Below are 57,671 nucleotides of genomic sequence, written 5' to 3' on the forward strand. Positions count from 1 at the left end.
TCTGGGCGAAGGCCGGTTGCGCGGGCACGACCACCAGTGGGAGGAGAAGGGCGAGGAGGGAGAGTCGTCTCACGTGGGGGATCCTTCCATTGAATCGTTTCAATACTTGATCCGCGACAGTCCCCCCGACGCGCGGTCGGTTCTCAGGGGCGAGGCGGTCCTGTGGTTCCGCGGACGATCAGCGTGGGCGACACCGACGACGTCACCGATCGGGAGCGTCCCTCGATGCGTTCGACGAGCAGTTGCGCGGCGGTGGCCCCGATCACATGCCCGTCCTGGTCGACACTGGTGAGTGAGATGCGCTTGAGCGAGGCGATGCCGATGTTGTCGTATCCGGCGACGGAGAGGTCCTCCGGCACCGACAGGCCCGCCTCGTCGGCGGCGCGTAACACGCCGAGCGCCGCGATGTCGGCCCCGGCGAAGATCGCGGTGGGCCGGTCGCCGCGCGCGAGTAACTCCCGCGCGCCCTCGAAGCCGCCCTCCTCGGTGAAGGAGGTGGCCAGCACGTCGTCGGCGAGTCCGTGGGCGCGCATCGCCTGGCGGTAGCCCTCGGCGCGCACCGTGTGCGGCAGTCCCTGGGCGTGGGCCCGCTCCAGGTGGGTGATGTGCGCGATCCGGGTGTGCCCGAGCCCGACCAGGTGGTCGACCACGAGCCCCGCCCCCATCACGTCGTCGTTGACGACCGCGTCGTAGGTCGCGGCCCCGCCGTGCCTGCCGACCACGACGACCGGGATGGCCGTCGCGATGGCGGCGAGTTCCGCGTCCGTCATGACCGGTGAGATCAGGATGAGCCCGCCCATACTCCGGTCGATCATGGCGTCGGTCATCCTGGCCTGCGTCTTGGGCTCGATCCCGCCGGGCCCGAGCAGCACCTGGTACTCGGTGTCGCCCAGCCGGCCGGTGACACCCTCGATGATGTCGGGGAAGAACGGGTTACGGGTGTCCGAGAGCATGACGCCGAGGGTGTAGGTGCGTCCACGCAGGGCACGGGCCGCGGCGTGCGGGCGGTAGCCCAGCTCGTCGATGGCCTGTGTCACCTTGCTCTGCATCTCCGCGCTCACGCCGTAGGCCCCGCGTACCACCTTGGACACGGCGGCCGTGGAAACCCCGGCCCGCCTGGCCACGTCGGCGATCGTCACCCGTCGGCTCGTCACGCGTCATCCTTCGCAGAGTTTTCGTAGAACGAACTACACACTTTTCTTGATGACGGAGGCTAGCCCGTCATTGATCCTCAGGTCTACCTCTTGACGGACGATTCTCTCGTGCCCTACCAATGGAGAACGTTCTACACGATACCTCCCAAACGAACAGGAGCACGGGCGTGAACGCACCATCCCGTATGCTCAGCGCGGCGATCGGCGCCGTCCTCGCCCTGTCCCTCTCCGGCTGCGGGTCGTCCGCCCCGGAGGGGACCGGTCAGGTGAAGCTGACCCTCTGGCACAACAGCGCGGACCCGGCGCCCCTGCTGGAGATGTACAAGAAGTTCGAGAAGCAGTCCGGCCACAAGATCGAGCTCGTGTCGATCCCGTCCGACGGCTTCGAGGACACCACCCAGACCAAGTGGGCCACCGGCGAGCGCCCGGACATCCTGGAGTACCACGCGACGGCGAGCGGCCTGCTCGCCCTCAACCCGGCCGAGAACCTGCGCGACCTGACAGGCGAGGAGTACATCGCCAGGTCCGGCGACCTCTACCAGAACGCCGGAGCCGTCAACGGCAAGGTCTACGCCGCCATCACCGGCTTCCCCCAGGTCTTCGGCCTCTACTACAACAAGAAGGTCTTCACCTCGGCCGGGCTGACCCCGCCCACGAACTTCGCCGAACTCTCCGCCGCCTGCCCCAAGCTCAAGGCCGCCGGAGTCACCCCGGTCTTCGAGTCGGGCGGGTCGATCTGGCCGGTGCAGATCCTGCCCATCCTCTACCTGGCCGGCGCCAACCAGTCCAACGCGTACGGCAAGGCCATCTCGGGCCACACCAGCACGCTGGCCGACCCGGGCTCGCCCTTCGTCGCCGGCCTGGCCGCCTACGCCAAGCTGCAGGCCGACGGCTGCTTCAACAAGGACATCGTCACCGCCAAGTTCGAGGACTCCATGAAGGCCCTCGTGACCGGCAAGGCCGCCATGGTCGCCCAGCACTCCGACATGCTCCCGGCCCTCCTCGCGGCCGCGGGCGGCGACCAGAAGACCGTCGACGAGTCCGTCGGCTTCGTCGGCCTGTCGAGCGAGAAGCCGCTCGCGACCTACGCGCCCGGCCCGATTGGCACGTTCTATCTGCCCAAGACCGGCGACGCGGCGCGGGAGAAGGCGTCACTCGACTTCGTGCGCTTCATGACCGGCCCGGCCTACAACGAGTACATCACCGCGTCCAAGACCTTCCCCGTGTTCAAGGACGTGCCCAACCCGCAGGGCGTCTCGTCCGTGCTGCAGGACGTCAAGAAGGCGTACGACACCGGCGCGGTCATCGCCTTCAACTCCGACATCCCCGGCATGGGCGGCCTGGCCCAGCTCATGTCCGAGCTGATCGCCGGGCAGAAGGACCCGCAGAAGGCGGCGACCCAGCTGCAGGGCCAGGTCGAGCAGGCGGCCAAGGCGGCAGGGCTGCCCGGATGGTGATGCGGAACAGGGCGGCCTGGCTGCCGTGGGCACTGCCCGCGATCGTGCTGGTCACGGTCTTCTTCGTCGCCCCGTTCCTGCTCAACGTCCGGTTCGCGTTCTCCTCCTGGACGAGTTTCCGAGCCGAGATCACCTGGAACGGGCTGGAGAACGTCCGCACCCTGATCGAGCAGGACCTGCTGGCCAACGCGGTCACCGTGACCGTGCTGTACGCGATCATGTGCATGGCGATCCAGAACACGGTCAGCCTCTCACTGGCCATGGCCCTCCAGCGGACCAGCGGGATCAACACCGTCTTCCGCTCGGCGTTCTTCCTGCCGACGCTCATCTCGCCGCTGGCCGCCGGATACATCTGGCGCGGACTGCTGGCCCCCGACGGGGCGATCAACTCCTTCCTCGGCATCGAGTGGGCATGGCTGGGTGAACCGTCGACCGCTCTGGTGACGGTCGCGTTCATCGACGCGTGGAAGTGGAGCGGGCTGATCACCCTCGTCTACATCGCGGGCCTCAACTCCATCCCGAAGTCGCTGCTGGAGTCGGCGACCGTCGACGGGGCCGGGCCGTGGACCCGGTTCCGGCGGGTGGTGTTCCCGATGCTCGCCCCGGCGCTGACCTTCAACGTGGCGGTCACGCTGGTGGGCGCGCTCAGCGCCTACGACGTGATCGCCGCCACCACCGGCGGCGGGCCCGGCGACCACACGCGGGCCCTGAACGTGGTGATGCGCCAGCAGTGGGGGCAGGGCTTCTTCGGCTCCGCCAGCGCGCTGGGGTTCACCGTGACACTGCTGGTGATCGCCACCGCCGTGCCCCTCGTGTGGTGGCTGCGGCGTAGGGAGGTGACGGGATGAGGGCGGTCCTCAAGTACACGACACTGACGCTCTTCGCGATCCCGTGGGTGCTCGTACCCGTCTGGCTCGTGGTCGTCAACTCGTTCAAACCCGCGGGCGAGGCCGCGGAACTGGGCCTCGGACTGCCCAGGACGTGGGCGGTCGCCGAGAACTACGGCATCGTGCTCGACCGGGGCGGCTACCTGACGGGGCTGTTCAACAGCCTCAAGGTGACCGTGCCGATCGTGGTGGCCGTGGTACTCCTCGGCGCGGCGGCGGCGTGGGCGTTCGGACGCAGCCGGTCACGGTGGCTGCAGGCGGCCTACTTCGTGATGGGGCTGTCGATCCTGCTGCCGCCGTCGATCATCCCGACCGTCTACCTGCTGCGCGCCCTGTCGCTGGACGGCGGCACGCTCGGCTACGTGCTGACCATGACCGGCTGCCGCCTGGGCGTCGTGATCTTCCTGGCGACCGGGTTCGTCCGGGCGTTCCCCCCCGACCTGGAGCACGCCGCCTCCATCGACGGCGCCTCCCGCCCGCAGGTCTTCTTCCGCATCCTGCTGCCCCTGCTGCGGCCGGTGCTGTTCGTCGGCGGCGTGATCCTGATCATCAACGTCTGGAACGACTTCTTCTTCGCTCTCTTCCTGCTCCAGGGCAGTGCGAACGCCACGCTGCCGCTGAGCCTGTTCCAGTTCGCCTCAGGCACCCTGCAGAGCCTGAACTGGAACCTTGTCTTCGCCCACGTCCTGCTCACCACGCTGCCCCTCGTGGCGGTGTACGTCGCCGCGCAGAAGCGCGTCCTGGCCGGCCTCACGGAAGGTTCCCTGAAGGGATGACCACTCACGACATCGCGCTTGACTGGGTCAGGCGCGAGATCAAGGAGGGGCGGCTGCCCTGTGCGGTGTTCGGCGCCGCCACCTCCGACGGGATCCAGGTGCTGGAGGCCTTCGGCGAGCACGACGGCCGGGCGACCCGGATCGAGGACCACTTCGCGCTGTTCTCGGTGACCAAGCCGCTGACGGGGCTGGTCGCCATGCGTCAGGTCGAACGCGGGCTGCTGTCGCTGCGCCGCCCGCTGCGGGACGCGCTGCCGAACTTCGCGCGGCCCGACGTGACGCTCTGGCACCTGCTCACCCACACCGGCGGCATCGCCGAGCAGACGCTCACGCCCGACGACCTGCTGGAGCACCTCGCCACCGCGCCGTCGCTGTTCGAGGCGGGCACGCTCAGCCACTACTCCAACCTGGCCTTCGCCGGCATCGCGGAGATGGTCCGCGACGTCACCGGACGCGACCTGGCCGACCTGATCGACTCCGATCTGAACACGCTGGTGCCGGGCGGCGGGCGCATCACGTTCGACCCGGCGTGCGACGCGGCCGAGGTCCACGGTGTCGAACTGCTCGGGCCCGGCTTCGACTTCGACAAGTTCGTACGGCTCCGCCACCCGGCGGGGGCGCTGTTCTCCCGCGCCGAGGACCTCCTGGCGCTGGGCGGGGCGCTGCTGCGCGGCGACCGCGGGCTGATCCACCCGACCACCCTGGCCGCCATGACGACCCCGCAGACGACGGGCCTGGTCAAGCTGCAGCCCGACCCGGTCAACGCCGGGCAGGACTGGGGCCTCACCTGGAACCTGCGCCACTCGGCTCCCGGGCTGCTCGAACGGCGGCTGTACGGGCACGGTGGCGCCTCGGGGTGCCAGTGGTGGATGTACCCGGAGCAGGACGCGTGTTTCGTGCTGCTGATCAACGTGCTGGCGCCGCACCTGTCCGGTGTCGACGTCGACGGCCTGCACAACGCCTTCACCACCGGGCTAGATGCATGAACCGGGATTCGGGGGTGCTCGAGGTGCAGGTCTCAGGCGCGCAGACGCCGTTCATCCGTTCGGCCCCGCCCCGTTCACCGGTGGGCCTGACGTGCGGTCTGGCGGATCCGGTCGGCGTGGACGAGCCGTCGCCCCGGCTGTCGTGGAACGCCCGGCTGTCCGGGGAGGCCTCCGTGGTGGTGTCCTCGGACGGGCGCGAGGTGTGGCGGTCGTCCGTACCCGCGGGGTCGCACGACGTGGACGTGCCGGATGGGCCGCTGGAGCCGCTGACGCCGTACACGTGGAGCGTGGAGGGGCACGCGACCGGCGCGTTCACCACGGGCCTGCGGGCGCGCGGCGCGTGGGACGCCCCCTGGCTGGCCGGTGACCCCCAGGCGGCGGTGAGCCTGCGCGGGTCGTTCACCTGGCGTCCCGCTCCCGGGCGCGCCTGGCTGGCCGTCACCGCGCTGGGCGTCTACCGGGCGCTGCTCAACGGGGTACGGCTGAGCGAGGAGGAACTGGCCCCCGGCTGGACCGACTACGCCCACCGGACGCGTTACCGGCTGCTGGAGCTCACTGAGCTGCTCGCGCCCGGCGGGAACGAGCTGGAGCTGTGGCTCGCCCCCGGCTGGTACGCGGGTCACGTCGCCGGCGGAGGCCCGCGCCGCTACGGCGACCGGCCCGCCGCCAGCGCCCAGGTGCTCGTGCGCGACGACGACGGGGTCCGCCGCGTGTTCGCCACCGACGTGGCCTGGACCCGGCGGGATCTCGGCCGCCCACGCGCCGACCTGGTGATGGGCGAGACCGTCCAGGACCCCTCCCGGCAGGCCCCCTCTCAGCAGGCCGCCGAACCCGCGGAGACGACGGCCGTCCCGGAGATCCTGGTCGAGGCCGACCCCGCTCCCCCGGTGCGGGTGATCGGCACGGTGCCCGCCGTCTCCGTGACCGAACCCGCGCCGGGCGTCCAGGTGGCCGACTTCGGGCGCAACGTCGTCGGACGGGTACGGCTGCGCGTCGACGCGCCGGGCCCGGTACGGATCGTGGTGCGGCACGGGGAGGAGCTGACCGCGACCGGGCGGCTCTACACCGACAACCTGCGCACCGCGGACCAGCGTGACGAGTTCGTCCTCGGCCCCGGCTCGCACGTCGTGGAGCCCGCGTTCACCCTGCACGGGTTCCGCTACGCGGAGGTCACCGGCTGGCCGGGCGCGCTGACACCGGACGACCTGGAGGCCGTGCTGCTGTCCTCCGCGCTCGCCGTCACCGGCTCGCTGACCGTGAGCGACCCCGCCGTACGGCAGCTCGTCGCCAACATCGGCGCGTCGGCGGACGGCAACCTGGTGAGCGTGCCGACCGACTGCCCGCAGCGCGACGAGCGGACCGGCTGGACGGCCGACATCTCGGTGTTCGGCTCGACGCTCAGCTTCCTGCGGCACACGCAGGCGTTCCTGTCCGGCTGGGTGACGACGCTGATCGACGGGCAGCGGGCCGACGGCGCGATCCCGCACGTCGCGCCGGTCCTGCCCGAGTACGGATACGACTCCCCCGTGTGGTCCGACGCGCTGGTCGAGGTGCCGTGGCTGCTGTGGCGGCGCTACGGCGACGACCGCACGCTGCGCCGCGCGTACGACCCGATGCGGCGGTGGGTCGACTACTGCCTGGCCCAGGCCGAGGACGGCATCAGGCCGGGCAGGGCCCTGGGCGACTGGCTGGCCCCCGGCACGGTCGAGACGCCCAAGAGCCTCATCTCCACCGCCGCCCTCGCCCGCAGCCTCCGCCTGGTCGCGAACGTGGCCGACGTGCTCGGCGAGCCGCACGCGCCGGAGTACGGCGAGGCGTTCACCCGCGTGTCGGGCGCCTTCCAGCGGGCCTTCCTCAGCGGGCCGAGGCTGCACACCGAGACGCAGACCGGCTACGCCGTCGCCCTCGCCTGGGACCTGGTCCCGCCCGAGGACCGGGCCGCGGCGGCGCAGGCGCTGGCCGACCTGGTCCGCGCCGACGGGCACCGGCTCATGACGGGCTTCGTCGGCACCGCCCTGCTGCTGCCCGTGCTGTCGGAGACCGGCCACCACGACCTGGCGGGCCGGATCTTCAACCAGGAGGGCTACCCGTCCTGGCGTTACCAGCTCCGCGCCGGGGCGACCACCATGTGGGAGCGCTGGGACGCCTGGCACCACCGGCACGGCCTGCAGACCCCGGCCATGAACTCCTTCAACCACTACGCCTACGGCTGCGTGGGCGACTGGCTGTTCCGGCACGTGGCGGGCCTGGGCGACGACCCGCGAGGGACGGGTGGCGGCTTCGGCGAGCTGCTGCTGCGTCCCGGCCCCGTCCCGCTGCTGCGCCAGGCGCACGCCCGCTACGAGAGCGCGTCGGGGACCGTCGAGTCGGGCTGGCGGGCCGGGCCCGACGGGGTCCAGTTCACCTTCTCCGTCCCGGAGGGCGTGTCCGCCCGCGCGGTGCTGCCCGTGCGGGGCGCGTGGGACGGGATGACCGTCAACGGCACCTTCCTCATGGGCCTCAACGAGCAGCTGCCGACCACCAGGCTGGCCGACGGGGGCTGCGCCCTGAACCTGCCGCCGGGCCGCTGGTCGTTCACGGCCCCCGCCGCGGCCACGGCCCACCTCCTCCAGGAGTGGGACGACCTGGCCCGGTGAACCTCCGCGCGGACGTCTCTCCGGTTCACCGGCTGGAGAGACGTCCCCCGGCGGTACGGTTCGGCGCTACCGGGGCGCCGGAACGCGGTCGGCAACCTCGTCCGCGGGCGGGCGCACCGTACCCCCGCCCGCCGCCAGTGCGACGATCGTCTGGCCGGCCGCGGCGACGCACATCACCACGATCGGCACCCGCCACCCGGCGCTCACCGTGTGCAGCAGCCCGAAGACCACCGGCCCCGCCGCGGCCAGCAGGTAACCGATCGACTGCGCCATCGCCGACAACGCCCCCGCCACGTTCGCGTCCTGGGCGCGCAGGCCGATGAAGGCCAGCGCGAGCACGAGGCAGGCTCCGCCGCCCAGCCCGAGGACGACGCTCCACAGCGGCGCCGCTCCCGGCGCCACGAGAAGCCCGAGGTAGCCGAGGAGCATGACCGCCGAGCAGATCGTCGCCGGCACGCGTTGGTCACCCGCCCGGCGCATCACGCCGGGTACCGCCAGGCTGGTCAGCACCGCGACCGCCTGGAACAGGAACAGCAGCCAGCCCGCGGTGGCCGCGCTCATGCCGTTGTCCTGAAGGAACCGGGGCAGCCACGTCACGACGACGTAGAAGCCCAGCGACTGCAGCCCCATGAACGCCGTGACCGCCCACGCCAGCCCGGAGCCCCACGGCAGCCGGTGCCCTCGAACGGCCTGTACGGCGTGCCGTGGAGCCCGCATCTGGGGAAGCCACAGCAGGACGGCCACAAGCGCGAACAGGACCCAGCAGCCCAGCGCGGTGTACCAGCCGCCGGGAGCGACCTCGCTGATCGGCACCGCCACCCCGGACGCGACCGCGGCGACGCCGCCCATCACCGTGGCGTAGGCGCTGGTCAGCATCCCCACCCTGTTCGGGAAGTCGCGCTTGATGAGGCTTGGCAGCAGCACGTTGCCCACGGCGATGCCCGCCCCGATCAGTACGGTTCCCGTGAACAGACCGGCCGCCGCCGGCACCCACCGCAGTGCGATTCCCAGCGTCAGCACCATGAGCGCGGCCCCGAGGAGCCGCTCGGCCCCCCACCGCGCGGCCAGCCGGGGCACCAGCGGGGACAGCGCCGCGAACGTCAGCAACGGCAGTGTGTTCAGCAGGCCCGCCACGGCCGGGACCAACCCCAGATCGGCCTGCACCTGATCCAGCAACGGCCCGACACCGGTCAGACTCGCCCGCAGGTTCGCCGCCACCACGAGCAGCCCCCACACCAGCAACGCCTGACCGGAACGCCGTGTCGACACATTCTCCATGCGCACCACGATCAAGCCACGCGGTGTCCTGGGGCCAGACCGAACCCAGGCTGGCCCCAGGAGGGCCACCCTCCTGACCGCACGACCGGATACCTTTTCCGCGTGGGAACGCCACTGGGGGACTTCATCCGGGCCAGACGCGACGGCATCCAGCCGGAGTCCTGTGGGCTGCCGGACCGCGACCGCCGCCGGTCACCCGGTCTGCGGCGGCAGGACCTCGCCGCGCGGGCCGGTGTCAGCGTCGAGTATCTGACCCGCATCGAGCAGGGGCGCGACCGCAACCCGTCTCCGGCGGTCGTCAACGCCCTCGCCGACGCGCTCCGCCTCAGCCCCTCCGAACGCAACCACCTGCGCTACCTCGCGAAGATCACCGGCGAGGGATGCGCGGTCCACATCCGGCCCGTGCCGCCGTCCCGGCACGTGCGACCGTCCGTCCTGCGGACGCTGAGCCTCCTCGAACCCGGTGTCGCCATCGTGACCAACCGGCTGGGTGACGTCCTCGCCCACACCAGCGGCTACCGATCGATCACCGAAGGAACCGGCCTGCTCGACGCCGCCCGCCCGAACCTCAACCGCTACCTGTTCACCGACCCCCGCGCCCGGACGTTCTTCGTCGACTGGGACGACGTCGCGGACGAGCAGGCCTTCGACCTGTGGCAGGCGCCGTCCCTTGAGAACCTGGAGTGGCTCACCGCCGAGCTCACCCCCGTCGCCGGGCCCGACCTCACCCGCCGCCTGAAGCGTCACGCGGTTCCGCGACGTGGTGTCCTCAGGCTCGACCACCCGGCAGGACCCCGGCTTCACCTGCTTCGTGAGACGTTCGAACTGCCGGCGGAGGCGCAGCAGCTCGTCGTCTTCCTCCCCGCCGACGACCGGACGGCCGAGGCCGTCGACCATCTCCGGCGCCGCTCTCACGGCCGTCTCCGGTCCATCTCCTGATGGGATCTCAGGAGATGCGCAGGTCGGGCTTCGACCGGGGCCGGGCAGGTCTCGATCTCCGGGTCGCGGGGCACGGCCGGGTGGAACAACAGGGGTTGTGGCGTTCCTCCTCCTTCGGAGGACCGGTCACTCTCTGAACTGCTCGGCGTACTCGGCGGAGGGCTCGATCGGTGTGATCACGTCGATCAGCACCCCGTTGGGGTCGGCGACGATGAAGTGCCGCTGTCCGAAGTCCTCGCTGCGCAGCTCCAGTTCGGGTCGCAGGCCGTGCCGTACGACCAGCCGCTCCCACTCCGCGTCGACGTCCTCGACCTCGAAGTTGAGCAGCAGTCCCCGCACCGGCGCCCGGTAGGCCTCGGGCAGCGACGGGTGCCGGTGGTCGAGCAGGGCCAGCTCGTACGGCTGCGCGCCGGGACGCCGCAGGCTCACGTACCAGTCCGCCTCGAAGGTCGGTTCGAAACCGAACAGGTCGACGTAGAAGTCCCGGCTCTCGGCCAGGCGCTCGGTGCAGACGACCGGATAGAAGCTGGTCAGGATCATGACGAACCCCTTTCACATACCGTTGGTATGTGAAAGCTAGTTGGCGTACCATCGGTATGTCAAAAGCGCGAGGAGTGACATGGGCAGAGCCGAGCAACGCGAGCAGACCAGGCGCGCACTGCTGCGGGAGAGCAGACGGCTGTTCGCGGCCGAGGGCTACGGGGCCGTGGGCCTGGCCCAGATCGTCGACGCCGCCGGCGTCACCAAGGGCGCCCTCTACCACCACTTCGACGGCAAGGCGGCGCTGTTCCGCGCCGTCCTCGCCCAGGTGCAGGAGGAGGTCGGCCGGCATGTGGCCGCGACCGCCGACGCCGAGCCGGACCCCTGGGACCGGCTCGTCGCCGGATGCCACGCCTTCCTCACCGCGAGCACCGGCCCGGACGTCCGGCGGATCATGCTGATCGACGGCCCCGCCGTACTCGGCTGGAGGGAGTGGCGCGCCCTCGACGAGGCCGCCTCCGCACGTCATCTCGCCGACGCGCTGTCCCTGCTGATGGAGACCGGTGTCATCCCCGAGCGACCGGTCGCCCCCCTGACCCACCTGCTCTCCGGCGCCATGAACGAGGCCGCCCTGTGGCTCGCCGACTCGGCCGGCCCCGGCGACCTCGCCGAGACCGGAGCCGCCCTCACCCGCATGCTGGAGTCCCTGCGCGCCTGACCGTCATTCGAGGACGACCGTGACCCCGCAGGTCTCAAGGCGCTCCACGACCTCCTCGAAGTAGGAGAGCCGCCCCTCGGGATCGGACACGACCTCCGCCAGCGCCCGGCGGGCGACGTCGGCGTCGTGCCAGATCAGGGTGAAGGGCGCCACCACCCCGAATCCACCGCACAGACAGTCCGAGAAGGCGTCCCATCCCCAGCCGTAGTATCCGCCGGGCCCCAGCAGAGCCTCGCCCATCGCGCAGTGCAGACCGGGCACGTCCGTGACGAACCGGCCGTCGAGATGGTGCACACCGCCCGAGCGATCGGGTCGCCTGGCGCCCATGTCACGGTGGATCGCGAGGTGACTCCACTGGCGCCTGCCCGCCGCGGAGTATGGCGCCCACTGGTTCGGCGTCGCCGGGACACCCCGATACCAGGTATCCCAGATCGGGCGGGCGATCAGCGGGGGGCGGTCGCTCCCGCCGTCGGTGAGGGTGATGTCGATCAGGGTGCCGCCGAGCGCCGACGGGCGCGCTTCATCGATGTCCAGGCCGACGGTGTGCTGTGCCATCACCCTGCCGTCGCGGTCCAGCGCCCACAACCGGGCCCAGTCCCGTTTCCGCTTCCACGGCCTGCGCAGTACGGCGCGCAGCCGTTCGGTGGGCTCGCAGCCGACGAGTTCCAGGGGAATCGTCTCCGGCGCCGCACGCGGGACGAACAGGCCGTCCACCCGGAGGCAATGGCCCACGGGCTCAAGATCCCCGGCGGTCGCGACGGACAGTTCGAACCGCGGCGACGCGGGCAGTCTGCCCATGCTGAACCCGTCCTGCCTGACCCCGGCCCCCACGACGACGTCGACCAGCGCCGGGTCGGCCTGGCAGGGATGGTAGGTGATGACGACGACGTCCACCAGTTCCCACCACCGCGCTCGCGGGTCGTCCTCGATCTCGACGCACAGGTCACCCAGCAGGCTCGTCGCCTCACCGGGCCGGTCGATCGCCGCACGCAGCGGGCCCTCGGGGGCGCATCCGCGCAGCGACAGGACCTCCCTCGGCGGCGGCACCGGGTCCGCGAACAGCCCCTCGACACCCGCGCAACGTCCCCAGAGTTCGGGTTCGCCGTCGTCGTCCTCCTGGACCAGGAGGTACTTCACCGGGAAACCCCGGTCCCATGCCGTGTCGTTCGTCAGGGGAGGTCAGCCTTCCGCGGACCAGGTGCGGGTGTAGGCGTCGATCAGCCACCGGTCGGCGCGGTCCCCGTCGGGGCTCTCGGGCAGCGGCGAGGTGGACAGCAGCTTTTCGAGGCGCGCTTCGAGGTCGGCGGCGATGGTGAGGGTCTCCTCCCTGGTGTACTCACCTTTCCTGATGCCGATGATCAGGGACCGCCACGGCTCGGGCATGGGGAGGGTGATCGTGCCGTTTTCCATGAGTTCGATCCCCTGCGCGCCGAGGCGGACCATGTGCCCCGCGAACTTCGTGTCGTACCCGTGCAGGGCGATCAGCTCGGGCCGGTTGGTGCGTTTCCCGTTGGGGTGCTCCACCATGCGGTCCCGCTGGGACCGGAGATAGCCGAGGAAACGGTGGCCCGCCTGACGGGACAGGATGAAACCTGGCCCCTCTGCGAGAAGGTCCCGGCCGAGGTCGGTGATGGAGACGATCTCGGATTCGGGCACGAAGAGCCCCAGCAGGACCGTGGGGTTGCCGTCCAGGGCCAGCCGCATCCACTTGCGGAGGCCGTAGACGGTCAGATCGAGATCACCGTGGCCGGAGCGGACGCCTTCGGGCTGGGTGCGATAGACGTACTGGTCGAACCTGCGCAGCCCCACAACGTAGGCGGCGGGCTCGATGCAGATGCCCATCTCGTCACGGTCGTCGGTGCCTGCGACGGCCGTCCCGTGCAGCCCGGACCCGACCTGGAAGCGGAAGATCGTGTGCTTGCCTGCGATCTCCCGAAACTCGGGGCCGCCGTGCTTCATCCACCCGACCATCAGTAGTTCCCCTCGGCGACCTGGAGCACGGTCAGGCCCAGCGAGCGCCACATGGCGGTGACGGAGGCTCGGTCGTCGATGACCCCGGCGACGGGACGGTGGGCGAAGTGCCTGGTGTAGATCTCGCGCTTCACGACCGTGTCGGGCCGGTCGTCGCGGTCACCGCGCATCCACACCTCGGTGTCGCCGAGGCTGGTGACGTGGGTGGAGAGCCACATCTCGGTCTGGCGGCGGCACTGCTCCTTGCGTCCCGAGACGAACGCGACGGGGTGTCCGGCGAGGAGAAGGGCCTGGACGACGGCGACGACGGGAGGGTTGGGAGTGTCCTCCCCCACCCGGTGCCAGTCGTACGGGCGCCGGTCTCCGCGCAGAGCGAGAGTGCCGTCGATGTCCACGATCCACACGGGGCTCACCGGTCGTCGCACCTTTCAACCCCAAAGACCGGCATTTCGCTCGCCCTTCTTCTTTTATGGAGAGAACGGGGAAAAAGGGTAACAGCCAGATTGCTATTTTCCCTTCGAGAGCGACACCCCGAGGCTGATGACTCCGGCCAGGAGGGGGAAGACGGCCGTGGCGCCCCAGCGCCACTCCCCCGCCCAGATCCAGGCGAGCAGCATCGCCACCGCCGTGGCGAACAGGGCGAGTGCCAGCCACATGGCGGGGCCGGACGGGGCCACCTCGGCCTGGGTCCTGACGCTCCACTGGCTCGGTGGCAGGCCTGCGTCGCGAAGCGCCTGGACGACGGCGCCGTACTGGTCGTCGGTCACGTCGGTGACCGTGATCCGCAGAGTGGTCACTGCTGTTTCCTCGCTTCCGGTCCGGAGAAGTCCATTTGACCGTCTCCCGGACCGGGACCACCACACGGCGTGCCCGCTCGTTCCGCCCCCGCAGGAAGGCCGCGCACAGGGCCGCCCGCGGGGTGCCGACCGGTTGGGTTCACGGGCGTGGGAAAGGAAGCCGTCCCCGTTCAGGCGAAAGGCGTCCGAGCCTCCATACCGGCGTCAGGCCTGTGGGAGGGATTCCTGGGCGAAGGTGATGACGATGTATCTGCCGTTGGCGTAGCTGGTCACGGGGCGCTGGAGCAGCTCTCCCGCCCTGCGGGCCACCGACTGGAACAGTTCGACCATCTCCGGGGTGTCGGCGGACACCCGGAAACGCCCGTCGGTGGTGAGGTGGTGGACGACGAGGGGGACGAAGCCCGCCTCCGCCCGGACTCTCTCCTCCTGGTCGAGGGGGGTGCGCCGCGTGCTGGGGGGAAGGGTCATCGCTGTGCTCCTCGTGGTCGCCGGCCCTCCAGCATGCCACCGCGCACGACCGGCGCGAGCTCCGCGCCTTGGGACGAGAACCGCGTCCGGCCGGCGGGGGAACCGCGGGCGGCCGGACGCGGGCCGTTACCCCACGAGCTGCCACAGGCCCGGGGTGTTGGGCGGCGCCCAGCTCAGGTTGCACGTGTGGCTCGCCAGGCAGCGGTAGACGTGGCCTTCGTAGTAGTACAGGTCGCCCACGTTGCAGGAACGCCCGACCTGCCAGGCCTGGATCCCCACCGCGTGGTGGGCGACCTCGGCCGTCGCGGGCTGCGCGCCGTACGGGATGGCGCCCAGTGCGGCGGCGGCGAGAAGGGCGGCGATGGCACTGCGCTTCATGGTGCCTCCTTCAGGGGGTTCCTCCCACAGTGTCCGCGATCGGCGGGAACGGATAGCCAACGTTTTTCCATGTCCCGCCGCTATGCCTCCGGCCGGACCGTGTCCCGGGCCGCCCTCCCCGTTCTCCGGGAGGCCCGGTCGTCAGCGCGGTCGTACGGCCTGGAGCGGGCGCAGGGGGGCGCGGGCCTTCAGCAGCATCTCCTCGTACTCGGCGGCCGGGTCCGAGTCCAGCACGACGGCCCCTCCCGCGCCCACGGTGAGGTGGCCGTCGCCGATCACCGCGGTGCGGATCACGATGTTGAGGTCGCTCGCGCCGCTGAGCGCGAAGTAGCCGAGCGCCCCCGAGTAGATCCCCCTCGGGGCGCCTTCGAGCCTGTCGATGATCTCCATGGTCCTGATCTTCGGCGCGCCCGTCATCGAGCCGCCGGGGAAGCAGTGCCGGGTGGCGGTCAGCGCGTCCACGTCCGCGCGCAGCCTGCCCCGTACGGTGGAGACCAGCTGGTGCACGGTCGTGTACGACTCGACCGCCATGAAACTCGGCACCTCGACCGTGCCGACCTCGCAGATCCGCCCCAGGTCGTTGCGGAGCAGGTCCACGATCATCAGGTTCTCCGCACGGGTCTTGGGATCCCCGGCCAGGCCGTCGCGGACGAGACGGTCGAGGACGGGGTCGGGGTTGCGCGGGGCCGTGCCCTTGATCGGTTTCGACTCCACGGTGCGGTCACGGGTGACCCGCAGGAAGCGCTCCGGTGAGGAGCACGCGACCCGGTGCCGGTCCCACCGCAGGAAGGCCGCGTACGGCGCGGCGTTGAGCGTGCGCTGGCGCGTGTAGAAGTCCAGCGGGTCCCCGGTGTACGGCAGCCGCGCCGTGGTGGTCAGGCAGATCTCGTAGCTCTCCCCCGCCCGCAGCAGGCGGTGGCATTCGGCGACGTCGGCCAGGTAGCCGTCGCGGGAGCGGGCCAGCCATGGTTCGACGTCGAACTCCTCCTCCTGGGCGACGGGTTCCCCGGGGGTTCCCCCGGCGGGCAGGTCCGCGGCGACCAGGTCGGCCCAGCGGTCGGCCTCCCGGGCGTCCTCGGGGCCGGGCCCTGCCAGGGCGACCACGTAGGTGCGGCCCATCAGGTGGTCGATCGCGACGAAACGGGTGGCCGAGATCCACACGGCGTCCGGCAGGCCGGAGCGGTGGGCGGCGGCTCCGGCCGACCCGAATGACTCGGTCTTCATCTCGTAGCCCAGGTAGCCGACGTATCCGCCGTCGAGGTCGAAGGGCAGGCCGGCGTCGTCGCCGAGCGCGCGTTCGGCCAGCCGCCTGGCGAGGACGTCGTAGACGGAGCCGGGCAGGGAGGTCGTCGTGCCGTCGGCGGCCGTCGAGGTGACCTTCCCGTCGCCGACCCGGTAGCGCAGTGTCTCGCCGTGACGGCCGCCTCCGTCGCCGACGAAGGAGAACCTGGACAGACCGGGTTCGACCCGGCTGCTGTCGAGCCAGAAGGCCGAGGGGCTCTCGGCGAACCAGCGGCGGAAGGTCCGCTCGGCGTCGGCCTCGAAGGCGGTGGTGCGCACCCTGAGCCGCCATCCACCGCCCGGCCCGCGCTCCACCAGGGGATCACGATCCCGTGGGGGCACGGCCTCAGGCTCGCGCTCCCGTGAGGGTACGGCGCCGTCCCGGGTGAGGGTGATCCGCTCGCGGGCGAGGGCGGCGAAGTTCTCCACCAGGCGGGCGCCGTACCGGGTGCCGATGGACTCGGGGTGGAACTGCACCCCCCACCAGGGGCGCGTACGGTGCCGCAGCGCCATCGTCACCCCGTCCCCGGTCCAGGCGGTCGTGACAAGGTCGGGCGCCCCGCCGGGTTCGACGCACAGCGAGTGGTAGCGCACCGCGGCGAAGTCCTGCGGGATCCCGGCGAACAGGTCCGTCCCCAGATGCCTGACGCGGTCGACGTAGCCGTGACGCGGTTCGGGGGCGGGCACGACCTCGCCACCGGCCAGCCAGCCGAGGGCCTGGTGGCCGAGGCAGACGCCGAGCACGGGCAGCCGGGTCGTGCGCAGCAGGTCGGCGGCCAGTCCGAGATCGCGTGGCTCCTGCGGCCTTCCCGGGCCGGGTGAGACCACGATCGCGTCGTAGTCCGCCTGGTCGGCCTCCCGCAGCGCGGCCGAGTCGTTGCGCGCCACGACCGGCATCCGCCCGTAGACCTGGGCCATGAGCTGCGCCAGATTGAAGGTGTACGAGTCGTAGTTGTCGATGAGCAGCACCCGCACGACGCCTCCAGGGTCAACGGCCTCCCGCCGGGAACGGAACGCCGCCTGGAGCTCGTCGGCCCGTGAGACGATTCGGCGCGGCCGTTTGTCCCTTTCGTCCCCGCACGGCGCCGCCAAGTCTACGGTCACCCCGGAGGTTCCCCCTGACGGCGGTGACCGCGACCGGAGTTAGCCTGAGGGGGTGGACATCGTCACCGGCACCTACCCGCTGGGCCCTGGCAACGGTCCGCTGCTGGTGCGCACGACCCGCACCGGGCTGGGCGCCAAGGCAGGGCACGACCTGACGCTTGAGGCGGCCCGCTGGCACGGCGAGGCGGTCGTGGACGCCGAGGACCCGGCCCGTTCCTCGGTGTCCGTCGAGGTGGACGCGACCTCGTTCCAGGTGCGCGAGGGGATCGGCGGGGTCAGGCCCCTGAGCGACGCCGACCGGCGGGACATCGTGCGCAACATCGGAGAGAAGGTCCTGGGCACGGCCCGGCATCCGGTGATCGCGTTCCGGTCCTCCCTGGTCGCGGGCACCCCGGAGGCGTTCCGCGTCGAGGGCGACCTCACCCTCGCCGGGGCCACCCGGCCCGTCACGATCGACGCCCTGCTGGCGGACGGGCGTGTGCGCGGCTCCGTCACGCTCACGCAGAGCCGGTGGGGCATCAAGCCCTACTCCGCCCTGTTCGGCGCGCTGCGCCTGAGCGACGAGGTCGGCGTCTGGTTCGACCTGGTTCTCGCGCCGGACGTCCCTTCGCGGGACGTCTGACGGATTCGGCCCCTCACAGGGCTCTTGACACCCCGCCCGCTCGCCCCGAACCTCTCACGGGGTGCCTCACACCGCGCCCGTCCAGCTCTTCACCCCGGTGAGCCGCCCCTCTCGCGGGGTATTTGACCCGGCGCGCCATCAAGCTTCCCAGACCGCCAGATAACCCCTGCCCCAGGCGAAAATATGCCGATATATGGTACGCGCTTGCGGCATTCCGTGCACTGCGGAAGGATCACCGGACACGCTCCGCCACCGTCCGTCATCACCCCCCGGGCGGGCGGACGCGCCCGCACATTGACAGATGACGCCACAGGAGGCTGTCGTGCAGCCGCAGGAGAGCATCGAGCGGTTCGGATACCGGCAGGAGTTGCGCCGTGGGATCGGCCTGGCCGACCTGGTGTTCTACGGCCTGATCTTCATGGTGCCGATAGCCCCGTTCGCGATCTTCGGTTCGGTCTACTTCACCTCGGGCGGCATGCCGGTCCTGACCTACCTGGTGGGAATGGTCGCGCTGCTGTTCACCGCGGCCTCCTACGCGCAGATGGTCAAGGCGTTCCCGCTGTCCGGTTCGGTCTACAACTACGCGGGCCGTGGCATCTCCGCGCCGGTCGGCTTCATGACCGGATGGGCGATCCTGCTCGACTACGTGCTCGCCCCGTGCCTGCTGTACCTCGTCGCCTCGATCGCGATGCACTCGACCGTGCCACAGATACCGGTGTGGCTGTGGCTGCTCTTCTTCGTGGCCGTCAACACCGTGATCAACCTGCGGGGCATCCGGATGACGATGAACCTCACCAAGGTGATGATCATCGCCGAGCTGGCCGTACTGGCGCTGTTCCTGGTGATCGGCTTCTGGGCCCTGCTCGAGGGCAGGGGCAGGGACTTCAGCCTCTCCCCACTGTTCAACCCGGAGACCTTCTCCTGGCCCGTCGTGTTCGGCGCGGTGTCCATCGCCGTCCTGTCCTTCCTCGGCTTCGACGGGATCAGCATGCTGGTCGAGGAGTCGACCGGCGGCTCCGCCCAGGTCGGCAGGGCCATGCGGCTGGCCCTGATCCTGGCGGGCGTGCTGTTCGTGGCCCAGGTCTGGGTCGCCGCCCTGCTGGTGCCCGACCCCGAGGGGCTGCTGAAGCAGGCCTCGGACACCGCCTTCTACGACGCGGCGGCCGTCGCGGGCGGCGAGACGCTCTCCCACATCGCCGCGACCGCGACCGCGATCTCCTGGGGGCTGGCCAACACCCTGGTCGCCCAGGTCGCCGTCTCCCGCCTGCTCTACGCGATGGCGCGTGACAGGCAGCTGCCGTCCTTCCTGGCCAAGGTCTCGGTGAGGCACTCGGTGCCGACCAACGCCATCCTGCTCGTCGCCGGGCTCTCCGTCGCGCTCGGACTGTTCATGTCCGCCAGGGAGGACGGCGTCAGCCTGCTCGGCAGCCTGATCAACATGGGTGCGCTGGTCGCCTTCGTCGTGCTGCACGTCTCGGTCATCGTGCACTACGTGGTCCGCATGCGCTCGACCGCCTTCTGGTCGCATCTCGTCGTGCCGCTGGCCGGAATGGCGATCCTGATCTTCGTCGTGATCAACGCCAACGTCATGGCCCAGACGGTCGGCCTGCTCTGGCTCGCCCTGGGCGCCCTGGTCCTGGCCGCCCTGTACGCCATGGGCCGCAGGCCGTCCCTGCCCGACCTGCCGGGTTCCCACGAGGCCGGGGGGAGCCAGGCCGTACACGGCCGGTAAGGGCCCCGCCCCGTCCCGGACCGGCCGCTGCTAAGGACGACCTCGGCGAAAGCGAACGACGACCGTAGCGAAGGACGACCGCGCATGAACGGGCTGCCGCTCCCCCAGGAGCTGTACCTCATCGCCCACGACCAGTCGGGCAGACCCCTGGTCCATCCCTCGTCGATGGCCCTTGGGCTGGCCGGGGCCGCGCTGCTCGAACTGGTCATCGGCGAACGTGTCACCGTCTCCGGCGGCAGGGGTGCCCTGGCCGACGACACCCCTCTCGGTGACGCGGTCGTGGACGGCCTGCTGTCCCTGGTACGGCAGGACCGTTCGGGCGGGGACGTCAAGTCCTGGATCAGGCAGGCCGCCGGGGACGTCTACCAGCACACCCAGGCGAGCCTGGTCACCGCGGGCGCCCTCGCCCAGGTGACCAGGCGCCGCATGGGCCTGCTCTCGCAGACCCGCCACGAGATCACCGACATGGCGTGGGTGGTCCGGGCCTGCTCCGGGGTACGCGCCGCTGCGGAGGGCAGGGAGCCGCCGGACGCGCGGTGCGCCGCGCTGTGCGGCCTGGTCGGCGTCCTTGAGGTGGACGCGGCGCTCTATCTCGGTCAGCCGTCGAACCAGCTCGTCGTCCGCCTGCGCGCCATCGCCGCCGAGCACTCCCCCATGATCAGGGAGGTCATCGGCATCGTCGAGACCCTCATCCGCGAGGCCGCCGTCGCCATCTACCGCTGACCCCCAGGAGGCCCGGTGCCGTTCACCGTACGGGACCGGCGGGCGCGGGCCCGGCCCAGAGCCGTTCCCGCCGGTCGTGCGAAGGCGTCTCCTAAACGCGGCTCATCCGCCGGGGAGCAGGGCGGGCAGCACCACCTCGTCGAGGACGACGACCGGGGTCTCCTGGGCGTCGGGCAGGTTGTACCGGCCCGAGGTCACCACGACGACGAGCCCGAGGCCGGGCCGGACGTACAGCCGCTGCCCCCCGTTGCCGACCCCGGCGACCCAGTCGGGTCCGAGGAACCACTGGTAGCCGTAGCCGAGCCCCTCCCCGACCTCCACGTACGGCGTGAGCATGCGGGAGATCCACGGCGAGTCCGACTCAAGGACGTGCCGGCCGATCCCGGCCAGGTCCCTGGGGGTCAGCCTGAGCCCGGAGGCCGCCGCCGCGACGCCGTCGTCGCCTCTGGCCCACTCGAAGGCAGTGATGCCGAGCGGTTCGAACAGCGCCGTGCGCGCGAACTCCTCAAGCGGCACGCCGGTTCCCCTGGCGATGAGGCCGCCGAGGAGGGTGGCGGCGCCGCCGCAGTACCGCCAGGTCGTGCCCGGCTCCTCGACGGAGGGCCGTTCCAGGACGTACCGGTAGCGGTCGGGCGCCGTCTCCATCGCGATCTCGCTGTTGGCCGGGCTGGTGTAGGGAGCGTTCTCGTCCCACTCCAGGCCCAGCGTCATCGTCAGCGCGTGCCCGACCGTCAGTCCGGTACAGCCCGCTAGATCAGGATATTCTGGGAAACACGCGTACAGCGGCTCGTCGGGGTCGGGGACGTGGCCGCCCTCCAGGGCCAGGCCGTACAGCAGGCCGACGACGCTCTTGGTGACCGACCTGAGGTCGTGGAGCGTGTCCGGCCCGAACGTGACGGTGCCGAGGGGGGCGTTCCAGGCGACGTCCGGCCCCTCCCCGTAGTATTCGAAGATCAGGTCCCGCCCGCGTGTCACGACGACGCCGTGCAGATCCGGCACCCTGCCCGCGCGCACGACCTCGGCCAGCGCGGTTTCCATGTCCATCGGCATACCTCCCCTTGTACGGCCTGACACGGTGTCAGGGTCCAACGGCCGGTGGCCGTCCGGGAAGGGCCCGTCGTGAGAGCGGCCTGAGCGCGGACCTTGGAAAAACCCCCTTGACCTCAACGTTTGTTGATGCCCCACGCTTAAGAAATTCCGAAATTTCCCGTTGAACAGGAGAGATGTGCGAAAAAAACAAATCCTTGTCCTTGTGGCCGTCCTGCTGTCCACCGTCTCCCTGCCGATCACCCTGACCGGCGCCTCCGTCGCCCTGCCGGACATCGCCGCGGACCTGGGCGCGCGACTCGCCCCCGTCCAGTGGGTGGTGAACGGATACAACGCCACCTTCGCCAGTTTCATGCTGGTCTCCGGTTCGCTGGCCGACCTGGTCGGCAGACGCCGCGTCTACGCCGCCGGGGTCGCGGTGTTCGCCGTCACCGGCCTGCTGAGCACCCTCGCCACCGACATCGTGCTGCTCGACGTGGTCCGCGCCGTCGCGGGAGCGGGCGCGGCCGCCGCTGGGGCGAGCGGAGGCGCGCTGCTCGCCACCTCCTTCGAGGGGCGGGCCAGGACCCGTGTCTTCGGCCTGTTCGGCACCGCGCTCGGAGTCGGCCTCGCCTTCGGTCCCACCATCGCCGGAGCGCTGATCGGCGCGTTCGGCTGGCGCATGGTGTTCGGCCTGCCCGCCGCGGTGGCGCTCGCCGTACTCTGCGTGGTGCCCCTGCTGCCCGAGTCCCGGGACCCGGCACCCCGCCGCGTCGACACCGGCGGGGCCGTCACGTTCACCCTGTTCCTGCTCCTGCTGATCACCGGCTTCGTCGAGGGGCCCGACCTCGGGTGGACCTCGCCGCTGCCGCTGGCGGCCTTCGCCTCCTCCCTGGTGTGCCTGGCGGTGTTCGCCGGGATCGAACGGCGCAGGCCGGACCCGATGTTCGACTTCGGGCTGTTCACCGGTCCGCGTTTCCTGGCCTTCTCCACGGCGGCGGCGACGATCGTCTGCGTGCTCGTGCCGCTGCTGGTCTACCTGCCGTCCTATTTCACCGAGGTGCTGGAGATGAGTCCGCAGCGGGCGGGCGCCACATTGATCATGCTCACCGCCCCCACGCTCGTCCTGCCCTCGCTGATCGGGCCGGTCACCAGATGGGTGTCACCGGCGGCCGTCGTCGTGCTGTCGCTGGTCCTGGTCGGCGCCGGGGCCGCCTGGCTGGCGCTGGCCGGGCCGGAGGCCGGGACACCCGGCCTCGCGGGACCGCTGCTGACGATCGGGCTCGGCGTCGGCGCCTCGATCGGGCTGATCGACGGGGTGGCGATCGGCAGCGCCCCGGCCGACCGGGCGGGCACCGCCGCGGGCATGCTCAACACCGCGCGGCTGGGCAGCGAGACCATCGCCATCGCGGTGTGCGGTGCCGTACTGGCCGCGACCACCGGAGGACGGCTGGCCGGGTCCGGCTTCACCGAGGGGTTGCGGCTGACGCTCTGGGCGATGGCGGGTCTCACGCTGCTTTCCGTGCTGCTGTGCGCGTTCCTGCTGCGCGGTGGTTCCGCCGTACGGCAGGCGGCCGGGAAAGGCGTTTCCGTGTGATTCCGGGGGTCGCGAATTACCCCCAAAACCTCCATGGAATTAAGGCCGTGACCTCCGCGGGAAAGGGCGGCCATTCACTGGCAGCACGCCTTGCCCACCTGTTCGGCGGCCGCCCGTCTGGTCTCTCCCACCCCTTCCAGCAGGCGCCGCGGGCCGGAGCCCAGCCTGCCGAGCGTGTCGTCCGGGTTGGCCATCGGGCAGCGGTCGATCGACAGGCATCCGCAGCCGACGCAGTCGGTGAAGTCGTCACGCAGCTTCTGGAGCTCGCGGATCCGGGCGTCGAGCTGGTCACGCCACCGCGTGGACATGCGCTCCCAGTCCTGCCGCGTGGGAGGACGCGCGCTCGGCAGGTCCTCCAGGGCGGTGCCGATCTCGGCCAGCGGTATCCCCACCCGCTGCGCGACACGGATCAACGCCACCCGCCGCAGCGTGTCACGCCGGTAGCGCCGCTGGTTGCCCTCCGTGCGGCGGCTCGTTATGAGCCCCTGCCGTTCGTAGAAATGCAGAGCGGATATCGCGACACCGCTGCGCGTGGAGAGTTCCCCGACACTGAGTTCAGTCGGAAGGTCACCCATCCCCCTCCCTCCCAGGCATCAATAAATATTGAGGTTCTCGCGCGAATATTACTCCAGCCGGCGGCCGGGTTTTCCGGGGAAAGAGAACGACCCCCGTGGGCGCCGAGGAGACGGCGGCCCACGGGGGTCGTCGGGAGGCGGGAGCCCGGGGTTACTTCAGCGGGCGGGGCAGGCTGATGGTCAGGATGCGGCTGGTGACGCCGGAGTCGACCAGACGGCCGTCCGAACCGAAGGAGCCGAGGCCGAAGTCGTTGTCGTTGGCGATCGCGATGGTCTTGGGGCCGAGGACGGTGACGCCCTCGATCTTGCCGGGCAGGCCGGGGATCGCGGCCAGGTCGACGGCCAGGGACTTGCCGGCGACGGTGACGTTCTTGGGCAGCGAGGCCTCAAGGGAGGGCTTGGTCGCCGGGTCGTCCTGCGCGCCGCCGAGGAGGTTCGTCGCCCGGCGCACGTCGACGGTGTACAGGCGGGCGACCGCGTCGGTGCGCTCCTGGAGCAGCAGACGGCCGGGGCTCAGCACGTTGAGGGCGGAGATCTTCATGTCGCCCTGCTCGGCCTTGGGGTCGAAGGTCGCGACGTTCTCCATGCTGTAGGCCCACTCGGCGGTCGGCCGCCCGGTGCGCAGGTCGACGCGCAGGATGCGGGCGACGCTCGACGCCTTGCCCGTCTTCTTGTCGGGGTTGGCCAGCGGGCTCTGCACGGCGATGTAGAGGGCGCGCTCGGAGGGCGAGATGCCCAGCGCCTCGAAGCCGCGGTTCTGCTGGCGGTTGGCGAAGATCGCGGGCAGCGTCTCGCGGACCGGGTAACCCGTCCCGGTCAGGTTGAGGCCCTTGGGCACGTACCTGGCCAGGATCCGCCCGTCGGCCGCCACGTGCACCAGGGAGGGCGAGTACTCCTCGACCAGCCAGAAGCCGCCGCGCCCGTCGGCGACGACGTCCTCGGTGTCCAGACCGTTCGGGTCGTAGGGCAGCTCGGCCATGCCGTCCCAGGTGTAGGGGACCTCGTCGTGGCCCTCCTGGTTCGACACACCGGTGATGGGCGTACCGTCGGACGTCTTCAGCGTGATCGTCTCGGCGATCTTCGTCTTGCCGTTCCGTACGGCGACGCGCACGATGGCGGGCGCGAACTGCGGCACCGGGAAGGTGCGCCGCTTCTCGCCGTTGACCTTCGGCTCGCCGTTCGGGCCCCGGTCGGTGACCATCCAGTACTCGCCGGGACGGCCCGCCGGGTAGAGGCCGCTGCCGACACCGCCCAGCTTCACACCACGGTCGTCCTTGACGAGACCGCTCTCGAACTCCGCCAGGGCGGGGGCGGGCAGCGTCACGTCGGAGGTGACCCGCGGAGCCTTCTCCTTGGGAGCGGCGGCGGCGGGAGCCACGGCCGCGCCGGTGAGGGCGACGGTGAACGCCGCCGCGGTGGCGAGAGCGGCGAGGAGGGGACGTGACATGGAGCTTTCCTTTACGACCTGGTCTGTGACGAGATCGGAAGCTATCGACGCCGGGCGACCTGAACCCTAAGCCCGGGTGAACACGAAGAGAAGGCGCACCGTGACGCCGGACACACCGCGCCGCCTCCCACCTGCGATCTTGCTCCTTCACAGGTGGGATCTCGTACGGCCCCGGCCTCTCGTGCGGCCCTCTCGCGCGGCCCTCTCGCGCGGGACAGGGGCCTCCTCGCAGGACAGGGACACGCGTCCGAACGCGGGCCTACCCACCCCGTCCGAGCGCCCCGCCCGGGTGCCGGGTGCCGAAAAAGGAGAGCCGGTGTGTCCACGCGGAGCCCACCGCGCGAACACACCGGCGTACCCGGCCCCCTACCCCTCGGTCACCGGGCCTGTCACCGGCCGGGAACCACCGGGGTTCCTCACCGGTCCAGGTTGACGAAGACTCCCTTGACCTCGGTGTAGGCCTCCAGCGCGTACGGCCCCATCTCCCGGCCGGTCCCGCTGGCCTTGAAACCACCCCAGGGGGCGGCGGGGTCGGGGACGTGCAGCATGTTGACGAACACCGTGCCCGCCCGTACGGCGGCGGCCAGCGTGTGCGCGGTCGACAGGTCCTTGGTCCACACCGAGGCGGCGAGGCCGAACTCGCTGTCGTTGGCCCGCTCCGCGATCTCGTCCAGGTCGTCGTAGGCCATGACGGGGATGACCGGACCGAAGATCTCCTCCCTGGCGATCCTCATGTCGTCGGTCACCCCGGCGAAGACGGTCGGCCGGTAGAAGAAGCCCTTCTCCAGGTCCCCGTCGGCACGCTGCCCACCGGTCACCAGCTGGGCGCCCTGCTCGACACCGGAACGCACGAAACCGTCCACGTTGCGCAGGTGCTCCTCGGTGACGAGCGGGCCCAGGTCGGTCGTGTCGGACAGGCCGGGACCCAGCCGCAGCGCGGCAGCGGCGGCGGCGGCCTTCTCGGTGAACTCGTCGACCCGGCTGCGGTCCACGTAGAACCTGGAGTAGGCGGCGCACACCTGGCCGCTGTTGAACAGGGCGCCCTGGACACAACCGGCGACGGCCCTGTCGAGGTCGGCGTCGTGCGCCACGATCGTGGGGGTCTTGCCGCCGAGCTCCAGGGTGACCCGCTTGAGGTTGCCCGCCGAGGAACGCATGATCTCCCGGCCGACCTCGGTCGAACCGGTGAAGGACACCTTGTCCACCCCGGAGTGCGCCACCAGGGCGCGGCCGACATCGGGACCGCCGGTGAGGAGGTTGACGACGCCCTCGGGCACCCCGGCCTCGACGCACAGCTCGGCCAGGCGCAGCGCGGTCAGCGAGGTCTGCTCGGCCGGCTTGATGATCACCGTGTTGGCGCAGGCCAGCGCGGGCGCGAGCTTCCAGGTGAGGATCATCAGCGGGAAGTTCCACGGCGTGATCAGCGCGCAGACCCCGACCGGCTCCCTGCGGGTGTAGTGCAGGGTGTTCGGCAGCGAGACCGGAGAGGTCGCGCCCTCGATCTTGGTGGTCCAGCCCGCGTAGTAGCGGAAGTGCTCGGCCGCGCCCGTGACCGAGACACCCCTGGCGACCCCGAGCGGCTGTCCCTGGTCCCGCGTCTCCAGGTACGCCAGCTCGTCGCCGTTGGCCTCGATCAGGTCCGCGATCCGCCAGAGCACCCGCGCCCGCGCCGCGGGCGACATCTGCGCCCAGTCGGGGTTGCGCAGCGCCTTCCTGGCCGCGGCGACGGCGGCGTCCACATCGGAGGCGTCGGCCTCGGCCAGCTCACCCAGCGGGGCGGCCGTCGCCGGGTCATAGGTCGTGAAGGTCCGCCCTGAGTTGCCGGAGCCCCACTCACCACCGATGAGCAGCCTGCCGGGCTTCTCCAGGACGGGAGAGTCGGGACCGCTCTCCTGCGGTCGCAGAAACGTCGACACTGCCATGTTCTCCACGGCCTCCCCGTGCTCGCTGTCGCCCTTCGACCGCCTGTAGGGACGGTCAGGATCAGTTGTACGGCGTCGCGCACCGACCGGCCTTGTCTGTGACGGCACAGCACTTGCCTGTCACGCTCCAGCGGTTTCCGGTTACTGTCATATGACAGGGACACTGCGGGACCATTGCCAAATAACGGCACGCGATGCACCATTCCTGCAGTTGGACGCACCGCCCCATGCAGGAGGAAGCATGTCGTCTCTACTGCGCACAGCCGACCTGCCGGCCCGCGAACGTGCCGACTTCTGGTGCTCGGCGATCTCCGAGGCGTTCGTGCCCCTCGACATGACCCTCGCCAACGGCGAGACGTTCCGGGGCCAGATGCGCAGTAGAAGCCTCGGCGTGATGCTGGTCAGCGACGTCGCGGCCGACGCCCACAAGGCCGAACGGACCCGCCGCCTGATCGCCAGGTCGGAGACCGACTACTACAAGCTGAGCATGCCGCTGCAGGGCTACTGCCTGGTCATGCAGGACGGGCGCGAGGCCCCCCTCACCCCCGGCGACCTGGCCGTCTACGACACCAGCAGGCCGTACACCGTGGCCTTCGACAACACCTGCCGGATGCTGGTGCTGATGTTCCCCCAGCGCTTCCTGAGGCTGCGGCCACACGAGATGCACCAGGTGACGGCCAACCGCGTCTCCGGACGCCAGGGAGTCGGGGCGCTGGTCTCCCCGCTGCTGATGAACCTCGTCACCAAGATGGACGAGATCGGGGAGAACCAGTCGCTCCAGCTGGCCGACAACATCCTCGACCTGCTCGCCACCCTGTTCTCCGAACGGCTCGGCAAACAGGGCACACCGCCGCCCAGCTCCCCCCAGTCGCTCCTGCTGCGCATCAGGGCCTTCATCGAGGCCCACCTCGACGACGGCAACCTCACCCCGGACACGGTCGCCGCCGCGGTGCACATCTCGACCGGCTACCTGCACAAGCTCTTCAGGATGGAGGGGACCACGGTCTCCCGGTTCATCAGGGAACGCAGACTGGAGCACTGCCGCCGCGACCTCGTCGACCCCGACCAGTGGACGCTCTCGGTCAGCACCGTCGCCGCCCACTGGGGCTTCGTCGACGCCGCCCACTTCAGCCGCCTCTTCAAGGCGACCTACGGTGTCTCCCCCCGCGAATACCGCCTCACCCGAGACGCCCAGGGCGGGATGGCGGTGTCAGCCTGGGATGCTGTGTGATTTCGCTCCGCCTACGGCGTCGCGGGCTGTGTCTCTTTGCTCCGCCTGCGGCGTCGCGGGCTTGGGCGCCTCCGAGTCGGTGCTTTCCCTCGTCTCTCCGTCGCTGCGCTCCTGCGTTCCTCAGTCCAAGCACCGACGCGCCCAAGCCGACACTCCTCACACACGGCACCGGTAAGGCCAAACCCCTCCCACGTCGATGCGTTCAGGCCGGGTTCTCTTGTGATGTGAGCCTGGCGTTCCATCGCCTCAGGGTGGGCCGCGCTGATTCCATGTCGGGTCGCGCACGTTCTCGGGTCGAGCAGAGCGCTCAGCGGGTTCCTCACGGGACTCCTGTCCGCGACGGATGGCGACGAGGGCGCCCGGCCAGCGAGGTTGCCTGACCGGGCGCCTGAGGAGGCCGACCACTCCGTGGTGATCGGCGCCGACGGGCTCCCCTTCCCCGATGCGCTCGGGAGCCGCCGTTGGATGTGCGGCCCAGGCCCCTCCTCCTGGACCGCACGTTCACGGGGTACGGCGGGCAGGGGGTGGGACGAGTTCCCCGCCCGCCGTACCGGCTCAGAAAGTCGTGCCCGCTCGGGGGTTCGCCCCTGCCCAGGAGGCCGTACCCGCTCGGGAGGTCGTGTCTGTTCGGGAGGTCGTGTCTGCTCGGGGATGGGTGGGAGGGTCCGCCAGATGAGGGTGGCCTCCATCTGGTGGATCTGTTGCCGGAGCCCTTCTGCGTCGGGGTCGGAGACGATCAGTGGTTCGGGGGTCGGCCAGGCCGCGATGGCGTAGAAGCGGCGCCGGCCCAGGCTGTAGAACACGCTCCACCCCTGGATGGAACGGTCCATGCGTTCCGCTTCGGAACGGGCGGGGCCGTCCCACAGGCGCCGGTACACCTGTGTGAGCGGTTGCCCGTCCCGGTGCCGCCCGCTGTGCCGGGGTCGTCCGATCACGACGCGACTCCCCGGGCGATCTCCTCCTGGTGTTCGACGACGGCCCGAATCTCGTCGAAGGTGTCGGCGTCCACATCCGGTTCGGCCCCGGCCCTTCGTGCCGCATTGGAGAAAGGTTTCCGGCGAAAAGCCCAGAAACGGCCCTGGTCACTGAGAATAAGCCGCCAGCCCGGGATGGTGGGCGAGGGCACAATGGCTTTACCATCGTGCACGGATCGCACCTCCTTTGCGATCAAGGGACCCCGTACGGCGCTGCCCGCCTGCGGGGTTCCGCTTTACAAAGACCTTGCTGATGCCATAGTTGAGGCACGTCGTAAGCGGGACAAGACCCGCCGCCTTTCAAGCGAAACATGTAAGCCATGTAGCAAACACAGGCGAGGACCAATGAGCGCGGAATCCCAGGAGTGGCACGAATTCGGCAGGGCATTACGAAAGTCACGAAAAGGACATCAGATAACCCAGCGGCAACTCGGTGAGCTGATCGGCTGGGCCGACTCGATGGTGAGCCGCTGGGAGTCGGGCACCCTCACCCCTTCGGCCGAGGCGATCGAGGCTCTCGACTCCGCGCTCACCGCCGAAGGGAAACTGATTTCTCTCGGACTGCACGCCGCCATGGCCGATGGCAATCGGCTCCGGAAGGGTACCGTCGAGGCAAAAGCCTCAACGCGGGATGAGGATGACAGCATGGAGCGCAGACGACTGATGCGAGATGCCGCTGTCGTCGCCGTCGGCAGCGCGGTGGCACCCGCACTGACCGCGCTGACGGACGCCTGGCAGGTGTCCCAGCCTCCCATCTCCGGGTCGAGCGTGTCACAGGCGATGATCGACGACTGGGAACACGCCGCCGATATCCACGAACAGCGAGCGCGCTTCGACCCACCCGCTGTCATCCTCGCCGCGCTCGCGGTCGACTACACCAGCATGGCCCCCCATCTGGGCCGCGCTCAATCTGATGCCGTGCAGCGCGATCTCGCTCACGCCGCCGCACGCCACGCGGCCCTGATCGGCGGCAAGTGGTTCGACCTGGGTAACCATCGTGAAGCACACCGATGGTGGGCGCAGGCACGTCTGTTGAGCGAACAGTCCGGAGACAGCCTCCTGACGTCGTGGCTGAGAGGCTGGGAGGCGGGATACCGACGACAGGCCCCAGATGAGGACCTGAACGCCGTGCTGCTGGTCACGCGAGAAGCGCGTCGTTTCGCGGGAGACTCTCCCAGCGCCTCCCTCGTGGCCGCTCTCAGTGAGGAGGCCAAGGTCCTCGCCATGATCGGGCGTCACGCCGAGGCGACCACCACGCTCCGGCGAACCGAGGAAACCTACGAACGTCTGCCCTCCGCAGGAAGCTCACGCCAGGGCCGCGCGCTGTGGTACGACCGAACCCTGATCTACACCTTCGCGGGAGACGTCAAGCGCGCCGAGGACGCTCGTGCCACAGCCGAGAAGCTTTATCCGGCCGGACATCGATCAGCGATACTGCTCGCACTTCACGGCGCGGCACTTCACGCCCGCACCGATCCCGCAGAAAGCGCGCGTCAGGCATTGCAACTCCTTGAAGCGTTACCAGCCGAGCGACGCGATACCCGAGTGATGTCGGCGTCCCGCATGGTCGTCAGCGCCCTACCGGACAAAGCCCATGGCCTGTCGGCGGCTCAGGAACTATGCGCCCTGATAGGCCACCGCTCAGCCTGACTCACACACGACAATGCCCCACCGGTCGGCGATCGGTGGGGCATACGTTTCCGGGTTCACGGTTCTTGACGGATCAAATGTCTGGGCCGCCAAGAACCGTGAATCCGTAGAACTCCGATAACACCCTTGAGCGGAGAAATCTCCAGTCCGGAAGGGTCCTCAGAAAGCTCGCACGTCAATCATGCGGGTAGGTCCCAGGTTGGGCCGGTAGGGTCGCCGAGCCATACGTACTGGCGTTCGCGGGTGGCGGTGAGGCCGAAGGCGGACTGGTGCGGTGATCCGGCTTCCCGCCACAGCAGGATGGCCTCCTCCACCCCGTCCCACAGCCGAACCGGACCGTGCTGGTGGACGATCCACCCGCCACCCGGGGCGGGTCTGGTGTCGGCGCGGGAACCGGTGGAGACGTCCAACAGGATCGTTGTCTCCCCCGCTGACGAGCGCTGGGCGGCCGGTACAGCCAGCTGGGCGACGAACAGGGCGGCCTCGTCGTCCAGGATCGCCGGGTCGATCCTGCTCTCCCGGGCCTGCCCGATGCCGGTCGCCACGGGCGGGCGGGGCGGCGGCAGGTGGGTGCGGGCACGCATGAAGTACCAGCCCTGCTTCAGGAAACGTCCGCTGGCCGTACCCTCGCCGTCGAGGGTGAGGTGGACGGAGGCGACGCCGTCCAGCCAGCCCCACATGGGGGCGGTGATGGTTCCTCCGGGACGCGTCTGCTCCAACCAGGCGGTGGGGATGGTCCGGACCGAGCAGGTGCAGATCAGCCGGTCGTACCCGGTGCCGTTGGCGTGACCGTGCAGGCCGTCCCCCACGACGAGAGTGGGCGCGTGTCCCGCCCGGACGATGACCTTCCTGGCGCGTTCGGCCACAGCGGGGTCGTACTCGATCGAGGTCACCGCGTCGTCGCCGAGACGTCGGCACATCAGCGCGGTTGAGTAGCCGGTCCCGGTGCCGATCTCCAGCACCGTGTCGCCTTCGCCGATCTCAGCGGCCTCCAGCATCCGCACGACCAGGCTCGGGAGTGTGGACGACGAACCGGGTGCCCCGGTCACCGGCCCGGCCGCCTCCTCGGCCAGAACCCCGTCCACCTGGGTCACCCACGTCCCGTCGGTGTAGACCAGGCTCAGCCAGTCGCCCTCGTCGATCTCGGCACGGCGGATCGGTGTCCACAGATCGCCCCGGACCTGGTCGGCCTGGTAGACGGCCTCCCCCACGAACAGCTCGCGCGGCGTCGTCTCCAGCGCCGCACGCCAGCCGGAGGACCCGATGGCCTCGGCCAACGCATGCCGGAGCTTCACGGCCGTGTCGCTCACGACCACCATCCTTTCAGGATCACATCCGCGAAGGCGTGGGCCATCGCATCGGCATCAGGCAACCAGGCCCACTGCCCGTTGGGGTTGCACTCGATGAAAATCCAGGCTTCGGAGGCCTGTCCGTCGACAGCCTCAAGCGCGAAGTCGAAGCACCCGAACACCAGCCCGAAGCGGTCGAGATAGGCGTACAGCGCTTCCCTGACCTGCTCAGGCACGTCGATGGGCTCGTGGACCAATTGCTCCCAGTCGCCGCTGCGCCAGTCGAGCGCGCCGTCAGGGGTGGTGATCCTGCTGGCGAACACACGTCGGCCGATCACGGTCACCCTGGCGTCGGAGGACTTGCGCACCTCCTTCTGGAACAGGTGGGCGGTCACCGACAGGGAGTCGTCAAGTGTGTGTTCGGCGACCCGCTGCGTCCATATGGCGGAGCAGCCCTCCGAGGTGGAGGGGGCACCTCGAAACGATTTGTAGATGACAGGACCGTGTTCGGCGGCGAACCTTCGCGCCTGTTCCACATCGTTGGTGATCAAGGTTGGCGGAATGGACAGGCCGAGCCTGGCCGCCGTCTGAAGCTGGGCAGGTTTGTAGTCGGCACGGGAATTGGCAGCCGGGTGGTTGACGTAGACCACACCGTGCAGGTTGTTCAGAATGCCACCGAGGCCGTACTGGGCTTCGGTGGCGGCGAACTTCTGCGCCGTAACGGACAGGCGGGTGAACCGAGCCGAGAACGGATGGGGGCGGCGGTGGTACACCGCCCCCACTTTCTCCAGTGCGATGTCCCGGCTTGGTGTGCGAAGCCGCCCGGCCCATTCCTCACGGCCGTCACCGATGACGGCACTGAACACCAACTCGGCGCCGATGTCGGCGGGATTGACACGAACCACCTGCACCCGGCGCTCGTTCAGCGCCTCGATGACCATGTTGGCGGTAAGGTCCTCCGCCGATGTGATGACCAGCACGGTCTGTGGCATGGGCCGCATCCGCTGTTATCCGTCGTTCTGAGAGTCGTCCGCCACTGCGGCGCTTCCCGCCGAGCCGTCGCTGCCGCCGCCCTTGGACGTGGTGATCGTGATCTTGCCGGCCATGTCCACGATCGCGCCGTCCGCGCCGTAGAAGTGGGTGAGCTGCGTCTCGGGGTCAAGCCGAAGCGTCTCGTGCAGCGGTGGAAGCCCCGGCAGAGGGTCGGTCATCCGGCTGAGCCCCCAGGGGGAGACTGCTGTTGTCACGGCGCCCTTCCTTTCGGTGTTAAGTTGAGTGAATTTTCCGGGCGTCCCCGCACGCTTTTTCCGGGGAAGGAAAACGGGGATGTGCACAGACGCTGCGGCCAAAACCCCGTAAGCCCGTAAGGCCTGCGAAGTTCCGTCTCACATGCACCTTGCTCCTGCCATGGTCGAGGGACACGTTACGCAGGACAAGGCCCACGGTGTTTCACGCGACCTCTGAAAACTATGTAACAATCCAGGGGAGGGGCAATTGACATGAATGTCATTAATGGCACAGATTCGACTTAATTCTACAAAGGTAGCGAAAGGCCACATTGGCACCGATCAGACCAGGCGGGGATGCCGGGACAGCCCGAGCTGAGAGAAAATCGAGGCAGTCCCGGCATCGACGGATCAGGCCCGGTTGTGGAGGACCGAAAAGGCGGTCCCTTTATGCGGCTTTTGGTCAGGGGTGCCGTGCAGCTCTCCGCCCTGAGGGGTCCGGGGCCGTCAAAACAAGATCAGTCGTCCGCGTGGATGAGAGAGCGCAGGCAGGGACGTAGCAGATCGATGATCTGTTCCGGAGGGGTGTCACGGAGGACGTCGAATTTGAGGAAATGCCGGCTGACGACCATGCCTATCAGGGTGGCGCTGATCAGCGCGGCCCGCACGTCGGCGTCGTCGGCGGGGATGGCGTCACTGAGTTGCGCCCGGTAACGGGCGGCTCCTTCGATCGCGGCTTCGGAGGCTCCGGCGTGGGTGAGCATCGAGCGCAGGACGGCCAGTGACGCGATCGGTTCGTTGACCAGCGAGTCGGCGATCTGGGCGAGTATCTGTTCGGTGACCTCTTCCGGGGTTCCACCGACGGGCTGGGCGGGCTCGGCCCGGGTGGCCCGCTGGAAGAGTTCTTCTTTGGAACCGAAGTAGTGCATGACCAGGCCGCCGTCCACCTCCGCGGCACCGGCGATCGCCCGGATGGTGGTCTGGTCGTATCCCGACTCGGCGAACAGGCGACCCGCCGCAGCGAGGATCCGTGCCTCGGTGGCGCGACGTTGCTCCGCCCGTGACAGGCGTGGTCTGGGCTCGCTCACGGATTGATTCTACGGGCGTTGACCGCTCCTCGATTTCGTTCTACATTCGTTCAATCAACACGCGTTCAACGAACGGAGGCCCCATGGGTCTGTCAACCCCGCAGGATGTCATCGAGCGCAGACGAAGCCTGGTCCTGGAGCACGACATGGACGGCTTCGCCGAGCTGTTCGCCCCCGATGGGGTGATCGAGATGCCCTTCGCACCGCCGGGCATGCCCACGCGGATCGAGGGCCGTGAAGCGATCCGCGACTTCTCGGCCGCGGCCACGATCTCGCTGCTACGGGTCGAGGACATGTGGACCACGCAGGTTTACCAGACCACCGATCCCGAAGTACTCATCGTCGAACTTGAGGCCAAGGCGGTGGTGACCACGACAGGTGCCCCATTCCAGAGCACGTCCGTGCAGGTTTTCCGGATCCGCGACGGCAAGATCCTGCTGTTCCGCGACTACTGGAACCCGCAGAGCCTGGCCGAGGCCCTGAACCCCTGACCTGGCCCGCCAACGCCGAAACCAGCCCTCAAGCCCTGCGAGCGCGTTCCGCCGTCAGCGGGGTTGCCCGAAGTCGGCGCCGAGCAGGTTGAGCAGCCGAAGTTGGCGGATGCCGACCGAAGAATGATCTTCGTGGAGGCAGGCGCGCCGAGAACAAGTCCGCCGGTGGGAATGACCGACCGTCCGGCGCACAGAAAGTCGATCTCGGTCGTGCCACAGCCGACGGGGGCCCGCACGTAGGTCCTGGAGACGGGCGGTGTCCACTCCGAACGCCTCGATCCCGGTCACCCCGCGACCTTCGAAACAAACCCACGTGTGGAAAACGGCTGCCGACCTTCACTCTCGCAGAGGCTCAAGCACCTTCCCGCCGATGCGCGAGAATCTCACACGCCACAACGGGCACGACGCCCCGCCGGTTGGCCGGCGGGGCGTTCGCGGTCTCCAGTCACCTAGAAAATCCAGAAAAATCAGGATTCGCCGGTGTTCATGGTTTCCAGAATGTTGTGCTGGGTCAGGGACTCGCCTTCGAGGATGGCCGCCACCCTGCCCCGGTAGAAGACCGCCACCCGGTCGCACAGGGAGGCCAGTTCCTCCACGTCGGTCGAGCAGAGCATCGTGACGGTCCCCGTCTGGGTGGCCGAGCGGATCAGGGTGTGCATCTCGGCCTTGGCTCCCACGTCGACACCCCGGGTCGGGTCGTCGAGCAGCAGCACGGAGGGGTCGGCGTCGAGCCACTTGGCGAGCACGACCTTCTGCTGGTTGCCGCCGGAGAGCAGGCCGGTGCGCTGGTCGACGCTCGAACAGCGCAGGCTCATCCGTTCGCCGTGGTCACGGGCCCGGGTGCGCAGGGCCGTACGGCGCAGGAAGAGTCCGTCGCGGTTGAGGGCCACGGCCCGCACCTGGGCGATGTTCTCCCAGATGGGCTTGTCCAGCATGAGGCCGAACCTGCGGCGGTCACCGGAGACGACGGCGACGCCCGCCGCGATGCTGCGGCGCAGCCCGTTGGGGGCCCGGCGTCCGGAGGGGAGCCGCACCTCGCCGCTGTCGGCTCTGCGCAGGCCCGCGACCAGTTCGAGTGTCGCCTGGTGCCCTGATCCGGCCAGGCCCGCCAGGCCGAGGATCTCCCCGGGCCGTACGGTCAGCGACACCTCGGACAGCGCGCCCCGCGATCCGGCGTTCACGATCTTCAGTTCACCGCTGGCCATCTCCTGGGATGGCGCGGGTGCGACCTTCTCCTGGACCTGGACGGTCTTGTCCCCCAGCATGGCCGTGACCACCTCGGCCATGGACAGCGACTTCCTGTCCTGGGCCTCCATGACGACCTCGCCGTTGCGCAGGACGGTGATGACGTCGCTGAGCGCCATGACCTCTTCGAGGATGTGCGAGACGAAGACGACGCCGACCTGGTGTTCGCGCAGGACCCGTACGACGTTCAGCAGCCGGTCGGCGCTGGCCTGTTCGAGCGCGGAGGTCGGCTCGTCCAGGATCAGGACGCGCGGCTTGGTCAGCAGCGCCCTGGCGATCTCGACGAGCTGGCGCTGCGCCAGGGAGAGGTCGCCGAGCCTGGTCCTGACCGGGACGTTCAGACCGAGCTGGTCCAGCACCGGGGCGGCGGCCTCCGCCATGGCCCCGCGGTCGAGGAAGGGTCCTCTGCGCGGACCGGTCACCGGGTAGAGGTTGGCCAGGATGTCCAGGTCGGGGAAGAGGTTGAGCTCCTGGGACACGACGGCGACGCCGTGCCGCGCGGCGTCGCCGGTGTTGCGGAAGCGCACCTGCTTGCCGTTGAGGGTGATACCGCCCCGGTCGGGGGTGACCGCACCGGACATGATCTTGATCAGCGTCGACTTGCCCGCGCCGTTCTCACCGAGGAGGGCGTGGACGGAGCCCGCCTCGATGTGAATGCCCGCGTCCTTGAGGGCGACGACGCCCCCGTACGTCTTGCCGATGTTCCTGGCCTCCAGGATCGCCATGGTGTGCGCTCCTCCTACTGCGGATGCTGCGGGCTGACTGTCGGGGAGAGGGGTACGGCGGGGCGGCCGGGCCGAAAGAGAGGGGTGGCCGACCGCCCCGCGGAATCAGTTGGCCTGTCCGATGGGCTTGAGGTAGGTGTTCGGGTCGGCGAGCTGCTTGTCCACGACCGCCTTGAAGTAGGCGGACCGGCTGGCCTCGTCGGTCTGCCGCTTGATGATCTCGTCCACGTTGTCCTTGTTCACGACCAGCGTGCCGGGGTTCCACCAGCCGGTCGGCGCCGGCTTGCCGGTCCGCTTGCTGTCGATGAGCAGGCGCATCGCGATGTAGCCCTTGAGCCAGTGCTCGGGCGAGGAGAGCGCGAACAGCTGGCCCTTCTTGACGGCCTGCAGCGCCTCCGGCGGGATGTCCGCCGAGCCGGCGAGGAACTCACGGCCGGTCTGCTGCTTGATCAGCGGCAGCGAGACGCCGTCCTGGCCGCCGACGCCGAGGAAGGCGATGGCCTTCGGGTTGGCCTTGACGATGCCCTGCCAGGCGTTGAAGTTGTCGGTCGGCTCGGACTTGGCGTCGAACGGGCCCTTGATCGTCAGCTTGGGACGCTTGGCCTTGATGACCGAGACGAGTCCCTCGATGCGCTGGTTGAGCAGCTGAAGGCCGGGGATGTCGTTGCCGATCACGACGTCGCCGGTGGCGTCCTCGGGCACGTGCTTGATGAACTCCTCGCCGAGCGCGACGCCCAGCTCGGTGTTGCTGTTGCCGACGAAGAGGTCGACCTTGGTCCCGGGCGGGGGCGCGGTGTCCACTGCGGCCATCGGGATGTTCTGGTCGGTCGCCTGGTTGAGCGGCCGGACGAACAGGTCGGGGGTGAGGGTCTCCAGCCCGATGCCGTCGGGGGAGTTCCTGATCGCGGACTGGAAGAGCTGGACCTGGGCGGGGCCGTTGACCCCGACGGGGGCGGCCTGGTTGAGGGTGACGTTGCCGTCCTGGTCGGCGGCGGCCTTGGCGCCGAACGCCATCTCCTGGAACGGGTTCTGGGTGGACGTGGCGTAGATGAAGCCCATCTTCAGGGGCTTCTTTGCGTCCCCTCCCCCGCTCGCGCCCGCCGTCTCCTGCGAACCGGACGAGCCGGACGGGCCAGAGGAACAGGCCGTGAGCGCGATGGCCGAGGCGGTGAGAATCGACAGGGCGGTGAACGTACGGCGGCTACGCCTCGGTCCAGCGGTCATGGGGTGGCTCCTCTTAATTCCTATTTTTATGGGATAAATCAGGTTTCTCCGGATAGCCAAGTTCGGATCACCGGGTTTTGTTAGAGGTGGATGGAACAGTCCCCACAGGTCGTTCCCTGCGGGTCCCCGCCGTTCGAAGGGCCCTACAGGCCGAGCGCCTCGTCCTTGCGCCTGCGGCGCCTGCGCAACAGGCTGTCCAGCGAGACGGCCAGCAGGATCACCGCGCCGGTGGCGAAGGAGCTCCAGTTGACCGGGATGTTGAAGTACTGCAGGCCGCTGCCGACCACGGCCAGCAGGATCGCGCCGAAGATCGCGCCGACCACCGTCGCCGTGCCGCCGCGCAGCGGGGTTCCGCCGATGACGGCCGCCGCGATCGCCTGCAGCTCGAACCCGGTGCCGATGTTGGGGTCACCGGAGGTGAAGAAGGCCAGGCCGAGGGCCGCGGCCACACCCGCGAGCAGGCCGACCAGCACCAGGACCTGCATCCTGACCCGGTTGGCCGAGATGCCGGAGAAGGTGGCGGCGTCGGGGTTGGAGCCGATGGAGCGCACCCGGTAACCGAAGGAGGTGAAGCGCAGCACGACCGTGAGCACGATCGCGAAGATGATCAGCACCCACACGCTCGTGTAGACGCCGAAGATCTTGCCGCCCAGGATCGTGAAGAAGGAGTCCTCGACCGGCATGCCGGTCACCTGCTGGCCCTCGCTCAGGGCCAGGGACAGTCCTCGATAGACCGACAGGGTCGCCAGCGTCGCCACGATGGTCGGGATGCCGATGTACTGCACGACGAGCGCGTTCACCAGGCCGAGGACGCCGCCGAGCACGACGCCGAGCAGCCCCGCCAGCCACGGGGAGAGCCCCTGGTTGATCAGCAGGCCCATGCTGATGAGTGACAGGCCGAACATCGAGCCGACCGAGAGGTCGATCTCCCGCATGGAGATCAGGAAGGCCATGCCTCCGGCGAGCAGGCCGACGTAGACCGACGCCTGCAGGGTGTCGAGCAGCTGCGCGGCCGACAGGAAGTCCGGGTGCAGGACGCCGATGACGACGACCAGCGCGATCGTCGCGACCAGCACGCTCATGGACTCCATCGCGGGAACGCGGCGCGCCAGGGCGGCCAGTCCCCCGCCAGGACGCTCCCCCGGAACATCCGGGGCGTCCAGCGCGGGCGTCCCCTTAGTTCCGACATCGTCGACACTCACGGCGTCCCTCCGTCTCTTGTCGTGGTACCGGACTTCCGCTAAGGCTCCCGGACGGGGAGGTGAACGTACTTGACCCTGAGTGACCACTCCTTGTCTTTCGCTCACCCCGTCCCTCTCCGGCGAGGTGCGCGGAGCTTACCCGTGGTTAGCGTGACTGTCATCGCGCCTGGCGTGACTCAAGAAGGACATAGAGGTGAGCACACTCGTGAACCCCTTGGAAGACCCCTTGAAAGACAGGGTCGCCCTGGTCACCGGAGGTGGCTCGGGCATCGGTGAGGCGATCTGCAGGCGCCTCGACGCGGACGGGGCGACCGTGGTCGTGCTCGACCGGGTGAGGTCGGCGGCGGAGCTGACCGCAGGGACGCTTCGTAAGTCCCACGCGCTGGTCGCCGACGTGTCCGACTCGGCCTCGGTCGACGCGGCGGTCGCCGAGGTGGCCGCCACCCACGGCCGTCTGGACATCCTGGTCAACAACGCCGGGGTACGCGGCGGGCAGGAGGCCGAGGACGCCTTCGCCAGGCTCGACACCCGTCTCGACGAGCTGCGGACCGACGGCGCCGCGGCCACCACGGTCGACGCCACCGTGAGCATCTCCGACGAGGCCTGGCGGGACATGATCGCCGTACACCTCGACGGCACGTTCTACTGCACCAGGGCCGCGCTGCGGGTCATGACCGGGCAGCGCTCCGGGGTGGTCGTCAACGTCTCCTCGATCTGCGGCCTCACCGGCTGCGAGCACCTGCCGCACTACTCGGCGGCCAAGGGCGGCATCCAGGCCCTGACCAGGGCCGTGGCCCGCGACGTCGCGCCGTACGGCATCCGCGTCAACTGCGTGGCGCCCGGCTACATCGAGACCCCGCTCGGGTCGGTCATCGGCGGGCGGATGCGCGCCGACCTTGAGGAGCGCATCGCCCTCGGCCGGTTCGGACTGCCCAGGGAGATCGCCGACACGGTGGCCTTCCTCGCCGGGGAGGGCGGGAGCTACTTCACCGGCCAGACGCTCAGCCCCAACGGCGGCCTGGTGATCGCATGACCCGACTCCAGGCCGACGTGATCGTGGTCGGCGCCGGTTCCGCCGGGTCCGTGCTCGCGCGCAGGCTCGCCGACGCGGGGGCGAGCGTGCTGCTCGTCGAGGCCGGGCCGCAGGGCCGCTTCCCCGCGGTCGACGACCCGACGCGGATGCACGAGCTGTGGGACTCCCCTCTCGACTGGGGTTATCGTACGGTCCCGCAGCGGCACGCCCACGGCCGCCGGCTGCACCTGCCGCGCGGCAGGGCCGTCGGCGGGTCGCACAACCTGAACGCCATGATCTGGGTGCGGGGCAACCCGGCCGACTACGACGACTGGGCCGCCAGGGGAAACCCGGGGTGGGCGTGGGAGGACGTGCGGCCGGTCTTCGCCAGGATCGAGGCCGTCGACTCTGCGCAGAGTCAGCCGCGTGGCCCGCTGCACATCCTGACCGGCTACGAGCCCTCGGCCGCCCACCTGGCGATCGTCGAGGCCGCCCAGCAGGCCGGGCTGCCGTTCAACCCCGACTACAACGGGGCGTCGCAGGACGGCGTCTCCTTCATGCAGTTCACCATCCAGGACCACCGCAGGCTGACGACCGCGGACGCCTATCTCGGGCCGCTGGCCGGGCGTGACGGATTCACCCTGGTCTCCGGCGCGCACGTCCACCGACTGCTGTTCGAGGGCGAGCGCTGTGTCGGCGTCGAGTGGGAACGCGACGGCGTGCTCGAACAGGGTCTGGCCGGGCACGAGGTCGTGTTGAGCGCCGGGGCCATCGGCTCGCCGGAGATCCTGCTGCGTTCGGGCATCGGCGACGCCGGGGAGCTGGGCTCGCACGGCATCGCCGTACTGGCCGACCTGCCCGGGGTCGGGCGCAACCTTCAGGACCACTGGCTGGTCCCGGTGATCGCCGGGATGGAGCGGCAGCTTCCCGTCTCGCACGGGCTGCCGCGCACCCAGAGCCACCTGTTCTGGCGTAGCAGGCCCGAGCTGGCGGTGCCCGACCTGCAGCCGCTGCACTTCGACGCGCCGCTGTACGAGCGGTGGATGGAGGGGCCGCCGGACGGCGTCTCGCTCATGGCCGGTCTGGTCCGCCCGGCCAGTCACGGCGATATCCGGCTCTCCGGCCCCTCGCCGGCCGACCCGCTGCTCATCGACCCCAACGTGCTCGCCGAGCACGCCGACGTCGAGGCGCTGGCGGCGGCCGTACGGCTGTGCCAGGAGATCGCGGCGGCTCCCGCGCTGCGGGAGGACCTGGGGGCCTACGAGCTGTACCCGGGGGCGCTGGCCGACACCACCGAGGGGCTGTACGCGTACATCAGGGAGAGCGTGGTCACCTACCACCACCAGTCGGGCACCTGCAAGATGGGGGTGGACGAGGCGGCGGTGGTCGATCCGAGGCTGCGGGTCCACGGCGTCACCGGGCTGCGGGTCGCGGACGCCTCGATCATGCCCGCGGTGACGACGGGCAACACGAACGCCCCGGCCATCATGATCGCGGAGCGGGCCGCGGAGTTCATGACCTCCTGAGGGCGTGTCCCGGCGACGGTCACCCGCCGCCGGGACGCGTCACTTGTCCTCGCCGGTCTCCCTGACCTCGGCGTGGTCGAGGTCGATGTCGTAGGTCACCGGGAACAGGCGCCGCAGGCCGGTGTCGACCCCTCCGCCGGGGTTGATCTCGAACACCACCTTCTTGCCGCCCCTGGTGATGTCCCTGACCTCCTTGACGACGTGTTCGTGGCTCTGGTCCGCGTGGTCACCCGGCCTGCGGACCGCCTCGGGAACCCATGCGTTCTCGTCCTCCCGCGCCACCGCGACCTCCTCGACCCGGTATGGATGTGTCACCCGCAACCAGGCTAACTCCGGCGACCGCTCAGTAGCCCCGGACGGCGAAGGCCAGGAACTGGGTGATCTCGCTTTCGTCGAAGTTGTCGTCGGAGCCGACGACCAGGACGCGTTCGCCGGAGGCCAGGCGCGGCCCCCAGCCCAGGCTCTCCAGGTTCTGCACCGTCGCCCCGTCCGCGTTGAAGTCGTGGACCAGGCGCTTGGTGACGGCCCGGTACGGCGTGCCGCCGGTCAGGCTGTCCCTGCCCAGCACGTTCGTCGCGCCGCGCAGGTCGATCTCGTACAGCTTGACCCGGTAGCCGACGCCCTCGATCCAGAACCGTTCGAGGGACAGCAGCCGGTCGTCATTGACGGCCAGAATCTCCGAGACGCCGCCGTCGTACCTGCCGGTCTCCGGGACGGGGGCGGCGGGCAGCCGGTCGATCGGGTAGGCGTACTGCGCGCGGGTCCTGCCGTTCCTGTCCCACACGGTGATGCGGGAGAGCGCGCCGTGCTCGGTCGTCATGATGTCGCCGTCCTCGAAGCGGGGTCCCTCGACGATGGCCGCGATGCCGTGGGGGGTGAAGGTCAGGCCCTCGAACCCGGCGTTGTGGCGGGGGCCCGAGGTGGTGTTCGTCATCGTGAGGTTGCCGGGGATCGGCAGGCCGCCGCGGTCGTGACCGCCCCGGTCGACCCAGCGCAGCGACATCTGGACGACCGGGTTGCCCGTGGTGCCCTCCTTCGGCCTGTCGCCCTCGCTGCTCCACAGGATCCTGCGGCTCCACGGGTCGTAGCGGATGGCCTCCGGGTCTGCGGCCTCGGGCTGGCCGTAGCCGGGGTAGGGCGTCCCGTCGGGGCGCAGGAGGGTGGTGACCCCGGTGATGCTCACGCCCTCGAAGCGCCGGGTGAGCGGGTTGATGTCGATCTTGCCGGTGTAGTAGCGGGCGGGGTTGTAGCGCGCCCGGTCGTCGGAGATGAAGTACCACGTGCCGGTGAGCGGGTCGCGGTCGATGCCGGACAGGCCGCCGACGACGGTCCCCTGGAACTGGGCCTTGTGCGGCAGGTTCCGCTCACCGAGGAAGTGGGTGATGCGGACCTCGTCGGCGGGCGCCGCCACCGCGGGCTGCGCCTGGACGGTTCCCAGCCCGGCCATCATCACGACCGCGAGGAGGGCTCGCGTCATTGTTCGCCGATTCTTCATGCGTTTCTCCGAATCCCGAAAATGCCTCATACAGAACTGGCGGAGACATGAGACCGCGAAACGCGACGACTGTCCACGGAAATCGGAATCCGGGTGTACGGCTGGCCGGAGGCGGCCACGGAGAATCCGGCGGAACACGCGTCGAACCGCTTTCCCGGCGGCGACCGATTCAGCGATTCAGCTGGTCAGCGGCATGACAAGGGCCACAACCCCACAAACGCGAAGAAAACTCAAGAACAGAAAAAAGGGCCGATAAATGTATATTTATCGACCCTTTTCTAAGGTGAGCGAGGCTCAGACCTGCTCCACCTGTTCCCGGGAATCCACCGGAGGTTCGGCTCCCTCCGTGACGGGTGTCGCGATCGGGCGCAGCAGGGCCCAGGCGATGAACGCGGCGGCCACGGAACCGACGGCGCCGACGATCATGCCCGAGGACATCGCGTTGACGAAGGCCGCCTTGGCGGCGCTCGCCAGCGACGGGTCTCCGAGGGAGAGCGCGACGGCGATCGACTCCTTGGCCGGGGCGGGCGCGCTCTCCGGCATGCCCGAGGAGTAGGCGGCGGCCAGGACGCTGCCGAGCAGGGCGACGCTGAGCGCGCCACCGGTCTGCTGGACGGTGTCGTTGAGCGCCGAGCCGATGCCGGCTCGGTCCGGCGGCACCGCGCTCATCAGCGAGGCGTAGGCCGCGGGCCCGACCAGGCCGCCGCCGACGCCCATCACCATCAGGCCGCAGATGAACAGGCCGTAGCCGCTGTCCGGCGTCAGCCGGGTGAGCACCACGAAGCCCGCCGCGAACACCAGCATGCCCGCCGTCACCAGGGTGCGGTTGGACAGCTTCTTGCCCAGCGTCGCGCCCAGGCCGTTGAAGACGATGGCCGCGATCATGTAGGGGATGAGCGCCAGGCTCGCCTGGAGGACCCCGTACCCCAGGACGAACTGCAGGTACTGGGTGAGCATCAGCAGCAGGCCGCCCGCGGAGAAGGCCAGCAGCACGATCGAGAAGCTGGCGCCGCTGAAGTTGCGCTCACGCCAGAGCCCGAGCGGCAGCATGGCGTGCGGGTTGCGCCGCTCCCAGAGGAAGAAGCCGGTCAGCAGCACGATCGCGGCCAGCCCGGAGGCCAGCACGGCGGGCGAGGTCCAGCCCCGTTCGGGCACCGAGATGATCATCCAGACCAGGGCGACCATTCCCGCGGTCGACAGCACCGCCCCGAGGAGATCGATGGGCCTGGCCTGCCCGCGGGACTCCGGCATGAGCAGCAGCGCCGCGGCGATCGCGATCACACTGATCGGGACGTTGACCAGGAAGACCGAGCCCCACCAGTAGTGGTCGAGCAGGAAGCCGCCGAGCGAGGGCCCGGCGATCCCGCCGGCCATGAGCACCGAGCTCCAGGCCGCGATGGCCTTGCGCTGCTCGGACTGGTCGAAGACGTTCATGATGATGGACAGGGTGCTCGGCATGAGGAACGATCCGCCGAACCCCATCAGCGCCCGGCAGGCGATGAGCTGGGCGGGGTTCTGGGCGAACGTCGCGATCAGCGAGGCCCCGCCGAACAGCGCCAGGCCGATGACCAGGAAGCGCCGCCTGCCGTAGCGGTCGGACAGGGCGCCGACCGTGAGCAGCACACCGGCGAAGGCCAGCATGTAGGCGTTGATGATCCACTGGATGTCCGCCGGGGTCGCGCCGAGCTCCCGCATGAGGGAGGGGATGGCGAGGTTGAGGATGCCGTTGTCGACGACCAGCACGAGCAGGCTCAGGCAGAGGACACCGAGGATCAACCACCGTCTTGGGTGGGGGGACGACATGACTACTCCATGACTCGTACGGTGTTCGAGACCTTTCTCGCACACCGTACTATAGATCTCGCACATCGTGCGAGTGCTTAATCGACGCCCTCTTCCACTCCCTTCCGACGGGGATCTCCGGCCGGTGCGGCGCGCGGCCACCGCACCGGCCGGAAGTTCACATCACGACATGTCACCGCACGTCAGGACGACTTTCGGCGCGTGTCGCGGTCCGGCCAGCACCAGGAGGACCAGGGGCCTCCACAGGCGCGGCGCCTCACCGGCCCGTCCCCTCTTCGAGCACCGGCAGGGCGGCCCAGCCGTCCGGGGAGGCGGGCGCGCCGTCGTGGACCACGTAGTGGTGGGGGGCCATCGCCGCCATCCGTCCCGACAGCCTCCCCACGCAGGCGGTGTGGACCTCGACCGGCGAGACGGGCCCGGCGAGGTGGCACACCAGCCGCCCGCCGTCCTCGGTCACGTGGAAGGGACGGTCCCCGACCGCGTCGCGGACGAGCCGCTCGACCTCGGGCAGGTGGACCCAGCACGCGTCGATCGTCGTCCACCCCTCCCCCCGTTCCAGGGGAACGACCCCGGTCAGCCCGGACACCTCGGACAGCGGCACGTCCCGGTCCGCCGCCTCGATGAGCAGCCGTACGATCCCCTCTCCGAACGCCTCGGCGTCCGCGCGCGGCAGGCAGCGCGGGTCGGCCCAGAGGGTGAAGTCCACCTCACCCTCGACGGTGCGCACCCACAGTGAGACGCGGGTCGGCATCGTCGCCTCGGGCAGCCAGTGGGAGCGCACGTCCTGCTCGTACTCCTCGGTACGGCTCGCCCGCCGCCCCTGGCCGTGGACGCTCATGTCGTTGAAGACGATGTCCCTGGCGAAGAAGATCCCCCTCGACCGCTGCACCTCCTCCATGACCTGGATGAGCGCGTCGGAGTCGAACCGGCTGTTCTGGTAGGCGGCCAGCGCCGCCGCCCTGGTACGCCGCAGCACACCGTCGAACGTGGTCTCGTCGAGGTCGATCGGGACCAGGGCGTCCTGGGCGAGCGGGCCGACGTAGTCCCGCAGTTCGGGACGGAACCGGTTGCCCGAGATCGCCAGGGCGACGGCCGTACGCTGTCCCGACCGCAGCCCGGCGAGCAGGGTGTAGGCGGCGAGCATCGCGGCCGAGCGGCTGACGCCGGTACGGGTTCCGATCCGGCCGAGCGCCCGGGCGGCCACCGTCGAACGCACCTGCAGCCTGGGCATCAGCCAGTCGTTGTCGCCGTCGTCCACGGAGGCGGTGAAGGTCGAGCGGGGGATCCGCTCCAGCTTGGTCCGCCAGTACTCGATGGCGGCCTGCGCCCGCTTGAGGCTCGCCGGGCTCCGCTCCGTCCACGCCACCTCGAGCGGCTGGGGGGCGGTGACGGGCTCCGGGGTCTCGCCGAGCAGCAGGCGGTTCAGCTCCACCCGCAGCAGGCTCAGCCCCACGGCGTCCACCGTGGTGTGCGTGAGCACCAGGATGACGCGTTCGGGCACCCCGTCGGAGACGGTCACCGCCGCCCGCACCGGAAGCTCCCCCTCCGGGTCGAACCGTACGGCCTGCAGCCTGGCGGCCACCTCGTCGGCCAGGTCGGCCGAGCCCCGGGACTCGTGCACCCCGATGACCAGTTCGCCCTCGCCCGCGACGTGCTGGAGGTCGTCGCGGAACGTGGTGCGCAGCGACTCGTGCCGGGAGATGAGCAGGACCACGGCCGTGACCACGTCGTCGAGCGTCTTCCCCGGCGGAACGGTGAGCACGAAACCGTAGTTCATGTGCTCCGGCGGGTCGGTGAGCACGCAGCGGATCATGTTGGCCTGACCGGAGGTCGGCGGCCCGCTGGCCGTGCGCCCGCCCTGGAAGCGGACCACGAGCCCGGCGGGGCTGCCGGGCAGGGCCTCGGCGACCTGCCCGCCCGCGCTCATCGGGCGCTCTTCGGCCGCAGGTCGGTCCACACCTGTTCGATGTGCTCCAGGCACTCCTGTCTACTTCCCGAGGTGCCGTCCGTCCGCCAGCCTCCGGGGAGGGGGCGCTCGGCGGGCCAGATCGAGTACTGCTCCTCGTGGTTGACCACGACTTGGTAGGTCACGGGGGATGCTCCTTGCTGTGGTTGTGCGGAAAAGCCGCCGCCGGGCCGGGCGGCGGCCTTTCCGTGGACGGGGTCCCGGCCGGTCAGGAGACCCCTTGGGCGAGGCGGGCGACCTCCTCGTCGGAGAGCCCGGCGATCTCCGCCAGGAGCAGTTCCTCGACGAGACCGGCCAGACCGGCGACCGTGCTGTTCTCGAACATCGCCCGGATCGGGATGTCGATGTCGGTGATGGCCCTGATCCGCGCGATGACACGGGTGGCCAGGAGCGAGTGGCCGCCGATGGCGAAGAAGTCGTCGAGCGCGCCGACCTCCGCGGCGCCGAGCACCTCGCAGAAGACCTCGGCGACCAGTTGTTCGGCGTCGGTCCTCGGCGGCACCGAGGGGGCGCGCCGGTCGATGGACGGCGCGGGCAGCGCCTTCCTGTCCACCTTCCCGTTGCGGGTCAGGGGCAGCTCGCCGAGCGTCACCCACGCCGAGGGGACCAGGTAGGGCGGCAGACTCCCGGCGAGGAAGCCGGGCAGCTCGGCCACCGGGTCCGTTTCCCCGTCCTCGGCCACCACGACGTATCCGACGAGGGTGTCCTCGACCGCGGTGACCACGGCCTGCCGTACGGCGGGGTGGGCCAGCAGGCGCGCCTCGACCTCGCCCGGCTCGACCCGGAAACCGCGCACCTTGATCTGGTCGTCGATCCGGCCGAGGAACTCCAGGTTCCCGTCGGGACGCCAGCGGGCGCGGTCGCCGGTGCGGTAGAGGCGCTCACCCGGCCCGCCGTACGGGTCGGGCACGAAGCGCTCGGCGGTCAGGCCGGGGCGCCGCAGGTAGCCCCTGGCCAGGCCCGCGCCGCCCAGGCACAGCTCGCCGGGGGCGCCGGGCGGCACGAGCGAGCCGTCCTCGGCGAGGATCGCGGCGTGGACGCCGCCGATGGGCCGCCCGATGGGGGGCCGCTCCCCCGCCTCCCCCACGCGCGCGCCCGGCCCGGCGATCTCGGCGGCGGTCGCGATGATCGTCGCCTCGGTCGGGCCGTAGGTGTTGACGAGGCGTACCCGGTCGCCGAAGCGTTCGCGCCACCTGGCGACCGCGTCGGCCTTCAGCTCCTCCCCGCCCAGGATGACCAGCCGCAGCGCGGGCGGCCAGGCGATCTCGTCGATCTGGCCGACCAGGTGGTGCCAGTACGCCGTGGGCAGGTCGAGCACGGTCACCCGGCTCCCCTCCGGCGTGGCGAGCAGGTCGGGCAGGGTCACCGCCCCCTCGGGCAGCAGTTCGAGACGGGCCCCGGCCGCCAGCGCCGGGTAGATCTCCTCGGCGTGGGTGTCGAAGCTCAGGGTCGCGAACTGCACGACCCGGTCGTCGGGGCCGAGGCCGTACTCCCCGGTCATCCAGGCGACCCGGGCGGCCAGGCCGTCGTGTTCGACGAGCACGCCCTTCGGCGTCCCCGAGGAGCCCGAGGTGTAGATCACGTAGGCGACCCCCTCGGCCGCGACTCCCTCGATCTCCTCCTCGACGAAGGCGCGCCGCTCCTCGGGCAGCGCCGGATCGAGCGGCAGGTAGGCGGCGCCCGCCCGCCAGGCCCCGAGCAGCGCCGCGACGCCCTCCGGGGTGCGGTCGACCGGGACGACGGCGATCCGTCCCCGCTCGAAGCCCGCGGCGGCCTTCTCGGCGAGTTCGTCCAGCTCGTGGTAGGTGACGACCCGTCCGGCGCAGCCGACGGCCGGGGCGTCCCCGCGCTCCCGCACGGCCCGCGCGAGCAGTTCGGACACCGGCACCGGGGCGGGCGGCACCGGTCCGCGCGAGGCGGCGGCGAGGAAGGTCTCGTCGGCCTCGGTGAGCATGGGCAGCTCGGACAGGCGCCGGTCGGGGTCGGCGGTGATCCCGCGCAGCAGGGTCTCCAGGCGGGTGGCGTACGCCTCGGCTGTCGCCCGTTCGAACAGCGTCGTGTCGTACTCAAGCTCGACGTACAGGTCCCCGGCGTCGTGCCAGGCCTCAAGCATCAGGTCGAACTTGGCCTGCGCGCGGCCCCCGGAGAACTGGCCCGCCGACAGCCCGGGGAAGGGCTTGGGCACCCGCCCGGAGTTCTCCGTGTGCAGGACCGCCATCGTCTGGAAGACGGGGGTGCGGGTCAGGTCGCGTTCGATCTGGAGCGAGCCGACGAGTTCCTCGAACGGCAGCCCCTGGTTGGCGAAGGCGTCGAGCACGGTCGCGCGGGTCGCGGCGAGGAACTCGGTGAAGGTCGGGTCGCCCGACAGGTCGCCGCGCAGCACCGGGACGTCGGTGATGTAGCCGATGACCGACTCCAGCTCGACGGTGTCCCTGCCCGCGTTCGAGGTGCCGACCAGGATGTCGTCCTGGCCGCTGTGCCGGGACAGCAGGACCTGGTAGGCGGCCAGCAGGGTCATGAAGAGCGTCGCGCCCCTGCGGCGGCCCATCGCGACGAGCGCGTCCGCCTCCGCCGGGTCGAGCCTGAAGCCCACGACGGCGCCGTGCCTGGTGCCGCCGACCGCGTGCGGCCGGTCGGTCGGCAGGGCCAGCGGGGTCGGGTCGGCCAGCTGGGCGCTCCAGTAGTCGAACAGCTTCGAGGAGTCCCGCCCGCGCTGCCACACGACCAGGTCGCCGAACTGCAGCGGCACCGGGGGCAGCGAGCCTCCCGAGTACAGCACGGCCAGTTCGTCGCGCAGGATGTTCAGCGACCAGCCGTCACCGAGGATGTGGTGGGCGACCACGCACAGGACGTGGTCGTCGGGTCCCTGCTCGATGAGCGTGACCCGCACGGCCGGTTCCCCGGTGAGGTCGAAGGGGGTGTTCACCCGCTCGGGGACGATTGTCGTCGCGTCCCCCTTGAGGCGTTCGATCTCCACCGGCTTCGGCGGGTCGATCACCACGACCGGCTGGCCGTCCACCTCGGGGAACCGGGTGCGCAGGGTCTCGTGGCGGGCGACGACCCCGTCGAAGGCCCTGCCGAGCGCCTCGACGTCGAGGGAACCGGTCAGCCGCAGGACGAGGTTGATGTTGAAGGCGGCGTTGCCCGCGGGGTCGAACCGGTTGAGGAACCACAGCCGTTCCTGCCCGGGCGACAGCGGCGGCGTCGTCCCCTCGGGGCGGGGGGCGGGCACGTCGCCGAGGCCGGTGTCCTCGGTGTCCAGCAGTTCGGCGAGCGCCGCGACCGTCGGCCTGGTGAACACCTCCCGCACCGGGACGCGCACCGGCAGCCGGGCGGTGACCATGGTGGCCAGCAGCGAGTGACCGCCGAGGGCGAAGAAGTCGTCGTGCGCGCCGACCGTCTCGCGCCCCAGCACCTCGGCGAACACCTCGGCGACCAGCCGCTCGTTCGGAGTGCGCGGCGGCGTCGTGTCCGCGGTGGCCGGTTCCCGCATGGCGCCGGTCAGGATCGCCGGCAGCGCCTTGCGGTCGACCTTGCCGTTGGGGGTCAGCGGCAGTTCCTCCAGGACGACGAACGACTGCGGCACCAGGTAGCCGGGAAGCTGGGCGGCCATGTGCTCCCGCAGGGCGCCGGTGCCCGGAAGGTCGGCGACGACGACGGCGACCAGGGTCTCCTCGTGCACCGTGGCCACGGCCTGCCGTACGGCGGGGTGGGTCTCCAGGACGGCCTCGACCTCGCCGAGCTCGATCCGGTGACCGCGTAGTTTGACCTGGTTGTCGGTCCTGCCGAGGAACTCGATCGTCCCGTCCGGCAGCCAGCGGCCCACGTCCCCGGTGCGGTAGAGGCGCTCACCCGGCCCGCCGTACGGGTCGGGCACGAAACGCTCGGCGGTGAGGGCGGGCCTGCCGAGGTAGCCGTCGGCGACGCCGAGGCCGCCGATGAACAGCTCGCCCGGCACGCCGAGCGGCGCCAGACCGCCCGCGGGGTCGAGGATGTGCACGGTGTGCCCGGCGATCGGCCGCCCGATCACGATCTCGTACGGTTCCACGGGGATGTCCCACGTGGTGGAGTAGATCGCCGTCTCGGTCGGGCCGTAGCCGTTGATCAGGCGGTTCGTCCTGGACCGCAGTTCCCTGGCCAGTTGCGGCGGGATCGGCTCCCCGGCGGTCACGCCCGTGACCTTCGGCAGGTCGCCCGTCAGCAGGACGCGCCAGCCGGACGGCGTCGCCTGGACGTGGGTGACCCCGGCCCCGCGGGCCAGTTCGGCGACCGCGGTGCCGTCCCTGGCGTCCTCGGCGACGACGACCCTGCCTCCGGTGACCAGCGGGAGGTACAGCTCGATGGCGGAGATGTCGAAGGCGATCGAGGTGAGGGCGAGCCAGGCGTGCTCGGGGCGGGCGCCGACCAGGGAGCCGATGGCCAGCAGCGTGTTGGCCAGCGCGGAGTGCGGTACGGCCACGCCCTTCGGACGGCCGGTCGAGCCGGAGGTGTAGAGCACGTAGGCGGTGTCGTCCAGGTGGGGACGGGGCAGGGTGACGGCCGGGTCCGCCGGGGGCAGGTCGAGCAGGTCGTCATCGGTGAGGACGAGCGCGGCGCCGGAGTCCTCGGTCACGTAGTCCACCCGCGCCTGCGGGTAGGCGGGGTCGACGGGCAGGTAGGCCGCGCCGGACAGGGTGACGCCGAGCAGCGCGACCAGCGTGCCGGGGCCCCTGCGCACCCGGACCGCGACCAGCGATCCCCTGCCGACGCCTGCCTCGCGCAGCCGTACGGCCAGCGCGGTCGCCCTCTCGCAGAGTTCGGCGTAGGTGAGACCGGGACCGTTCTCCGCGGTGACGGCGACGGCGTCGGGCCGGGCGGCCACCTGGGTGAGGAACATGTCGGCCAGCGTCTCGCTCGGCCGTTCGGCGGGGTTCGCCCTGTCCAGCAGCCACCGGCGTTCCCCGTCGGGCAGGATGTCCAGGGTGCCGACGGGCGTCTGCGGCGCGTCGAGCGCCGCGGCGAGCAGGACGGGCAGCCGGGCGGCGAGTCGTTCCGCGCTCTCCCGGTCGAACAGGTCGGTGCTGTAGACGAGGGAGCCGGACAGGCCTCCGTCGGGCAGGGGCCACAGGTCGAGGGACAGGTCGGTCCTGGCGGCGGCCCAGCCGGGCGGGAAGGACTCCTCGCGCAGGCCGGGCAGCGGGCCCTCGCTCACCTCGCCGCTCTGGGTGTGCAGGGCGAAGATCGTCTGGAACAGCGGGGTCCTGCTGGCGTCGCGTTCGAGGCCGAGTTCGCCGAGCAGCCGTTCGAGCGGCACGTCGGAGGCGCCCATGGCCTGGATGACGGTCCTGCGGGTGCGCTTGAGCGCCTCGTCGAAGGACGGCTCGTCCGACAGGTCGGCCCGCAGCATGAGCATCCTGGACAGGAAGCCGATCATCGGTTCCAGCTCGGTGCTGTCGCGGCCCGCGACGGGGGTGCCGACGCAGAAGTCCGTCTGGCCGCTGTGCCGTGACAGGAGCACCTGGTAGGCGGTCAGCAGCACCATGAACGGCGTGGCCCGCCGGGCGCGGGCGAACTCCGAGACCCGCGCGACCAGCTCCGGGGACAGGCCGAAGACCAGTTCGGCGCCGTCGCCGCTGCGTTGCGGGGGGCGCTTCCTGTCGGTGGGGAGGTCGAGCGCGGGGACACCCGACAGGCGCGCGGCCCACTCGGCCACGTCGGCCTCGTCCTGTCTGGCGCGCTGTTCGCGGACGTGCTCGCCGTACTGCAGGGCCAGCGGCGGCAGGGGGTCGCGGCCCGCGTAGTGGTGGGCCAGTTCGTCGCGCAGCACGATGACCGAGGCGCCGTCGGCGATGATGTGGTGCAGTGTCACGGCCAGGACGTGGTCCCGCGCGCCGAGGCGGACGAGCGAGGCCCGCACCGGCGGCGCGGCGGACAGGTCGAAGGGGGTGTTGGCCCGTTCGGCGACGATTCGCCTGGCCTCCTCCTCCGAGTCGGCCTCGAACCGGTCGATCGTCACGGTCCCGGCGGGGAGGACCACGGCGGCGGGCCTGCCGTCGATCTCGTCGAAGCGGGTGCGCAGGGTCTCGTGCCTTCGCACGACCGCCGCGAAGGCGGCTTCGAGAGCGGGGACGTCGAGTTCACCCTGTAGCCGGTAGGCGTGGCAGGTGTTGTAGGAGTGGTCGCGGGGGTCGAAGCGGTGAAGGAACCAGAGCCGTTCCTGCCCGTAGGAGAGCGGCTGGATCTGTTCCATGGCTTACCACCCAACTATGACGCACTTACTGGAAAGTTTACTTACAATTGCCGAGACGGCGACAGTGAACCACGCGTTGCTGGAGCGTTACAAGCCCCCTTTTTGCAGGGCTTTCTCTCTCCGTGCTGGTGTGCCGCATTGACGAATCGGCACTAACTTTAAAGACACTTTCCAGTAAGAACGCCTTTTGACAGCGGCGAGGGCGCCCCCGGGGAATATGACTCCCCCGGGAACGCCCTCGCCTCGGCGCGGAACGGTCAGACCGTCGGGCCGGTCACGGTGTGTGGCCGCCCCACCGGCTCACCGGTCGTCCGCCGGGTGGATCAGTTCGGCGAGCAGGCGCTGGCCTCCGGCGTTGGGGTGGAAGTAGTCCCAGGTGTTGATGTCGGACAGCTCGAAACGCCGGTCGAAGACCGCCCCGGCGTCGTGGCGGCAGGTGGGGTACTCGGCGCAGATCTTCTCCGCGACCAGGTTGAAGTCGGCGACCCTGGCGTGCACCCGCTCACGCCTGGCCACGTCCTCCGGGTCGTTCGAGCGGGGCCGTTCGAGCAGCGACTGGCAGATGTTCAGGGTGGCCCAGGCCACGCGGGCCGCCGTCTTGTCCTTGGCGACCTCCCACAGCCGCCGGACGTCGGGAATGCTGGCGACGAGGATCTCCGCCTCGGGCAGGCCGCCGCTCAGGGTCCGCAGCGCCGTACGGAAGGCGGCCTCGTAGTCGGAGACCGAGGTCATGTCCTCCTCGGAGGGGGTGCAGGCGTCGTTGGCCCCGATCAGGATCGTGACGTATCCGGCCCCCTGGGAGACCGCCTTCTCGGCCTGACCGGGCAGTTCGGCGACCTTGGCCCCCGTCTTGGCGTCGTTGTGCGCGACGATGTCGGGGTTGTTCTCCTTCAGTCTCAGGTAGAGGCTGTTCACCGACGAGGACGACCCCGTCGACCAGGATCGGGAGGGGCAGTCGAGGTAGAAGCCGCAGGCGTTGAAGCCACGGGTGATGGAGTCGCCGAGCGAGGCCATCGAGGTGATCGGCGCCCGGGTCCGGGCGGTGGCCACACCCGGAGTGAGGGCGGGTGCGAGGGCCACGGGAAGAGAGAGGGCGACAGCTAGAAAACGACGGGGGGCGAACAAACCAGGCCTCCTGAGCTGCGGATTCGTCGGTTCCGGTGCTCAGAATGTGGGCCGCTTCCCGAATCCTGACAAGCGGAACGACTGCTTCCTCACGGATCGGTAAGGAAGGTCAGACCCCGGAGACGCCCTAGATCGTTTGGGGATGAGGTGATTACACTCGCCGCGTGAGCCGCGATCAGTCCCCGCCCGACGGCATCGACGCCGGCACCCCCCACGTGGGGCGCGTGTACGACTACGTCCTGGGCGGCAAGAACAACTACGCGGCGGACCGCGAGTACGCCGACAGGATCGTCGCCCAGATGCCCGACTATCCCGTGCTGGCCAGGGCGAACCGGAGCTTCCTCAGCCGGGCGGTCGAGTACATGGCGCGGGCGGGCGTCCGGCAGTTCCTCGACCTGGGCGCGGGCATCCCCACCTCACCGAACGTGCACGAGGTCGCCCGCGAGACCCACCCGGACGCGCGGGTCGTCTACGTGGACAACGACCCCGTCGTCTCGGTCCACAACGACGTGCTCCTGGCCACCGACACCCTGCTGGTCTCCATCCGGGCCGACCTCGGGAGCCCCGAGACCGTGCTGGACCACCCCGACCTGCTGCGGCTCATCGACTTCGGCGAACCGGTCGGCGTGCTGCTGCTCTCGGTGCTGCAGCTGTTCCCGGGCGAGACGCCGGAGCGGGTCCTCGGACCGTTGCGCGAGCGTGTGGCCGAGGGAAGCCTCCTCGCCATCAGCCACCCGAGCGCGGAGGGCGACCAGGAGGCCGTCGCGCGGGCCCGCGCCGCGCTCGCCGGCGGGCCGGTCACGGTCGCCCTCAGACGGCACGAGGAGATCCTGCCGTTCTTCGACGGGTTCGACCTGGTCGAACCGGGCCTGGTCGACGTGACGACGTGGCACCCCCGGATGCCGTCCCGCCCTACGAGCATGATCGTGCTCGGCGGAGTGGCCAGGAAGGGCGGCGCGGAACCGGCCTGATCAGTACGGCAGCCGCTCGCGCAGCTCGCCGAGGAAGCGCCTGCTGTCGGAGACCGAGTAGGCCTGCACGCACAGGCTGTCCATGACCTGCGTGTAGTGGTCGGTCTCCTCCCGCTTCTCCACGTAGAGCGCGCTGGTGAGCTGCTCCATGTAGACCACGTCGGGGAGGTCCTTGTCGGGGAAGCGCAGGATGGAGAACGGGCCGCCCGCCGCCGCGTGCCCGCCCCGGTGGAAGGGCATGATCTGCAGCCTGACGTTGGGCAGCTCGGTGACCCGGAGCAGGTGGTCGAGCTGGGCGGCCATGACCTGCGGTCCCCCGATGGGACGGCGCAGCACGGCCTCGTCGACCACGGCCCACAGGATGGGCGCGTTCGGCCTGCCGAGCCGTTCCTGCCTGGCCAGCCTGAGGGAGACCCGGCGGTCGATCTCCTCGGCGGAGGCGGTGCCGTGGACGAGCATGATGACCGCGCGGGCGTAGTCGGCGCTCTGCAGGAGTCCGGGGACGAACTGGACCTCGTAGCTCCTGACGACGGAGGCGGCCTCCTCCAGGCCCACGTAGACCTGGAACCAGCCGGGCAGCAGGTCACCGTACTTGTGCCACCAGCCGGGGGCGTTGGCCTGCCTGGCCAGCGCGAGCAGCGGGTCCCGGTCGGCGGGGTCGATCACGCCGTACAGGGTCAGCAGGTCGGCGACGTCGCGCTCCTTGAAGCCGACCCGTCCGAGCTCAAGACGGCTGATCTTGGCGTGGGAGGCGCGGATGGCGTACCCGGCGTCCTCCCTGGAGACCCCCCTGGCCACGCGCAGCCTCCGCAGCTGGGTGCCGAGGAGGATTCTCAGGATGGTCGGACTGCCCCCGCCCGAGTAGGCGAGGACACCACCCATCGCACCGTCTTCGGCATGCTGTATGCCCATGGCTTGCTCCCTGTCACCCGAGGACGGTGCAACGGCTTCTGTTCCAGACGCGGATAGTACAACTTTGGCAGCCTTGTCCACACATTGGATATCTGGATGACATGGGATCTTTCCCTAATGGAGACTTAAGGTGGCGTTCGAAAGCGTTCGCCTTTTTCGTTAATCCCTAAGCCTCACGTGCCGTACGAACCTCGCATATTCCATGCGTTCTATGCATTTCGGGCGTTTCGTCCGACCAATGTCCCCGCCGTCGACCTGACCAGCGCCCTGACCCGGCGCGCGTCCAGCCGTACCGGTGCCGCCACGGCCGCGACACCGAGCGCCGCCACGGCCGCCAGCAGTACGGCCCCCGAGAGCGGGGTGAGGTCGGCCGGTGCGAGCCCCTGGACGGCCTGGAGCACGCTCACCACGACGAGCCCGCCGTACCCCGCGACGGCCAGGGCGACCAGGCGCGTCCTGGCCCGCTCGCCCCAGGAGGTCAGGGTGAGCAGCGCCGCGAGGGCGGGCAGCGCCTGCAAGGCGTGCAGCGTGACCGCGTGCGGGACCTTCAGCTGACCGGCCGCGCCGAGGATCGACAGGTCGGTTTGGTCCGGCGGGAGCCCGATGACCCTGCCGTTGGCGATCAGCGCGCCGCCCGCGACCTGGCTGAGCAGCAGTACGGCCAGCCCCGCCCTGATCGCCAGGCTCATGCTCGGCGAGGCGTCGAGCCCCCGGAAGGCCCGGACCGCGACGACCACGATCGGCGGGATCAACCCGGCGAACGCCGTCACGGCCAGCACGGCCGAGACGGCCGCGTCGAACGGGGTGCCGAAGTTCAGATGGGAGGGCACCCCGCGCCAGCGCTGGAGGTCGATCAGCGCCACCTCGACCACGCAGGCCGTGCCGAGCGCGCCCAGCAGCAGCCGGGGTCGCGCGAGAGGCGGCCTGAGCCTGCCGGTGACCCAGACCAGGCAGGCCAGCGTCAGGCCGAAGGAGAAACCGAACAGGATCGGCTTGCGCCAGGAGACCGGCCCCGCCCAGCCACCGCCGTCCACGGCGTAGACGGCCAGGTGGAAGGCGCTCCCGGCGAGCAGCAGAGCCGCGACGCCGTACCAGAACCGTTGATGAGGGCGCATGGCCCAAGCCTCGCCCGGTTCCCCGGCGCGGGAATCCCACCGGGGAGGGCCCGTCGGCTACGCCCCGTGGAGTAGGGCGTGGAATCGGCCCCCCGGATGGGGGTATGGACAGCGGATGAGCATCCACGATGAACTCCGCCAGGTCGAAGAGGACCTGGCCAGGCTGCGTTCCGAGGTCGCCGGGCTGCGTGAACAGGTCGGCGACCTCGGCCCGACGG

At 70.2% G+C, this 57,671-nt stretch carries 50 protein-coding genes (2 of these 50 only partly in view); 18 read left to right on the forward strand and 32 right to left on the reverse strand.

The features are described from left to right. A protein-coding gene (locus ACFYY8_RS19420) for a hypothetical protein (RefSeq protein ID WP_390042628.1) crosses the window boundary here: on the reverse strand, positions 1-73 show its 5' portion. It extends 1,511 nt beyond the left edge of the window; only the first 73 of its 1,584 coding nucleotides appear in the window; the start codon lies at positions 71-73; its stop codon lies off the left edge, out of view. Positions 74-143: 70 nt separating this feature from the next. Then, on the reverse strand, positions 144-1,154 hold the full coding sequence (locus ACFYY8_RS19425) for a LacI family DNA-binding transcriptional regulator (RefSeq protein ID WP_390042630.1): 1,011 nt from the start codon (positions 1,152-1,154) through the stop codon (positions 144-146). Between the two features lie 167 nt (positions 1,155-1,321). Between ACFYY8_RS19425 and ACFYY8_RS19430 the strand changes: the two genes are divergently transcribed. The 5 genes from ACFYY8_RS19430 to ACFYY8_RS19450 are packed head-to-tail and all read left to right on the forward strand — an operon-like array spanning position 1,322 to position 7,896. Then, the gene (locus tag ACFYY8_RS19430) at positions 1,322-2,611 is read left to right on the forward strand and encodes an ABC transporter substrate-binding protein (RefSeq protein WP_390042632.1); all 1,290 of its coding nucleotides are present in this window, start codon (positions 1,322-1,324) and stop codon (positions 2,609-2,611) included. Next, positions 2,605-3,459 (forward strand): carbohydrate ABC transporter permease, encoded by an 855-nt coding sequence (locus tag ACFYY8_RS19435; RefSeq protein ID WP_390042634.1) that lies wholly within the window; start codon positions 2,605-2,607, stop codon positions 3,457-3,459. The genes ACFYY8_RS19430 and ACFYY8_RS19435 overlap by 7 nt, the downstream gene beginning before the upstream one ends. After that, positions 3,456-4,274, forward strand: coding sequence for a carbohydrate ABC transporter permease (locus ACFYY8_RS19440; RefSeq protein ID WP_390042635.1), 819 nt, complete (start codon positions 3,456-3,458; stop codon positions 4,272-4,274). Before ACFYY8_RS19435 ends, ACFYY8_RS19440 begins: the two co-directional genes overlap by 4 nt. Then, complete coding sequence (locus ACFYY8_RS19445) at positions 4,271-5,260, forward strand: serine hydrolase domain-containing protein (RefSeq protein ID WP_390042637.1); 990 nt, start codon at positions 4,271-4,273, stop codon at positions 5,258-5,260. The genes ACFYY8_RS19440 and ACFYY8_RS19445 overlap by 4 nt, the downstream gene beginning before the upstream one ends. A 14-nt stretch (positions 5,261-5,274) precedes the next feature. After that, a complete protein-coding gene (locus ACFYY8_RS19450; protein ID WP_390042639.1) occupies positions 5,275-7,896 on the forward strand; it encodes a family 78 glycoside hydrolase catalytic domain in 2,622 nt (873 codons plus the stop codon). 66 nt (positions 7,897-7,962) lie between these two features. Here the strand turns inward: ACFYY8_RS19450 and ACFYY8_RS19455 are convergent, their stop codons facing one another. Beyond that, positions 7,963-9,174, reverse strand: coding sequence for a CynX/NimT family MFS transporter (locus tag ACFYY8_RS19455; RefSeq protein WP_390042641.1), 1,212 nt, complete (start codon positions 9,172-9,174; stop codon positions 7,963-7,965). A gap of 102 nt (positions 9,175-9,276) precedes the next feature. Here ACFYY8_RS19455 and ACFYY8_RS19460 point away from each other — a divergent pair, with 102 nt between their 5' ends. Further along, positions 9,277-10,113, forward strand: a complete 837-nt coding sequence (locus ACFYY8_RS19460) for a helix-turn-helix domain-containing protein (RefSeq protein ID WP_390042643.1) — start codon at positions 9,277-9,279, stop codon at positions 10,111-10,113. Between the two features lie 126 nt (positions 10,114-10,239). Here ACFYY8_RS19460 and ACFYY8_RS19465 read toward each other — a convergent pair whose 3' ends face one another. Beyond that, the gene (locus ACFYY8_RS19465; protein WP_390042645.1) at positions 10,240-10,653 is read right to left on the reverse strand and encodes a VOC family protein; all 414 of its coding nucleotides are present in this window, start codon (positions 10,651-10,653) and stop codon (positions 10,240-10,242) included. A 79-nt stretch (positions 10,654-10,732) separates the two neighbouring features. Between ACFYY8_RS19465 and ACFYY8_RS19470 the strand changes: the two genes are divergently transcribed. Further along, a complete protein-coding gene (locus ACFYY8_RS19470; RefSeq protein ID WP_390042647.1) occupies positions 10,733-11,311 on the forward strand; it encodes a TetR/AcrR family transcriptional regulator in 579 nt (192 codons plus the stop codon). A 3-nt stretch (positions 11,312-11,314) separates the two neighbouring features. Here ACFYY8_RS19470 and ACFYY8_RS19475 read toward each other — a convergent pair whose 3' ends face one another. The 7 genes from ACFYY8_RS19475 to pabB form a co-directional block, all read right to left on the reverse strand. Continuing rightward, complete coding sequence (locus ACFYY8_RS19475) at positions 11,315-12,448, reverse strand: barstar family protein (protein ID WP_390042649.1); 1,134 nt, start codon at positions 12,446-12,448, stop codon at positions 11,315-11,317. A 42-nt stretch (positions 12,449-12,490) separates the two neighbouring features. Further along, entirely contained in the window at positions 12,491-13,270 is a 780-nt protein-coding gene (locus tag ACFYY8_RS19480; RefSeq protein WP_390043093.1) for a DNA polymerase beta superfamily protein, read from the reverse strand. 11 nt (positions 13,271-13,281) lie between these two features. Beyond that, complete coding sequence (locus ACFYY8_RS19485; protein ID WP_390042651.1) at positions 13,282-13,695, reverse strand: hypothetical protein; 414 nt, start codon at positions 13,693-13,695, stop codon at positions 13,282-13,284. Between the two features lie 93 nt (positions 13,696-13,788). Next, positions 13,789-14,079, reverse strand: coding sequence for a hypothetical protein (locus ACFYY8_RS19490; protein WP_390042654.1), 291 nt, complete (start codon positions 14,077-14,079; stop codon positions 13,789-13,791). A 204-nt stretch (positions 14,080-14,283) separates the two neighbouring features. Then, the gene (locus tag ACFYY8_RS19495) at positions 14,284-14,547 is read right to left on the reverse strand and encodes a hypothetical protein (RefSeq protein WP_390042656.1); all 264 of its coding nucleotides are present in this window, start codon (positions 14,545-14,547) and stop codon (positions 14,284-14,286) included. A gap of 126 nt (positions 14,548-14,673) precedes the next feature. Beyond that, the gene (locus tag ACFYY8_RS19500; protein WP_390042658.1) at positions 14,674-14,925 is read right to left on the reverse strand and encodes a carbohydrate-binding protein; all 252 of its coding nucleotides are present in this window, start codon (positions 14,923-14,925) and stop codon (positions 14,674-14,676) included. A 141-nt stretch (positions 14,926-15,066) separates the two neighbouring features. Continuing rightward, a complete protein-coding gene (gene pabB / locus ACFYY8_RS19505; protein WP_390043095.1) occupies positions 15,067-17,181 on the reverse strand; it encodes an aminodeoxychorismate synthase component I in 2,115 nt (704 codons plus the stop codon). A 181-nt stretch (positions 17,182-17,362) separates the two neighbouring features. Here pabB and ACFYY8_RS19510 point away from each other — a divergent pair, with 181 nt between their 5' ends. From ACFYY8_RS19510 to ACFYY8_RS19520, 3 genes are all read left to right on the forward strand, one after another. Next, positions 17,363-17,932, forward strand: coding sequence for a YceI family protein (locus tag ACFYY8_RS19510; protein ID WP_390042660.1), 570 nt, complete (start codon positions 17,363-17,365; stop codon positions 17,930-17,932). A 322-nt stretch (positions 17,933-18,254) separates the two neighbouring features. Beyond that, positions 18,255-19,664 (forward strand): APC family permease, encoded by a 1,410-nt coding sequence (locus ACFYY8_RS19515; protein WP_390042663.1) that lies wholly within the window; start codon positions 18,255-18,257, stop codon positions 19,662-19,664. Between the two features lie 84 nt (positions 19,665-19,748). Continuing rightward, positions 19,749-20,387, forward strand: coding sequence for a GPP34 family phosphoprotein (locus ACFYY8_RS19520; RefSeq protein ID WP_390042665.1), 639 nt, complete (start codon positions 19,749-19,751; stop codon positions 20,385-20,387). Between the two features lie 102 nt (positions 20,388-20,489). On the opposite strand, the gene ACFYY8_RS19525 is transcribed toward ACFYY8_RS19520, so the two are convergent. Then, positions 20,490-21,431 carry a serine hydrolase domain-containing protein gene (locus ACFYY8_RS19525; protein WP_390042667.1) on the reverse strand — a complete coding sequence of 314 codons (942 nt, stop codon included), beginning with the start codon at positions 21,429-21,431 and terminating at the stop codon, positions 20,490-20,492. A 208-nt stretch (positions 21,432-21,639) separates the two neighbouring features. Between ACFYY8_RS19525 and ACFYY8_RS19530 the strand changes: the two genes are divergently transcribed. Next, positions 21,640-23,010: an MFS transporter gene (locus ACFYY8_RS19530; protein WP_390042669.1), complete on the forward strand. Its 1,371-nt coding sequence runs from the start codon at positions 21,640-21,642 to the stop codon at positions 23,008-23,010. Between the two features lie 74 nt (positions 23,011-23,084). Here the strand turns inward: ACFYY8_RS19530 and soxR are convergent, their stop codons facing one another. The 3 genes from soxR to ACFYY8_RS19545 form a co-directional block, all read right to left on the reverse strand. Beyond that, the gene (gene soxR, locus ACFYY8_RS19535) at positions 23,085-23,585 is read right to left on the reverse strand and encodes a redox-sensitive transcriptional activator SoxR (protein WP_390042671.1); all 501 of its coding nucleotides are present in this window, start codon (positions 23,583-23,585) and stop codon (positions 23,085-23,087) included. 151 nt (positions 23,586-23,736) lie between these two features. Continuing rightward, on the reverse strand, positions 23,737-25,032 hold the full coding sequence (locus ACFYY8_RS19540) for an esterase-like activity of phytase family protein (RefSeq protein ID WP_390042673.1): 1,296 nt from the start codon (positions 25,030-25,032) through the stop codon (positions 23,737-23,739). A 416-nt stretch (positions 25,033-25,448) separates the two neighbouring features. Further along, entirely contained in the window at positions 25,449-26,954 is a 1,506-nt protein-coding gene (locus tag ACFYY8_RS19545) for an aldehyde dehydrogenase family protein (protein WP_390042675.1), read from the reverse strand. Positions 26,955-27,195: 241 nt separating this feature from the next. On the opposite strand from ACFYY8_RS19545, the gene ACFYY8_RS19550 reads away from it, so the two are divergent. Beyond that, positions 27,196-28,185, forward strand: a complete 990-nt coding sequence (locus ACFYY8_RS19550) for a helix-turn-helix domain-containing protein (protein ID WP_390042678.1) — start codon at positions 27,196-27,198, stop codon at positions 28,183-28,185. 931 nt (positions 28,186-29,116) lie between these two features. Here the strand turns inward: ACFYY8_RS19550 and ACFYY8_RS19555 are convergent. After that, positions 29,117-29,332, reverse strand: coding sequence for a hypothetical protein (locus ACFYY8_RS19555; RefSeq protein WP_390042680.1), 216 nt, complete (start codon positions 29,330-29,332; stop codon positions 29,117-29,119). A gap of 172 nt (positions 29,333-29,504) precedes the next feature. Here ACFYY8_RS19555 and ACFYY8_RS19560 point away from each other — a divergent pair, with 172 nt between their 5' ends. Continuing rightward, entirely contained in the window at positions 29,505-30,809 is a 1,305-nt protein-coding gene (locus ACFYY8_RS19560) for a helix-turn-helix domain-containing protein (protein ID WP_390042682.1), read from the forward strand. Positions 30,810-30,988: 179 nt separating this feature from the next. Here ACFYY8_RS19560 and tgmC read toward each other — a convergent pair whose 3' ends face one another. From tgmC to ACFYY8_RS19580, 4 genes are all read right to left on the reverse strand, one after another. After that, complete coding sequence (gene tgmC / locus ACFYY8_RS19565) at positions 30,989-32,119, reverse strand: ATP-grasp peptide maturase system methyltransferase (RefSeq protein ID WP_390042684.1); 1,131 nt, start codon at positions 32,117-32,119, stop codon at positions 30,989-30,991. Beyond that, the gene (tgmB, locus tag ACFYY8_RS19570; RefSeq protein ID WP_390042686.1) at positions 32,116-33,090 is read right to left on the reverse strand and encodes an ATP-grasp ribosomal peptide maturase; all 975 of its coding nucleotides are present in this window, start codon (positions 33,088-33,090) and stop codon (positions 32,116-32,118) included. The genes tgmC and tgmB overlap by 4 nt, the downstream gene beginning before the upstream one ends. Positions 33,091-33,105: 15 nt before the next feature. Continuing rightward, entirely contained in the window at positions 33,106-33,345 is a 240-nt protein-coding gene (gene tgmA, locus ACFYY8_RS19575) for a putative ATP-grasp-modified RiPP (protein WP_390042688.1), read from the reverse strand. A gap of 497 nt (positions 33,346-33,842) precedes the next feature. Next, positions 33,843-34,412, reverse strand: a complete 570-nt coding sequence (locus ACFYY8_RS19580; protein WP_390042690.1) for a TetR/AcrR family transcriptional regulator — start codon at positions 34,410-34,412, stop codon at positions 33,843-33,845. An 83-nt stretch (positions 34,413-34,495) separates the two neighbouring features. Here ACFYY8_RS19580 and ACFYY8_RS19585 point away from each other — a divergent pair, with 83 nt between their 5' ends. Further along, positions 34,496-34,903 (forward strand): nuclear transport factor 2 family protein, encoded by a 408-nt coding sequence (locus ACFYY8_RS19585; protein WP_390042693.1) that lies wholly within the window; start codon positions 34,496-34,498, stop codon positions 34,901-34,903. A 467-nt stretch (positions 34,904-35,370) separates the two neighbouring features. Here the strand turns inward: ACFYY8_RS19585 and ACFYY8_RS19590 are convergent, their stop codons facing one another. From ACFYY8_RS19590 to ACFYY8_RS19600, 3 genes are all read right to left on the reverse strand, one after another. Further along, positions 35,371-36,873: a sugar ABC transporter ATP-binding protein gene (locus ACFYY8_RS19590; RefSeq protein WP_390042696.1), complete on the reverse strand. Its 1,503-nt coding sequence runs from the start codon at positions 36,871-36,873 to the stop codon at positions 35,371-35,373. A gap of 105 nt (positions 36,874-36,978) precedes the next feature. Then, positions 36,979-38,097: a sugar ABC transporter substrate-binding protein gene (locus ACFYY8_RS19595; RefSeq protein ID WP_390042698.1), complete on the reverse strand. Its 1,119-nt coding sequence runs from the start codon at positions 38,095-38,097 to the stop codon at positions 36,979-36,981. A 143-nt stretch (positions 38,098-38,240) separates the two neighbouring features. Next, entirely contained in the window at positions 38,241-39,299 is a 1,059-nt protein-coding gene (locus ACFYY8_RS19600) for an ABC transporter permease (RefSeq protein ID WP_390042700.1), read from the reverse strand. A 193-nt stretch (positions 39,300-39,492) separates the two neighbouring features. Here ACFYY8_RS19600 and ACFYY8_RS19605 point away from each other — a divergent pair, with 193 nt between their 5' ends. Continuing rightward, a complete protein-coding gene (locus ACFYY8_RS19605) occupies positions 39,493-40,332 on the forward strand; it encodes an SDR family NAD(P)-dependent oxidoreductase (RefSeq protein ID WP_390042702.1) in 840 nt (279 codons plus the stop codon). Then, on the forward strand, positions 40,329-41,837 hold the full coding sequence (locus ACFYY8_RS19610; protein WP_390042704.1) for a GMC family oxidoreductase: 1,509 nt from the start codon (positions 40,329-40,331) through the stop codon (positions 41,835-41,837). Before ACFYY8_RS19605 ends, ACFYY8_RS19610 begins: the two co-directional genes overlap by 4 nt. A 39-nt stretch (positions 41,838-41,876) precedes the next feature. Here ACFYY8_RS19610 and ACFYY8_RS19615 read toward each other — a convergent pair whose 3' ends face one another. The 7 genes from ACFYY8_RS19615 to ACFYY8_RS19645 form a co-directional block, all read right to left on the reverse strand. Beyond that, a complete protein-coding gene (locus tag ACFYY8_RS19615) occupies positions 41,877-42,152 on the reverse strand; it encodes a hypothetical protein (protein ID WP_390042706.1) in 276 nt (91 codons plus the stop codon). A 28-nt stretch (positions 42,153-42,180) separates the two neighbouring features. Beyond that, a complete protein-coding gene (locus ACFYY8_RS19620) occupies positions 42,181-43,314 on the reverse strand; it encodes an esterase-like activity of phytase family protein (protein ID WP_390042708.1) in 1,134 nt (377 codons plus the stop codon). A 312-nt stretch (positions 43,315-43,626) separates the two neighbouring features. After that, complete coding sequence (locus tag ACFYY8_RS19625; RefSeq protein ID WP_390042710.1) at positions 43,627-45,276, reverse strand: MFS transporter; 1,650 nt, start codon at positions 45,274-45,276, stop codon at positions 43,627-43,629. A gap of 115 nt (positions 45,277-45,391) precedes the next feature. Further along, positions 45,392-47,062: a condensation domain-containing protein gene (locus tag ACFYY8_RS19630; RefSeq protein WP_390042712.1), complete on the reverse strand. Its 1,671-nt coding sequence runs from the start codon at positions 47,060-47,062 to the stop codon at positions 45,392-45,394. Further along, complete coding sequence (locus ACFYY8_RS19635) at positions 47,059-47,226, reverse strand: MbtH family protein (RefSeq protein WP_390042714.1); 168 nt, start codon at positions 47,224-47,226, stop codon at positions 47,059-47,061. Before ACFYY8_RS19635 ends, ACFYY8_RS19630 begins: the two co-directional genes overlap by 4 nt. An 83-nt stretch (positions 47,227-47,309) precedes the next feature. Continuing rightward, positions 47,310-53,330, reverse strand: coding sequence for an amino acid adenylation domain-containing protein (locus ACFYY8_RS19640; protein ID WP_390042716.1), 6,021 nt, complete (start codon positions 53,328-53,330; stop codon positions 47,310-47,312). A 300-nt stretch (positions 53,331-53,630) separates the two neighbouring features. Then, positions 53,631-54,410 (reverse strand): SGNH/GDSL hydrolase family protein, encoded by a 780-nt coding sequence (locus ACFYY8_RS19645; protein WP_390042718.1) that lies wholly within the window; start codon positions 54,408-54,410, stop codon positions 53,631-53,633. Positions 54,411-54,619: 209 nt separating this feature from the next. Between ACFYY8_RS19645 and ACFYY8_RS19650 the strand changes: the two genes are divergently transcribed. Then, positions 54,620-55,426, forward strand: coding sequence for an SAM-dependent methyltransferase (locus tag ACFYY8_RS19650; RefSeq protein WP_390042720.1), 807 nt, complete (start codon positions 54,620-54,622; stop codon positions 55,424-55,426). On the opposite strand, the gene ACFYY8_RS19655 is transcribed toward ACFYY8_RS19650, so the two are convergent. Continuing rightward, the gene (locus tag ACFYY8_RS19655; protein ID WP_390042722.1) at positions 55,427-56,338 is read right to left on the reverse strand and encodes a helix-turn-helix domain-containing protein; all 912 of its coding nucleotides are present in this window, start codon (positions 56,336-56,338) and stop codon (positions 55,427-55,429) included. It abuts the gene before it with no gap. A 209-nt stretch (positions 56,339-56,547) separates the two neighbouring features. Then, entirely contained in the window at positions 56,548-57,453 is a 906-nt protein-coding gene (locus ACFYY8_RS19660) for a hypothetical protein (RefSeq protein WP_390042724.1), read from the reverse strand. A 115-nt stretch (positions 57,454-57,568) separates the two neighbouring features. Between ACFYY8_RS19660 and ACFYY8_RS19665 the strand changes: the two genes are divergently transcribed. Continuing rightward, a protein-coding gene (locus ACFYY8_RS19665) for a hypothetical protein (RefSeq protein WP_390042726.1) crosses the window boundary here: on the forward strand, positions 57,569-57,671 show its start. Its footprint extends 110 nt past the window's final position; 103 of the gene's 213 nt are visible here — the first part of the coding sequence; the start codon lies at positions 57,569-57,571; its stop codon lies off the right edge, out of view.

It is taken from the genome of Streptosporangium sp. NPDC001559 (assembly GCF_042893955.1).
Lineage (GTDB): Bacteria > Actinomycetota > Actinomycetes > Streptosporangiales > Streptosporangiaceae > Streptosporangium.

Bases quoted from the DNA above. Each gene is read 5' to 3' on its own strand.
- ACFYY8_RS19435 (WP_390042634.1), top strand. From the start codon at position 2,605: ATGGTGATGCGGAACAGGGCGGCCTGGCTGCCGTGGGCACTGCCCGCG.
- ACFYY8_RS19440 (WP_390042635.1), top strand. From the start codon at position 3,456: ATGAGGGCGGTCCTCAAGTACACGACACTGACGCTCTTCGCGATCCCG.
- ACFYY8_RS19445 (WP_390042637.1), top strand. From the start codon at position 4,271: ATGACCACTCACGACATCGCGCTTGACTGGGTCAGGCGCGAGATCAAG.
- ACFYY8_RS19455 (WP_390042641.1), bottom strand. From the start codon at position 9,174: ATGGAGAATGTGTCGACACGGCGTTCCGGTCAGGCGTTGCTGGTGTGG.
- ACFYY8_RS19465 (WP_390042645.1), bottom strand. From the start codon at position 10,653: ATGATCCTGACCAGCTTCTATCCGGTCGTCTGCACCGAGCGCCTGGCC.
- ACFYY8_RS19470 (WP_390042647.1), top strand. From the start codon at position 10,733: ATGGGCAGAGCCGAGCAACGCGAGCAGACCAGGCGCGCACTGCTGCGG.
- ACFYY8_RS19480 (WP_390043093.1), bottom strand. From the start codon at position 13,270: ATGAAGCACGGCGGCCCCGAGTTTCGGGAGATCGCAGGCAAGCACACG.
- ACFYY8_RS19495 (WP_390042656.1), bottom strand. From the start codon at position 14,547: ATGACCCTTCCCCCCAGCACGCGGCGCACCCCCCTCGACCAGGAGGAG.
- ACFYY8_RS19500 (WP_390042658.1), bottom strand. From the start codon at position 14,925: ATGAAGCGCAGTGCCATCGCCGCCCTTCTCGCCGCCGCCGCACTGGGC.
- ACFYY8_RS19520 (WP_390042665.1), top strand. From the start codon at position 19,749: ATGAACGGGCTGCCGCTCCCCCAGGAGCTGTACCTCATCGCCCACGAC.
- ACFYY8_RS19525 (WP_390042667.1), bottom strand. From the start codon at position 21,431: ATGGACATGGAAACCGCGCTGGCCGAGGTCGTGCGCGCGGGCAGGGTG.
- soxR (WP_390042671.1), bottom strand. From the start codon at position 23,585: ATGGGTGACCTTCCGACTGAACTCAGTGTCGGGGAACTCTCCACGCGC.
- ACFYY8_RS19540 (WP_390042673.1), bottom strand. From the start codon at position 25,032: ATGTCACGTCCCCTCCTCGCCGCTCTCGCCACCGCGGCGGCGTTCACC.
- ACFYY8_RS19545 (WP_390042675.1), bottom strand. From the start codon at position 26,954: ATGGCAGTGTCGACGTTTCTGCGACCGCAGGAGAGCGGTCCCGACTCT.
- ACFYY8_RS19550 (WP_390042678.1), top strand. From the start codon at position 27,196: ATGTCGTCTCTACTGCGCACAGCCGACCTGCCGGCCCGCGAACGTGCC.
- ACFYY8_RS19560 (WP_390042682.1), top strand. From the start codon at position 29,505: ATGAGCGCGGAATCCCAGGAGTGGCACGAATTCGGCAGGGCATTACGA.
- tgmB (WP_390042686.1), bottom strand. From the start codon at position 33,090: ATGCCACAGACCGTGCTGGTCATCACATCGGCGGAGGACCTTACCGCC.
- ACFYY8_RS19585 (WP_390042693.1), top strand. From the start codon at position 34,496: ATGGGTCTGTCAACCCCGCAGGATGTCATCGAGCGCAGACGAAGCCTG.
- ACFYY8_RS19590 (WP_390042696.1), bottom strand. From the start codon at position 36,873: ATGGCGATCCTGGAGGCCAGGAACATCGGCAAGACGTACGGGGGCGTC.
- ACFYY8_RS19595 (WP_390042698.1), bottom strand. From the start codon at position 38,097: ATGACCGCTGGACCGAGGCGTAGCCGCCGTACGTTCACCGCCCTGTCG.
- ACFYY8_RS19610 (WP_390042704.1), top strand. From the start codon at position 40,329: ATGACCCGACTCCAGGCCGACGTGATCGTGGTCGGCGCCGGTTCCGCC.
- ACFYY8_RS19620 (WP_390042708.1), bottom strand. From the start codon at position 43,314: ATGACGCGAGCCCTCCTCGCGGTCGTGATGATGGCCGGGCTGGGAACC.
- ACFYY8_RS19630 (WP_390042712.1), bottom strand. From the start codon at position 47,062: ATGAGCGCGGGCGGGCAGGTCGCCGAGGCCCTGCCCGGCAGCCCCGCC.
- ACFYY8_RS19640 (WP_390042716.1), bottom strand. From the start codon at position 53,330: ATGGAACAGATCCAGCCGCTCTCCTACGGGCAGGAACGGCTCTGGTTC.
- ACFYY8_RS19655 (WP_390042722.1), bottom strand. From the start codon at position 56,338: ATGGGCATACAGCATGCCGAAGACGGTGCGATGGGTGGTGTCCTCGCC.
- ACFYY8_RS19660 (WP_390042724.1), bottom strand. From the start codon at position 57,453: ATGCGCCCTCATCAACGGTTCTGGTACGGCGTCGCGGCTCTGCTGCTC.